Annotated in this window: 45 protein-coding genes and 1 other annotated feature (2 of these 46 cut by a window edge); of the genes, 9 read left to right on the forward strand and 36 right to left on the reverse strand. The window is 43.2% G+C overall.

Features of this window, described 5'->3' with window-relative positions; translation table 11 throughout:
• Positions 1-744, reverse strand: partial view of a methyl-accepting chemotaxis protein gene (locus R2B77_RS10215; protein ID WP_203245889.1) — the beginning only. The gene continues 945 nt to the left of window position 1, outside the view; 744 of the gene's 1,689 nt are visible here — the first part of the coding sequence; its start codon is at positions 742-744; the stop codon falls past the left edge of the window.
• Positions 745-994: 250 nt separating this feature from the next.
• On the opposite strand from R2B77_RS10215, the gene R2B77_RS10220 reads away from it, so the two are divergent.
• The 4 genes from R2B77_RS10220 to R2B77_RS10235 all read left to right on the forward strand — a co-directional run bounded on the left by R2B77_RS10220 (position 995) and on the right by R2B77_RS10235 (position 6,902).
• Positions 995-3,097 (forward strand): methyl-accepting chemotaxis protein, encoded by a 2,103-nt coding sequence (locus tag R2B77_RS10220; protein WP_203245888.1) that lies wholly within the window; start codon positions 995-997, stop codon positions 3,095-3,097.
• A 761-nt stretch (positions 3,098-3,858) separates the two neighbouring features.
• Entirely contained in the window at positions 3,859-4,461 is a 603-nt protein-coding gene (locus R2B77_RS10225; protein ID WP_212391043.1) for an ECF transporter S component, read from the forward strand.
• 21 nt (positions 4,462-4,482) lie between these two features.
• Complete coding sequence (locus R2B77_RS10230; protein WP_212391125.1) at positions 4,483-5,241, forward strand: energy-coupling factor transporter transmembrane component T family protein; 759 nt, start codon at positions 4,483-4,485, stop codon at positions 5,239-5,241.
• On the forward strand, positions 5,238-6,902 hold the full coding sequence (locus R2B77_RS10235) for an ABC transporter ATP-binding protein (RefSeq protein ID WP_203245885.1): 1,665 nt from the start codon (positions 5,238-5,240) through the stop codon (positions 6,900-6,902). The genes R2B77_RS10230 and R2B77_RS10235 overlap by 4 nt, the downstream gene beginning before the upstream one ends.
• 44 nt (positions 6,903-6,946) lie before the next feature.
• On the opposite strand, the gene R2B77_RS10240 is transcribed toward R2B77_RS10235, so the two are convergent.
• The gene (locus tag R2B77_RS10240) at positions 6,947-8,602 is read right to left on the reverse strand and encodes a methyl-accepting chemotaxis protein (protein ID WP_203245884.1); all 1,656 of its coding nucleotides are present in this window, start codon (positions 8,600-8,602) and stop codon (positions 6,947-6,949) included.
• A gap of 10 nt (positions 8,603-8,612) precedes the next feature.
• Positions 8,613-9,572 (reverse strand): BMP family lipoprotein, encoded by a 960-nt coding sequence (locus R2B77_RS10245; RefSeq protein ID WP_203245883.1) that lies wholly within the window; start codon positions 9,570-9,572, stop codon positions 8,613-8,615.
• Between the two features lie 304 nt (positions 9,573-9,876).
• Between R2B77_RS10245 and R2B77_RS10250 the strand changes: the two genes are divergently transcribed.
• The gene (locus R2B77_RS10250) at positions 9,877-11,463 is read left to right on the forward strand and encodes a SulP family inorganic anion transporter (RefSeq protein ID WP_203245882.1); all 1,587 of its coding nucleotides are present in this window, start codon (positions 9,877-9,879) and stop codon (positions 11,461-11,463) included.
• Between the two features lie 107 nt (positions 11,464-11,570).
• Here R2B77_RS10250 and R2B77_RS10255 read toward each other — a convergent pair whose 3' ends face one another.
• Positions 11,571-12,677: an amidohydrolase gene (locus tag R2B77_RS10255; RefSeq protein WP_203245881.1), complete on the reverse strand. Its 1,107-nt coding sequence runs from the start codon at positions 12,675-12,677 to the stop codon at positions 11,571-11,573.
• A 33-nt stretch (positions 12,678-12,710) separates the two neighbouring features.
• Entirely contained in the window at positions 12,711-13,805 is a 1,095-nt protein-coding gene (locus R2B77_RS10260) for a glycosyltransferase (protein WP_203245880.1), read from the reverse strand.
• A 206-nt stretch (positions 13,806-14,011) separates the two neighbouring features.
• On the opposite strand from R2B77_RS10260, the gene R2B77_RS10265 reads away from it, so the two are divergent.
• Positions 14,012-14,974: a C40 family peptidase gene (locus tag R2B77_RS10265; RefSeq protein ID WP_203245879.1), complete on the forward strand. Its 963-nt coding sequence runs from the start codon at positions 14,012-14,014 to the stop codon at positions 14,972-14,974.
• Between the two features lie 56 nt (positions 14,975-15,030).
• Here R2B77_RS10265 and R2B77_RS10270 read toward each other — a convergent pair whose 3' ends face one another.
• From R2B77_RS10270 to aceA, 12 genes are all read right to left on the reverse strand, one after another.
• Positions 15,031-16,140 (reverse strand): CapA family protein, encoded by a 1,110-nt coding sequence (locus R2B77_RS10270; RefSeq protein ID WP_203245878.1) that lies wholly within the window; start codon positions 16,138-16,140, stop codon positions 15,031-15,033.
• 357 nt (positions 16,141-16,497) lie between these two features.
• Complete coding sequence (locus R2B77_RS10275) at positions 16,498-18,186, reverse strand: methyl-accepting chemotaxis protein (RefSeq protein WP_203245877.1); 1,689 nt, start codon at positions 18,184-18,186, stop codon at positions 16,498-16,500.
• 229 nt (positions 18,187-18,415) lie between these two features.
• Positions 18,416-20,086 (reverse strand): acyl-CoA dehydrogenase family protein, encoded by a 1,671-nt coding sequence (locus R2B77_RS10280; RefSeq protein ID WP_203245876.1) that lies wholly within the window; start codon positions 20,084-20,086, stop codon positions 18,416-18,418.
• A complete protein-coding gene (locus R2B77_RS10285) occupies positions 20,064-21,581 on the reverse strand; it encodes a class I adenylate-forming enzyme family protein (protein WP_203245875.1) in 1,518 nt (505 codons plus the stop codon). Before R2B77_RS10285 ends, R2B77_RS10280 begins: the two co-directional genes overlap by 23 nt.
• Positions 21,574-21,963 carry a MerR family transcriptional regulator gene (locus tag R2B77_RS10290; RefSeq protein ID WP_322555690.1) on the reverse strand — a complete coding sequence of 130 codons (390 nt, stop codon included), beginning with the start codon at positions 21,961-21,963 and terminating at the stop codon, positions 21,574-21,576. Before R2B77_RS10290 ends, R2B77_RS10285 begins: the two co-directional genes overlap by 8 nt.
• A 154-nt stretch (positions 21,964-22,117) precedes the next feature.
• The gene (locus R2B77_RS10295) at positions 22,118-23,983 is read right to left on the reverse strand and encodes a PTS fructose transporter subunit IIABC (protein WP_203245873.1); all 1,866 of its coding nucleotides are present in this window, start codon (positions 23,981-23,983) and stop codon (positions 22,118-22,120) included.
• A complete protein-coding gene (pfkB, locus tag R2B77_RS10300) occupies positions 23,983-24,903 on the reverse strand; it encodes a 1-phosphofructokinase (RefSeq protein WP_203245872.1) in 921 nt (306 codons plus the stop codon). Before pfkB ends, R2B77_RS10295 begins: the two co-directional genes overlap by 1 nt.
• On the reverse strand, positions 24,900-25,652 hold the full coding sequence (locus tag R2B77_RS10305; RefSeq protein WP_203245871.1) for a DeoR/GlpR family DNA-binding transcription regulator: 753 nt from the start codon (positions 25,650-25,652) through the stop codon (positions 24,900-24,902). Before R2B77_RS10305 ends, pfkB begins: the two co-directional genes overlap by 4 nt.
• 404 nt (positions 25,653-26,056) lie before the next feature.
• Positions 26,057-27,223, reverse strand: coding sequence for a pyridoxal-phosphate-dependent aminotransferase family protein (locus tag R2B77_RS10310; RefSeq protein WP_203245870.1), 1,167 nt, complete (start codon positions 27,221-27,223; stop codon positions 26,057-26,059).
• Between the two features lie 312 nt (positions 27,224-27,535).
• Entirely contained in the window at positions 27,536-27,664 is a 129-nt protein-coding gene (locus tag R2B77_RS10315) for a YhfH family protein (RefSeq protein ID WP_203245869.1), read from the reverse strand.
• A 17-nt stretch (positions 27,665-27,681) separates the two neighbouring features.
• A complete protein-coding gene (aceB, locus tag R2B77_RS10320; protein ID WP_203245868.1) occupies positions 27,682-29,295 on the reverse strand; it encodes a malate synthase A in 1,614 nt (537 codons plus the stop codon).
• 175 nt (positions 29,296-29,470) lie between these two features.
• Positions 29,471-30,751 (reverse strand): isocitrate lyase, encoded by a 1,281-nt coding sequence (aceA, locus tag R2B77_RS10325; protein ID WP_203245867.1) that lies wholly within the window; start codon positions 30,749-30,751, stop codon positions 29,471-29,473.
• 206 nt (positions 30,752-30,957) lie between these two features.
• Here aceA and R2B77_RS10330 point away from each other — a divergent pair, with 206 nt between their 5' ends.
• Entirely contained in the window at positions 30,958-31,629 is a 672-nt protein-coding gene (locus tag R2B77_RS10330; protein WP_203245866.1) for a LytTR family DNA-binding domain-containing protein, read from the forward strand.
• Between the two features lie 56 nt (positions 31,630-31,685).
• Here the strand turns inward: R2B77_RS10330 and rbsB are convergent, their stop codons facing one another.
• From rbsB to R2B77_RS10360, 6 genes are read right to left on the reverse strand one after another with little or no spacing between them, the layout of a single operon-like run.
• Positions 31,686-32,603 (reverse strand): ribose ABC transporter substrate-binding protein RbsB, encoded by a 918-nt coding sequence (gene rbsB / locus R2B77_RS10335; RefSeq protein ID WP_203245865.1) that lies wholly within the window; start codon positions 32,601-32,603, stop codon positions 31,686-31,688.
• A gap of 13 nt (positions 32,604-32,616) precedes the next feature.
• Positions 32,617-33,558 carry a ribose ABC transporter permease gene (gene rbsC, locus R2B77_RS10340; protein WP_212391039.1) on the reverse strand — a complete coding sequence of 314 codons (942 nt, stop codon included), beginning with the start codon at positions 33,556-33,558 and terminating at the stop codon, positions 32,617-32,619.
• Positions 33,545-35,041 carry a sugar ABC transporter ATP-binding protein gene (locus R2B77_RS10345; protein ID WP_203245864.1) on the reverse strand — a complete coding sequence of 499 codons (1,497 nt, stop codon included), beginning with the start codon at positions 35,039-35,041 and terminating at the stop codon, positions 33,545-33,547. The genes rbsC and R2B77_RS10345 overlap by 14 nt, the downstream gene beginning before the upstream one ends.
• A 21-nt stretch (positions 35,042-35,062) precedes the next feature.
• Positions 35,063-35,452 (reverse strand): D-ribose pyranase, encoded by a 390-nt coding sequence (gene rbsD, locus R2B77_RS10350; protein WP_203245863.1) that lies wholly within the window; start codon positions 35,450-35,452, stop codon positions 35,063-35,065.
• Positions 35,449-36,333: a ribokinase gene (gene rbsK, locus R2B77_RS10355; RefSeq protein ID WP_203245862.1), complete on the reverse strand. Its 885-nt coding sequence runs from the start codon at positions 36,331-36,333 to the stop codon at positions 35,449-35,451. The genes rbsD and rbsK overlap by 4 nt, the downstream gene beginning before the upstream one ends.
• Positions 36,330-37,313: a LacI family DNA-binding transcriptional regulator gene (locus tag R2B77_RS10360; RefSeq protein WP_203245861.1), complete on the reverse strand. Its 984-nt coding sequence runs from the start codon at positions 37,311-37,313 to the stop codon at positions 36,330-36,332. Before R2B77_RS10360 ends, rbsK begins: the two co-directional genes overlap by 4 nt.
• A gap of 212 nt (positions 37,314-37,525) precedes the next feature.
• On the opposite strand from R2B77_RS10360, the gene R2B77_RS10365 reads away from it, so the two are divergent.
• Positions 37,526-38,605: a tetratricopeptide repeat-containing glycosyltransferase family 2 protein gene (locus R2B77_RS10365; RefSeq protein ID WP_203245860.1), complete on the forward strand. Its 1,080-nt coding sequence runs from the start codon at positions 37,526-37,528 to the stop codon at positions 38,603-38,605.
• A gap of 436 nt (positions 38,606-39,041) precedes the next feature.
• Entirely contained in the window at positions 39,042-41,483 is a 2,442-nt protein-coding gene (locus tag R2B77_RS18015; protein WP_450097608.1) for an exosporium glycoprotein BclB-related protein, read from the forward strand.
• A gap of 307 nt (positions 41,484-41,790) precedes the next feature.
• Here the strand turns inward: R2B77_RS18015 and leuD are convergent, their stop codons facing one another.
• From leuD to R2B77_RS10440, 13 genes are all read right to left on the reverse strand, one after another.
• Positions 41,791-42,384 carry a 3-isopropylmalate dehydratase small subunit gene (gene leuD, locus R2B77_RS10380; protein ID WP_203245858.1) on the reverse strand — a complete coding sequence of 198 codons (594 nt, stop codon included), beginning with the start codon at positions 42,382-42,384 and terminating at the stop codon, positions 41,791-41,793.
• 17 nt (positions 42,385-42,401) lie between these two features.
• Positions 42,402-43,811, reverse strand: coding sequence for a 3-isopropylmalate dehydratase large subunit (gene leuC, locus R2B77_RS10385; RefSeq protein WP_203245857.1), 1,410 nt, complete (start codon positions 43,809-43,811; stop codon positions 42,402-42,404).
• 221 nt (positions 43,812-44,032) lie between these two features.
• Entirely contained in the window at positions 44,033-45,133 is a 1,101-nt protein-coding gene (leuB, locus tag R2B77_RS10390) for a 3-isopropylmalate dehydrogenase (protein WP_203245856.1), read from the reverse strand.
• Positions 45,134-45,152: 19 nt separating this feature from the next.
• Positions 45,153-46,703 carry a 2-isopropylmalate synthase gene (locus R2B77_RS10395; RefSeq protein ID WP_203245855.1) on the reverse strand — a complete coding sequence of 517 codons (1,551 nt, stop codon included), beginning with the start codon at positions 46,701-46,703 and terminating at the stop codon, positions 45,153-45,155.
• Entirely contained in the window at positions 46,690-47,724 is a 1,035-nt protein-coding gene (gene ilvC / locus R2B77_RS10400) for a ketol-acid reductoisomerase (protein ID WP_203245854.1), read from the reverse strand. The genes R2B77_RS10395 and ilvC overlap by 14 nt, the downstream gene beginning before the upstream one ends.
• Positions 47,725-47,791: 67 nt before the next feature.
• Positions 47,792-48,310, reverse strand: a complete 519-nt coding sequence (ilvN, locus tag R2B77_RS10405; RefSeq protein WP_203245853.1) for an acetolactate synthase small subunit — start codon at positions 48,308-48,310, stop codon at positions 47,792-47,794.
• Complete coding sequence (ilvB, locus tag R2B77_RS10410) at positions 48,307-50,028, reverse strand: acetolactate synthase large subunit (protein WP_203246561.1); 1,722 nt, start codon at positions 50,026-50,028, stop codon at positions 48,307-48,309. Before ilvB ends, ilvN begins: the two co-directional genes overlap by 4 nt.
• Before the next feature lie 138 nt (positions 50,029-50,166).
• Positions 50,167-50,413: a binding site (T-box leader), on the reverse strand.
• A gap of 29 nt (positions 50,414-50,442) precedes the next feature.
• Positions 50,443-52,110 (reverse strand): dihydroxy-acid dehydratase, encoded by a 1,668-nt coding sequence (ilvD, locus tag R2B77_RS10415; RefSeq protein WP_203245852.1) that lies wholly within the window; start codon positions 52,108-52,110, stop codon positions 50,443-50,445.
• Positions 52,111-53,812: 1,702 nt separating this feature from the next.
• On the reverse strand, positions 53,813-54,583 hold the full coding sequence (locus R2B77_RS10420) for an ABC transporter ATP-binding protein (protein WP_203245851.1): 771 nt from the start codon (positions 54,581-54,583) through the stop codon (positions 53,813-53,815).
• A complete protein-coding gene (locus tag R2B77_RS10425; RefSeq protein ID WP_212391035.1) occupies positions 54,573-55,565 on the reverse strand; it encodes a FecCD family ABC transporter permease in 993 nt (330 codons plus the stop codon). The genes R2B77_RS10420 and R2B77_RS10425 overlap by 11 nt, the downstream gene beginning before the upstream one ends.
• Positions 55,566-55,583: 18 nt before the next feature.
• Positions 55,584-56,447: a heme ABC transporter substrate-binding protein IsdE gene (gene isdE / locus R2B77_RS10430; RefSeq protein WP_203245850.1), complete on the reverse strand. Its 864-nt coding sequence runs from the start codon at positions 56,445-56,447 to the stop codon at positions 55,584-55,586.
• Between the two features lie 56 nt (positions 56,448-56,503).
• Positions 56,504-57,394 carry an NEAT domain-containing protein gene (locus tag R2B77_RS10435; RefSeq protein WP_203245849.1) on the reverse strand — a complete coding sequence of 297 codons (891 nt, stop codon included), beginning with the start codon at positions 57,392-57,394 and terminating at the stop codon, positions 56,504-56,506.
• A gap of 118 nt (positions 57,395-57,512) precedes the next feature.
• Positions 57,513-57,671 carry the final stretch of an NEAT domain-containing protein gene (locus tag R2B77_RS10440; RefSeq protein WP_203245848.1) on the reverse strand. The gene runs 1,680 nt beyond the window's last position, so only the last 159 of its 1,839 coding nucleotides appear in the window; its start codon lies beyond the right edge, outside the window; its stop codon occupies positions 57,513-57,515.

Genomic DNA, 57,671 nt, shown 5'->3' on the forward strand with positions numbered 1-57,671 from the left:
CGATTCTCTCATTTTATTAATGGAGTGAATTTGCTGTCCAACCTCATCTTTTCTTTTTGTTTCGAGGGGCTCATCATTAAATATTCCTTCAGCCATTCGCTCCATCCTTGTTGAAACCGTTACGATAGGTCTAGAAATACTCCTTGCCATAAAGTACGAAATTGCAAGCCCAGCTAAAATAACTATAATTGTAATGATGTAGTTTAGAGTCTGCGATGCATAACCTGCCTTCACATCCTCTTTCCCATCAGCAAGTATTATCTCCTGCCTACTGGTCGCCAAACTGTCGAATCCTGCCATTAATTCACGGGCAAGCGGCTGCGCAGTCTCACTATCAATGCGAAGTGCTTCCGATTGCCTTCCTGCCATTACTGCTGGGAATACTTGGTTCGTCATTATTTCACGCCACTCAATACTTTTAGCAATCAGGCTCTTAACTTCCTCGGAGGAAGTTATTTGCTCAAGCTCTTCTTGAAGGTTAACACTTTCCTCTGTCAATGAATTGAATGCTTCCACGTATTGCATATCACCGTAAAGAAGATAACCACGGGCCTTTGCCACGCGGTCTGCTATATTAAATGCAAGTCGTGAATCAGTGATCAGCAATGGTAATTGCTCTTCCGTCGTATTTTCTGTCGATTTAATGAGGCTATTAATTCCCCTGACGCCACTCGTGGCCAACAGTGCCGTCAATAAAAGCACTACTCCAAAACCTACTAATATAGTCCCCCGTAATGTCCTCATTTCAAATCCTCCAATTCTTCAATTCTTTTTATAGGCTATACCATTCCTATCGGTTATTAACACTGAAAATGAATGCAGAAAATGTCGAAACTTAAATATTTTTGCGAATTATCTCACGATTTCCCAATTTAAGCCAAATGTTACTCAATAGGAAAACGAAAGCATGTCTTTCGTCCCTGCATTCCTTCATTGTTGAACCCTGCCGAATGATGTATACTGAAAGAAAATCCAATAAAGGTGGAGTTTGTTAATGAAAAAAACAAATCGAATTGCATGGAAACTATCTGCATTGATTATAGGCTTGTTTTTAGTTTTGTTCGCAGCCTATTCAATTGTTACAAGCATAATCTTACATAATCAAAGTATTCAAGACGCGGAGGAGGCAGCGATTAGCAACACAGAGTTATACGCTTCCACAATGAGCGATCGCTTTAAAAAAACCAATGAAATGCTTCATACAACAAAAAACATTTTCGAAACGTTACAGGCGCAGGGTAATTTGACTGCCGATGAGATTATTAGCGTAATTGAAAATAACTTGGTCAATAATCCGGACGCAACTGGAATGGCCGCTATTTTTGAAAGTGGGTCTATCCCGATTGACCAATCCGTTTCAAATGAGCTAATTGATCCGGCAAAACGATTTATTCCTTATCTTTATAAGGATGGAGACAAAGTCAATGTTGAAGCGCTGAGTGGCTATGAAATTGAGGGCGAGGGGGATTGGTATTTGGTCCCCAAAAATGAGAAACGTGCTATTTTGACTGAGCCTTACGACTATAGTGCTGGCGGTGAAATCGTCCCGATGACAACGATTTCAGTACCATTGCTAACAAAGACAGGCACTTTTTTCGGTGTGCTAACGACAGATTTGTCCATCGATTTTTTAAATGAATTGGTCAACACAATTGAACCTTCTGGTGGGTATGCGAGTATTATTACAGACGCTGGATTTTTAACGGCCAATAGCTTTAACGAGGAATTGAACGGAACGAGTATGCAAGAATCCTTTGAATGGGATGCCATTGCAAACACATTACGTCAGGGAGAAATTTCTACATTTTACGTTGATTCCAAGCAGTTGGATGAAAACTCCTTTAACACTTTTGCACCTGTAGTACTCGACCATATTTCTGATACATGGGCAGTACAAACAGTTGTCCCGAAAGCGAAAATTTTAGAAACGTATAATACCATCTTATTTTTAACGATTATTTCAGCTGTCGTCATGGTGTTACTCATGTCAGCCGCTACATTCTGGTTCATTTTCAAACAATTAAAGCCACTTGCTTATTTACGTGATTCAATCGAAACGGCAGCAGCTGGCGATTTGACGAAAAATGTCGATGAAAAATATATTCAAACTGATGAAATTGGTGAAGTTGCACTTGCCTACAACCATATGCTACAAAGAACCAATGACGCCATTCACACTGTTTTAGACTCTTCTACCCAACTAAACGAGTCATCGAGTCGAGTCAGTCAGGTTTTCGAAAAAATTGTTGCATCAAGCCAGGAAGTATCAATGGCGACGGACGAAATTGCACACGGCGCCTCCAAGCAATCAGAGGATACGGAGGAAACAAGCCACCGCATTGTCGATCTGTCGGACCAAATGGAGTCACTCACTGAGCTGTCTAACAGTATGAATGACTTGTCTAAACAAACGGAAACATCGACTGAAATCGGAATGACAGAAGTTCGAAAGCTACGTGAACATAATGTTGCTACGAATGAAATGAATGAGAAGGTACAGCAGCAAATTGAAACGCTGACAGCTAAAATAGCAGATATTAACCAAGTCATTACATCCATTCACGGCATTACTGCGCAAACGAATTTATTGGCGCTCAATGCCAGTATTGAAGCCGCACGTGCTGGAGAACATGGCAAAGGCTTTGCTGTTGTTGCAGAAGAAGTGAGAAAGCTAGCTGAGCAATCAAGCTCAGAAACGGATGTCATACAACAAACAGTTCAAGAAATATTAGTCGAATCTCAACAAACTGTTGCTGTCATTACGGCCAATATGCAATTGATGGAAGAACAAAATCAATCCGTAACAAGCACAGAATCTTCCTTTATCCGCAATGCGGAGCTTGCGCAGCAAATGGGCGGATCGATTGATGAGTTAGCGACTAAACTTGCAGAAATGATGGAACATAAAGACCGTGCATTACTAGCCGTTCAAAGTGTTGCCGCGATTTCAGAGGAAACCGCCGCTTCTGCTGAAGAAGTGAGTGCTTCGGCAGCAACTCAGCAAAGCGAGCTCGAGCGTGTCGCGGAGTCTACTGCACATATGTACACCATTGCGCAGGAGCTACAAGAGGTTGTTAATCGCTTTAAGTTATCATAATACTAGTTTGAGAATGCTCACACCGACTTCCGCTTTAAGGGGAGTCGGTTTTTTTATGGTCATTTCGCGAGAATTGTTACACACTTCCAAGTTTGTTGGACACTTTGTTAAAATGGTTGCACACTCTCCATGAATCGTTGGACACTTCGCGAGAATTGTTGCACACTACCAAGTTCGTTGCACATTTTGCTGAAATGGTTGCACACTCTTCGTGAAATGTTGGACACTTTGCGAGAATTGCTGCACACTTCCAAGTTCGTTGCACACTTTGCTAAAATGGTTGCACACTCTCCATGAATCGTTGGACACTTCGCGAGAATTGTTGCACACTTCCAAGTTCGTTGCACATTTTGCTGAAATGGTTGCACACTCTTCGCGAATCGTTGGACACTTTGCGAGAATTGTTGCACACTTCCAAGTTCGTTGCACACTTTGCTAAAATGGTTGCACACTCTTCGTGAATTGTTGGACACTTTGCGAGAATTGTTGCACACTACCAAGTTCGTTTCACACTTTGCTGAAATGGTTGCACACTCTACGAGAATCGTTGGACACTTTGAGAGAATTGTTGCACACTTCCAAGTTCGTTGCACATTTTGCTGAAATGGTTGCACACTCTCCATGAATCGTTGCACACTTCATCCATCCGGTTATAAATTCACTCTACTAAAAATTCTATTTGTAAGTTATAATCATATAGACATCTGTCATGACACATGTGTTGATGTCAAGAAACTACAATGAGAAGAGGTATTTATCCGATGAAGAAAAACAGTATGTGGTCATTGAACTTCTCAACGGCCGCGCTTGTCCTTATTCCTGCTGCAATCGGCATCAACTATTTAGGAAAATTATTTGCCGGTCTACTCAAGCTACCGCTTTGGGTGGATTCTATCGGAACGGTGCTGGCTAGTATGCTAGCAGGTCCGATTATCGGTGGGATTGCTGGAGCTTTGAACAATATTATTTATGGATTTACTGCTGATCCGATTTCATTCGTCTATGCCATTACGTCGGCAGTTATCGGGCTTGTCGTTGGGGTTATGGCCTATAAAGGCTGGATAGCGAATGTCGGAAAAGCACTCATTCTCGGACTTGTTGTCGGTATTATCGCCGCCACTGTTTCGACACCTCTCAACATACTGTTTTGGGGCGGACAAACAGGGAATGTATGGGGTGATGCACTCTTTGCAACAATGATGTCCAATAACATGCCCCTATGGTTTGCTTCATTCGCAGACAGCATTGTTGTCGATGTGCCAGATAAAATGGCAACTGTCCTCATTAGCTTTCTGATTTTCAAAGGACTACCGAAAAACGTAACGCATATGTATGATAATCGTTCAAAAATCGAACGACTATAAGGAGAGACTTCTGTGAAAAACATGACACTGTATGTACAAAAGGATTCAGTCATTCATGATGTCGATCCGCTTTCCAAGCTATTATTCGTCTTCATCTCCATCGCTTTGACATACATTGTTCCGAATCATTTATTCGTCATCGGTGTCTTGACGTTTACGCTTCTTCTACTGCTTACCGGCAAAGTATTCAAGTACATTTTGCCGGTTATTGCACTTAGTATGCTATTAATTGTTTCAATTGTTATCGTTCAGGGCTTCTTCCATCCCGACCGCACAACCGTTTTGTTTGAAATCGGTCCTTTACCTATCTATAAGGAAGGATTCGCTTTCGCGTTGCTATTGATTCTTCGCATTCTCAATATGGTTTGCGCATTCGGTGTCCTCATTCTAACGACCAAACCGGACAGTCTTGTCGAATCGCTTATTCATAAAGGGATGTCACCCAAAATCGGCTATGTCTTTCTATCTGTTTTGCAGATTATCCCACAAATGATGGCGGTGACGGGAAAAATTACTGATGCACAGCGCGCTCGCGGAATGGAAACAGAAGGTAAATTACTAATACGGATAAAATCATTCATCCCCCTTCTCGGTCCCGTTGTTCTCAATTCATTGAACGATACGCGAGAACGGTCGATTGCACTGGAGATACGGGGATTTAATGCCAAAGGGAAGAAGACTTTTTTGAATGAAACCTCATATTACAAATATGGGGTAACGCTAAAAATATTGCTTGTTTGCATACTGCTTTCCACCATCGTTTGGAGGATTACCCAATGACGCATATTCGTGTAGAAAATCTCAAATATAAATATCCGAACACTGACACCTTCGCGCTAGACGATGTGTCCTTCACTATTGAAAAAGGGCAATTCATTGGCATTGCTGGAATGAATACGGCAGGAAAAACAACACTCTGCTATGCGCTAAGTGGGCTTATTCCCCACTTTTTTAAAGGGGCATACGGCGGAAATGTTTTCATTGATGAGATGGAAGTATTTACACATACTATTAGCGATGTGACAGCAAAAGTTGGGCTCGTTTTTGAAAATCCATTTTCTCAAATGACGGGCGCAAAATTTACGGTGTACGATGAAATCGCGTTTGGTCTTGAAAATCTCGGTATCCCGCGCGAAGAAATGCATAAACGTATCCAGGAAAGTATGCGCCTACTCGATATCGAAGCATTGCGAGATAACAATCCATTTTCGCTTTCTGGTGGACAAATGCAGCGAGTTGCCATTGCCAGCGTCATTGCCATGAAGCCGGATATTTTAATTTTAGATGAACCTACTTCCCAGCTTGACCCACAAGGCTCTGAGGAAGTGTTCCGTGTTGTTGAAAACCTGTCGAAGGAAGGTATGACCATTGTGATGGTCGAGCAAAAAGTAGAGAAGCTTGCCGAGTATGCTGATAAAATATTTCTTATGCATGGTGGAAAATTGATCGATGCTAGCACGCCGACAGAAATTTTTTCACGCGATGATTTACAAATGTTTGGCGTAGAACCGCCTATCTACACGACTGTTGCAAGGGCTCATCAACTACGCAATGAAGAAACCGGTCTATATCCGATTTCACTCGTTGAAATGCCTACCAATGGTATCCATAGCAACACGATTCAATTCGTTGAGAAACCTACGGACGAAACCGATTCTCCTGAAATAACGGTCACTAATTTGGATTTTAATTACACAAAGAATAACCCTATCTTACAGGGAATTAATGCGACATTTCGGGGGAAACCGATCGCCATTATCGGGCAAAATGGTGCGGGGAAAACGACTTTCGTCAAATTGCTAAAAGCCTTATTAAAACCGAAGTCTGGCGACATCATCGTGAATGGCAAAAACACCAAAGACATGACGGCAGCTAAGCTTGCCGCCACAATTGGACTCGTCTTTCAAAATCCAAATGACCAGATTTTCAAAAATAATGTCTTGGATGAAGTGATGTTTGGGCCACTTAACATCGGACAGACAGCAGAAGTTGCGCGTGCCAATGCGGAGAAAATGCTGGAGCAAGTAGGCTTGTTACATACAGCGGAAGAAAATCCCTATGATTTAAGTCTTGCCGAACGGAAAATGATTGCCGTTGCATCGATTCTCGCAATGGATACGGACATTGTAATTTTCGATGAACCATCGATGGGACAGGATGCACGTGGTAAAGAGAAGTTGAAGGAGATTATTCACGGATTGTATGCACAGGGCAAACTCGTGCTGTGCATTTTACATGACATGGATTTTGTAGCTGCAACATTTGGACGGACAGTTATTTTTAGTAACGGCGAATTGCTATATGACGGTCCAACACGACAGGCATTCGCAGAGCAAGCTATTCTCACCACTGCACGTGTAGAGCAGCCTCATCTTACACAACTCGCTTGTAGAATGGGCTCTACCGAGGTTGTATTATCAATCGACGAATTCATTCAATGAAAGAGCAAAAGACCGCCTTGCAAAAAAGCGGGGCGGTCTTTTACTTATAATTTGAATCTTGTAATCATGGTATTTAAGTCCTCCGTTAATTCACGTAGGGCAGTTACCTTATCCACAACTTTTCCAATAGAGTTCAGCTGTTCCTCCGCAGACGCAGAAATCTCTTCGCTACCCGCAGCCGTCTGTTCGACGACGGCACTAATGTTTTCTGTATTTTCCAGAACAGTATTATTAAACTGCTGCGACGTGTCCGCACCTGCCACAAGATCTTCCAACGCATCTGTAATGCTATCCATTTTGTCTTCAATATTAGTGAAAGCATTGAGTGTGCGTGTCACATTGTCATCTTGTGCTGTCGCAATTTCCACACCTTTTCCTACTGATTCTGCAATTGAATTGAGTCCTCCTTTAATCAGGTTGACCATATCAAAAATCTGCACGGTTGCTGCGGTAGAAGCATCTGCAAGTTTCCGCACTTCCTCAGCAACGACAGCAAAACCTTTCCCTGCTTCTCCAGCGCGTGCAGCTTCAATTGCAGCATTTAAAGCGAGTAAATTTGTCTGTGTTGCAATGTCAGAAACTGTTTTTGCCATCTCTTCGATGCTTCCCGCATACTGTGTAAATTGTTCAGTCGCTTTTTCGATTGATTTCGACGCTTCGTTATTGTTGTCGATTAGTGCACGCTGCTCATCAATCGCTCCACGACCTTCTACAATTGCTTGATTGGCCAATGCTGCATACTCAGCAGAATTTTTAGCACGTTCAACATTTGTGCCAAATTCATGATTCATCTGTTCAATGAGCTCTACCGAACTTTGTAAATCCTCGGAAATGCTTTGTGTGCCCTTTGCCAGCTCTTCCGTCGAAAGTGTCACCTGATTACTTGCTTCGGCAAGATAACTGTTTTCAGTTTCCAGCTCTTTTGCATAGTTATCCACATTTCGACTCGCAGCATCAATCGATTGCAGAAGTGAGCGTAGCTGATCCGTCATCGTTGTGAATGCATGATTCAACTGCCCTAATTCATCTTTTTTATCATAGCCTATTGCCTCTACGATGAGATTACCCGATGCAATTTCCTCCGCATTTACAGCTAGTTTTTGAAGTGGATTTGTTATGGCATTTGCCAATCGAAGAATAATCACAATCGTTCCCACTATGACAAAAATAGTTCCAAGTACGGCAAAAGTAATGACGTCCTTAATCTGCTTCGCGAGTAATTCTTGTAAATAATCATAATGTGCGGATGTAAAAAGATCCACCATGTAAATATCGTTGACAATTCCTACATTACGAAGGGATTGTCGATTAATTTCCGCGGAGTTGTTCTCTTCAACTGCTCCGAGTGCTGCCTCTTTTAATAAAACAAATTTCTCCTGCGCTTTTAATAAAATATCTCGGGCTTCTTGCTCTTTCACAAGACTTACAGCCGCATCAAATGTTAAGGTTGTCAAATCAAGCTGATTACGTACATTCTCCTTATTGCCGTCCGTCATGTTATAAGCGAGCGTATTTAAGCTATTCATCGTTGCTTTCGTTTCTGCATTCACGTCATGAACCGCTAATAGTACGTCTACATAATCACTGCTTGTATTTTGAATCGCCATCATCCTAAATATAATCACTGCTATCATAATAATAGAGAGACCAAGCACGGAGAGTGAATTGAGTAATATCTTTTTCTTAATGGTCATGTTCATATTCCCCTCCCTATTTCATTTCTGATGTAGCTTTTTCTAAATATCCGTCCAGTCTTTCTTGGTCCGCCTGCGTTAAGTCGAGAACACGGAATGGGGCTAGCCCAACCGCATTTTCTGCAAATCCAAGCTCAACATGGCCTGATGGGATTTCCCCAGTTTCTTTATAGGCATGGATAATATCAAATAATGCAAGATCAATCTTCTTCATCATCGATGTAATGACAGCTTTTTCTGCGTAAAAGTATTGATCACTATCTACTCCAATCGCGTAGACACCCTGTTTTTCAGCTTCCTGTAGCATGCCAACTCCTGTAAATCCAGCGGCAGCATACAAAACGTCCGCCTGACTATCAATCATATTTGCTGCAATTTCTGCTCCAAGTACATCATTATCAAAGCTTCCGGCATATTCAGTCATAATTTCAATCGTTGGATTCACTGATTTTGCACCTTGCACGAAGCCTTGCTCAAAACGTTGAATGAGTGGGGCTTCTACGCCACCAATAAAACCGATTGTCTGCGTTTCCGACACCGTCGCCGCAACGATACCCGCTAAAACACTTCCCTCGTTTTCCTTAAAGGTAATTGAAGTAATGTTGTTCATTTCCGATACCGCATCAACCAAAACAAATGATTGTTGCGGATAGGCTTGCGCCACTTTTTCAAGCGCTTCTTGACCTGTAAATCCAAGCGCGAATACTAAATCATTTCCGCTATTAGCGAGTTGTTCAAATCCATTTTCATACGTTCCTGTATCTGCAAGCTCTAAGTATTCAATAACAATACCTTCTTCATCCCGAGCCTTTACCAAACCAGCAAAAGCCAAATCAGAAAATGACTGATCACCAAGACCGTTTTCGGAAAGCATAACGCCAACTTTCACTTTTCCTTCAAGTGGATTTTTTTCCTCCAGTCCACACGCCCCAAGTAACAGCGTTATAAATAAAACTACCATTATTTTATTTTTCATATGACACACTCACTTTCTCTGAGCTATATACAGTAATCATTTCAATATAGCTATTTGATTCTATATCCTTCTTCGGAAGAATACTTGTAATTTGAATAGACTTTGGAGAAATTAGCCAATGTTCTTTAACTCCAATAATTCTGACTAGCAGATTGAAGAGAGTTGTTTATCAGTCCATCTGTTGATTTTATCGACGTAATCCTTTTTCAGCTGTCCTAATCTCGAACCCTTGTCACTCCAACGTTTGTTGGATATACTTAATAGAGAACGTTTCAGATAAGTCAAAGTAGACGGAGTGAATTGAATGTTCAAGGATAATCGTTATCTTCATTATGACGCAACCGGATTTCGCAAGGATTTGATTGCGGGAATTACAGTTGGTATTGTAGCCATTCCGCTCGGGATGGCTTTTGCAATTGCCTCGGGGGTCAAGCCTGAGTATGGTCTTTACACGACAATCATCGCCGGTCTCCTCGTTGCCTTATTAGGTGGATCTCGTTTTCAGATTGCTGGACCTACAGGTGCCTTCATTCCAATCTTATTAGCAATCGTACTGCAATACGGTTATGAGGATTTGCTAATTGCCGGATTTTTGGCTGGTGTTTTCCTTGTCATTATGAGTTTTCTCGGCATTAGTAGTCTAATCCACTTTGTTCCACGATCGGTTACAATCGGCTTTACAACAGGGATTGCTGTTATCATTTTTACAGGACAGTTTGGCAATTTTTTTGGCATTACTGGATTAGAGAAAAAAGAATTTTTCCATGAAAATATGATTGATCTCTTCAAGCAATTCCATACGGTCAATAGCTACAGTATTCTAATCGCAGTTATCGGTTTGGCCGTTATCTTTTTATTACCAAAGATTGCGCCACGTATTCCTTTACTGCTCGTTGCATTACTCATTCCGACAGTCATTTCATTTTTTCTATTCCCTGGGAAATTAGAAACGATTGGGACAGCATTCGGTGGTATTCCGAAGACACTTCCAAGTTTCCATTTCCCGCATATTACCTTATCTAAACTGGTATTGCTATGGCAGCCTGCGCTCATTATTGCCGCACTCGGTGCCATTGAATCGCTATTGTCAGCTGTTGTTGCAGATGGTATGAAAAGCGGGGAGAAGCATGATTCGAAGCGGGAGCTGTTCGGGCAAGGAATTGCCAATATCATTACACCATTATTCGGTGGTATTCCTGCAACAGGGGCAATCGCAAGAACTGCGACAAATATTCGTTCCGGTGCTGTTAGTCCCATATCTGGGGTTGTACAAAGTCTATTTGTTTTGGCGTTTTTGCTACTATTTGCACCTTACGCATCGCATATTCCATTAGCGGCGATGGCACCCATTTTGATGTATGTCGCGTGGAATATGAGCGCTCGCAAAGCGTTCGTTCATATTCTATCGATTCGTTCAGGGGATTCCATTGTTTTATTAACAACATTTCTATTGACGATTTTTATCAATTTAACCGTCGCCGTTCAAGTCGGGATTTTACTAGCAGCCCTCTCGTTCCTAAAGAAAATGAGTGGAAAGCTCCATATTGACGAAGCTAAGCTATCTGATGTCGAGATTGTTAAATTCGGGTTGGATAGTCCTACTTCATTAACAAAGTATACTGTAGATGGCCCTATTTTCTTTGGGACCGCCAAAATATTTGAAAATAAATATCCACAGCTGCTTGAATCTGGTGCGACAAAAATCATTCTCGACATGGAGCATCTTTCTGTCATTGATGCAACAGGTGAGGCGACACTTTTTGCATTGCTGGACGATGCGGATAAAAGAGGTATTCAAATCATTATCAAGCGTTTACCGAAGGATAAAATTTTGTTATTCAAGAAAAGTGGCTTAACGGACAAAATTGGATTGGATAACTTTTTCATGTAGAAATCGTTCAGTAAGGTGAGTCATATAATCGAGTTACTTGGTAATGTTTCATTCAAATTAAACACCAAAAAAGGAGGACCATCCATGACGGATAGTCCTCCTTCTTGTCAATCCTCCAAAAATGAGGCTTTTTTCAATGTTGCTGTCAAAATACGTGCACCAATATCGAGTGCCTCACGGTTAAATGTCATTTCTGGATGATGAAGTCCTGGCCCCAAATCCGCACCGATACCGATCATTGCGGCTTTTAACGCTGGTCGATGGATTGTATAAAAGTGAAAATCATCACTGCCTGATGTAATGATTGCTGGTGCAAACCCTTCTTCACCGACCGTTTCCACTATCGCTTCCCTCGCAATTGCTGCCGCTTCCTCTGACACCTCTGCGGCTGGTGTATAGTCACTCCAACTCAATTCAATTCCGATGTCATATAGCTGACTAATTGCTTGAATACCTTTGTCAATGCGCTCCTTCAATTCATTTAACACCGCGTTCGATTGTGAGCGTGCATCCATTGCGAATGTAGCCGTTCCTGGAATAATATTAAGGCTGTCGCCGCCAGCTTGTACCTTCGTTAGCTTCACTGAATAAGACTCAAATGGAGAGAATTGAATGGTCTTGACGAATTGTGCAATGGCAAACAACGGATCCAGCGCATTGTTCCCTTGATGTGGACGCGCACCATGTGCATCGACTCCTGTAATTTTTCCCTCTAAGAAAACGGCCGCCCCATGGTGAATAGCCGGCGCTACTTTTCCAAAAGGAATTTCTTCTTGAGGACGTAAATGCACACCGAATAAATGCGAAACGCCATCGACTGCACCTCTTTCAATCATCGCGTTCGCACCATTGCCTTTTTCTTCGGCTGGTTGGAAGATAAAACGAATGCGACTACCAAGCTCTTCTCTCTGCAAATAGGACAACGCTCCTAGTACCATCGCTATATTCGCATCATGCCCACATGAATGATTCGCTTGGAAGACACCGCCAACCTCCTGCCAAAGGGCGTCGATATCAGCGCGTACTGCAATCACTCGGTCGCCTTCTCCAATTTCAGCCACAACACCTGTCACATCGTCAAATGTATGGTGCTTGACCCGCATATCCGTTAAGATTTCCGCAAGCTTAGCAGTCGTCTTCACTTCCTTCCAACTCACCTCTGGATGCGCATGAAAATGTTCAAACCACTGACTAATTTGCTCTTTTACTACCATAGAAATCGCTCCCCACTATCTATCAATCTTTTTTCACTTTTTATCAACCGTACGATAAATAGCAAGCAAGTTCTTTAAAATAGCTTCATAAGAATGCATTGCAATCCTTTCACGTACAACGTTATCATCTATTGCAACGGAGTTTTCATCTAGTACACTCCAAAGACCTTGCACGAGAGAATCAGGATTTTTAGGTTCAACTAAAACTCCTGCGCCATCTTTCAGCAAGTAAGACAAGCCACCAACATCCGTTCCGACCACTTTCGTCCCCGCCGACATCGCTTCAAGCGCAACCAATCCAAAGCCTTCGTGATGTGAAGGAAGGACAAGCGCATCGGATGCCGACATCCAAAACGATAATTCGTCTTGCTGAAACGGCTCCTTAAAGTGGATATCTTCCACATCTTTATCGCGAATAAATGATCGCAACTCTTCAGCAAAATCACTGTCTTTCTGCGAACCAATTAAATACAGTGAGCTATTCGGTAGCGACATTTTTAACGAATCAAACGATTCAACAAGCTCGAGAAGTCCTTTAGCTCGGATGATATTCCCAACGAATAGTACTATTTTTTCTTCCATTGGTAGTTGAAGCTTATTTCGCGCTTCCTCTTTTGATACATATTTAAAAATAGACGTATCCACCCCCATGCTCATGACATGCACATTAGCGTTTGGAACACCAAAACGACTTGTCACATCGTCCCTCAGCTTGTCCCCAACAACAATGACTGCTGACGCCTGTTGCAGGATATGCTTCGTCATTTTGGCAATACGCTGACTTTTCGCCGCCATTTTATCGATATCACCGCCGTGAACTGTCACAACGTAAGGAATACCAAACAGCTTTTTCCCCATCAATGATAAAAAACCTGTTGGAAATGCATAATGCGCATGTGTTAAAGATAGCCTCTTTCGGTTTTTCATCATGTATACAAAAGAACGGATACCCCACGTCATATATTTTGTCAAAGCCTTCAATTTTCCTTTTCCAGGATCCTGAATCGCAACAACATCGACGGCAAGATCTGCCGACCGTAGAAGCTCGACTTGATTTTTTACGAACAATCCAAACGTCAAATGGCGCGAAGACGGATACATATTACTAAATATAACTATTTTTTTCATTTCTTTATTCATCCCATCTATACCAATAGCCTAATTTGCTATTACCTTTATTTAAACATGCAATGATTATAACATATCAAACGGCTGGCAATCTCATGGAATTTAAGCTGCTATGCTATTTTTTGTCCTTTGAAAAATAAGCAATCCGCACTGTAATAGTATTGTAATGTAATTGTAACCGAATTGAAGGTATTAGTTGTGCTAAGATGTTCAGAGATAAAGCACACTGTAGAGAACGTGCGAAAGGGGAATTTAAGACACTTATGAAACGTCTGTTAACTTTCATGTTAGTAAGTTTATTGTTTGCAACATCCGTTCCATCATTGGCATCTGCGAATTCTACATCTTCGCTCGTAAATACTGCACGATCTTATATCGGCTCTCCCTATTCATATGGTGGGACAAGCACTTCTGGTTTTGACTGCTCAGGCTATACACAATTTGTTTTTAATAAAATGGGAATTTCCATTCCACGATCGACGGGCCAACAATTTGCTACTGGCAATGCTGTTGCAAAAAGTAATCTTCAAACAGGAGATCTTGTCTTTTTCAACACAAGTGGTAAAGGCGTTTCGCACGTCGGGATATACATCGGATCAAACAACTTCATTCACGCTTCAACAAGTCGTGGCGTTATGATTTCTTCTATTTATGATCCTGCCTACTGGGGAAGCCGTTATATGGGCGCTCGCCGGGTGAAAGATTTCACTCCAGAGACCCAAGTAGCAGCAATTGCAGAAGCAGCGGTTGAGCATGTATCTCGTGCGGAAATCGCTAAAATCCTTGTTGATAAACTTGGCTTGATAAAAACAAGTGAACAATCCGCTTTTTCGGATATTTCTTCTGATCATCCCTATTTCGATGCGATACTCGCGGTAACAGATGCAGGTATTTTTTCAGGCAATAGCAATGGAGAATTTAATCCTGAAGATCCATTAACACGTGCTCAACTTGCAAAAGTACTAGTAGAAGCATTCCAGCTTGAAGGTTCAACGGTAACAGAAACAACTTTTAGTGACGTACCAGAGGATCATTGGGCTGCTGCATATATTGAAATACTTTATTCCCTCAACATTACAAATGGCTTTTCAGATGGAAGTTTTGGCGTGAATGATCATGTCACTGAAAGTCAATTCAAAAAATTTCTTGAATCAACTCCTAATGAATAATAACAATAAAAAGCGCTCCATTCCTATCTTTATTGGGAATGGAACGCTTTTTTCTATTACCAGGATGGCACACCTATATGTCTGCCTACCCATTCTTCATCATACATAGCGGAAGTACCCGCATTTCTTAACGGAACTACGACAAATCTTTTTTTGTCATCTTTCTTCACAGCGGTCGGATAAAATTGCGGATCAGCAATTTCCACAAAACTTTGTCCAGCGACTTCTATTTTCGCAACAGAAACTTTCGCAATGCCCCCGATATTTGTTGAATCGAACTGCTGAGCAGAATAGAAATTACCAAGCGAATAAAACACCTTCGTCTTCCCTACCTCCTCATATTTTTGCAGTACATGAGGATGGTGACCAAAAATAATATCCGCTCCCGCATTCGATACAAACTGTGCTAACTCTTCTTGCCCCTGTGACGGTGTCAGCTGATATTCGTTCCCCCAATGCATAGAGACTACGACCACATCCACAAGCTCTGACAAATGACTGATTTCCTTCTGCATTCGTTCACGGTCGATTAAAGACACTAAATATTCTTTTCCGCGCGGAACAGGATTCCCGTTTGTCCCATAGGTATAGCTCAGAACACCAATTTGAATCCCTTCAATTTCTATTGTCCGATGCGCTGCCCGGTCCTCGAAAGAAATATACGCCCCGACATAAGGCATGTCGTACTCCTTGATATGCTCGAGCGCTTTTCGCAGCCCTGCTTCTTTTCGGTCGATTGTATGGTTATTCGCAATCGATACCATGTCCACGCCATTCGCTTTCAAATCTCGAATGATATGCTTTGGACTGTTAAAACTCGGGTACCCCATCAGCCCAAGCTCCTTACCACCTGGCATCGACTCTTGGTTGGCTAACAAAAAATCGATACCCATTAGCTTATCTTTAACACCAGCAAACGCAAAATCATAATTATCATACGTAAAAAGAGGGTGATGTAGAAGGATATCACCAATCATTCCGATTGAAATCGTCGTAGAATGGGGCTCGTAATGTAGTGCTGTTAGGTTACCCCGTTTCACAAAATCAGCCGGTGCCTTCACAACGATAGGCTGCTTATCAAGCAGATTATTTGCACTATATGCAATAAATCCCCAGCCGCTAATGATGAAGACAATCATTAATGTATATACGATCTTTCTTTTCAATAGGCTATCCCCAGTCATGCAAATTTCAGATTTACTTACCACGGTACCCATTATAACCCAATGGATAGGTAAGTGGAATTTACTTTGCACTGCTTTTCCTGTGAAAAGGGAGAACCTGCAACCATTTATAAAAAAGTCGTAGGCTAAAGGTCATGAATTGCAAGCAAAGTAGCACTGAATGCAAGCAAATGGACGACGAGTGCAAGCAAACTGCTAAAAGATGCAAGCAAATTTGATTTGATGCGAAGCTTCCAACGAAAGCAGAGGACTTTACTAACAGAGCGTTGAGTTAACTTCCCTTTATTCCACAAAAAAACGAACAGCTACATCATCAGATGCGCTGTTCGTTGCTATACTTCACACTCTAAAATGTTTCATTTCTGTTTGAAGGTCCTCAGCTAATCTTGCCAATGCTTGGGCGCTCGCGGAAATTTCCTCAGTCACCGCAAGCTGTTCTTCCGTAGCAGCACTTGTATCACCTGCAGAAGCAGCCGCTTCGCCACTCAACTGCTGGATTTCATTGGCGCCACGACTTACTTCATCGGCCATCGCTTGAATTTCCTCAATGGCAGCAGATACCGTTTCGACCTTCGTCGTTACATCGCCAACCGCATATTGAATTTTCTCAAATACTTCACGCGATTGCTCAGTTGCTGCTATGCCATCATCCACGCGCTCACTCCCTGCAGATATAGATGTCACTGCACGTTTTGATGCGTTTTGGATCATACCAACCATTGCTTCAATTTCTGACGCCGAATTTTTCGATTGCTCGGCTAGTCTTCGTACTTCTTCTGCAACAACTGCGAATCCTTTACCATACTCACCTGCACGTGCCGCTTCAATCGCCGCGTTCAATGCAAGTAAATTCGTCTGATCCGAAATATCTGTAATTAGGGATGTAATAGTTTGTATTTCATCTGAATGACGCGCCATTTCTTCCATAATCCCGGAGGATTCTTGGATTGTCGTGTGAATTGTGGACATCTGTTCCGACATTTTCCCGACCATGCTCGAACCTGTCGTAATAAGTTGCGACATCGTTTCGGTTGCATAAAGCATCTCTTCATTATTATTTGCAATCTCAGCAACACCTAAAGACAGCTCTTCCATTGAAGAGGTCGATTGCCCAATTATTCTTTGCTGCTGTTCACTGCCCAACAATTGATTTTCAGCCGTCTTCGCTACCATTTCTGATGAAGCCAAACTTTCCTCCGAACTGGCAGACAGCTCATCCGATTGGATCGCTAATTGACTAGCCGATAAGTTAATTTTACGTACCATATTTGCAACATCGGTTCCCATTTTGTTAAATGCCGCTGCCATATCACCGATCTCATCTTTGTTTTTAACAGAAATTAAATCGATTGTCAGATTCCCATCTGCAATCTCGTTCAAACTATCTGTTACAATGCGGACTGGTCGTGAAATACTACGAGCGATCATCATCGAAATAACAAAACCTGCAATTACTGCAAGAGCAACCATACCGATAATGAAAATAATTGTACCAAACATATAACTTTCCAATTCACCACGCGTATCATCTCGCTCTTTAAATTGAGCCTGTTTAATGATTTCGGCATTTTCGAGTATGACGGCGCCCACTGTTGCCGTTGCCCGTCCAAGCTCTGTCGCCTTACGCTCTTTATCATCCTGGACACTTTGGATAATATCATCTTGTAAATTCACAAATTTTACTCTAGCTAATTCCATTTCTTCCAACAAAGCCTCATGTTCCGTTGACTTTAATATTTTGGATAGTTCCTCCATTAGTTCGTCAGACCGAGTAGCATTTTCTGTTCGAGCCTCTAAGTAGGAAGTATCCTTAAATAACATATAACCACGTACATTACTTTGTACCTCGTTATGCCTTAAAATGAATTCATCGATTAACTCCACTTTTTTGACACGATCATCTAATAAAAATGTGTACTCCTTATCAATGGTAATCGTTGACCATAAACTCATAGCACCAACAATTACTAGTAAGCCCAATATTGCTCCAAAGCCAAACCATAATTTTTTTGCTACAGTAAACTTCATGATTTCCCCCCTACGATCTTTTAGCCTATAAAAGCGAACTTTCTATTTAAGGACAATAGCATTAGTTTCATTCTAACATGGAAGATTGATAATATTCTACTCACTTCCATGTTTTCAGAATAATAAGAACGGAAATCTTTATAAATGCATGTATTTTTTGGTATCGCAAAAATAAGCCACGCAACCTGATGAATGGTCTGCGTGGCTATTGATTATGAAATTGATTCTACTAGAGGATTGATTCAAAGTACTGCACACTTTTCTTGGCATCACCGACTGCGCGCTCCGACCAATTCGTTTCAATGAAGATTTCCATCAGTTTTTCATGCTGACCACCATACCGAGCTGCCCATTCCAGTGCAATCACTGCTTCATAGAGCAGTGCCATTTCATGCATTAATGCTTTTGCTTCAATCGTTTGATGGTCAGGATCTAGCTTAGCAAATGTCATTAGATCCATTGCTAACTTTCCAGCTACACCAACTACCCGCTTATGCCAGGCATTATCGGGAAGAACATGAAGCCTCGTCGTTATTTCATCCATAAATAATGTGTGTGCATCGAATTTATTGACCAGGCGGATGAGTTCTAATCCTAAAATGTTAGCAGTTCCTTCCCATACGGTTAAAACTTGTGCATCGCGCAGCAACCTTGGAGTAACGAAGTCCTCGATATAACCGTTGCCACCGTGCATCTCAATCGCTTCATGGGAAAAGTGAATGGCTTGCTCAGCCGCCTCTTTTTTGAGGATAGCAATTTTTAGCCGGTTTAAGATAACATCTTCGTCGGAAGCATTGCCACTCGATACTTTATCGTATAGCCGAATGAGATCGAATGTTGTCACCAGCTCAACTTCTAGCTTTGCTTTCAGCGTGGATAAGCTTTCTCTAATCATTGGGAATTCCGTTAGCTTTTTTCCGAATGCATTGCGTCTATCCGCATACGTGTACGCTTCGTTGAACGCACGGCGCATAATGCCAAGCGAAGCAATCGCATTACAAATACGCGATAAGTTCAACGCCTCCATCATATAATAGAAGCCTTTTGTTGGATCACCGACGACATAGGCCAATGCACCGTCGAACTCAACTTCTCCAGATGGCACCGCCTTGACCCCGAGCTTATCTTTCAATCTACGAAGCTGAATGCCATTCAAAGAGCCATCTTTCTGTCGCCACGGTACAGCAAACAAACTCAAACCGCGCGAGCCTTCAGGAGCTCCCTCCATTCGCGCTAAAACCATTGCAACGCCCGCCATTCCCGCATTCGATGCAAAATATTTTTCTCCATACAAGCGATAATTATCACCATCTGCCACTGCTTTTACAACATTGGCTCCAACGTCTGAACCACCTTGCCTTTCCGTTAAGAAAGTCGCCCCTTCAAATAATTCCACATCACCCGTGGCACAAACATGTGGTAGAAACTTCTTTTTCACTTCATCACTCGCATAATGATCGAGCAAATAAGCCGTTGCTTGGGTCAATGTCACCGGACAATAAAATCCTGGCTCCGCCTGTGACAATAAATAGCCTTGTGCAAAACTGTACACATAATTCCCCTTATGCCCCAGCTCAGGTATATCTTTATGAACATAGCCGACAATCCCTGTGCGGTACGTTTCCTCCACCGTTTTCTTATAGCCTTCATTCACCCAGACATGCGAAGCATCGTCACCGTATTTATCATATTTTTCTAAACGGGGTTGCCCTTCACGGTCTGTGTGTCTGGCACGTTCATCAATTTCATTGGCAGTTAACATCCCAAAATGCATTAATTGCTGCTGGGCATACGCGTAAAATTCTGGTGATAGGGATTCCTGCAAGATTTTTTGAAGCGTTCTATCATGTTCATAAAAATTCTTTTCAAGTTCGCTATCAATCCGTTGTTGGAGTACCATGGTGATCCCTCTTTCTCAATGGTTGCTTAAGTATTTTTCCAGAAGCATTCCGTGGCAATGCCTCGACTTGCTCGTACAGACGTGGAACTTTATAGTGTGCTAGTTTCCCCTCCGCAAACTGTTTCACTTCATCCCAATCTAACTGTTCGCTGGCAGCAAAATAAGCCTTCACAGTCTCGCCCCACTCTGGATGCGGTACCCCGACAACCGCCACCTCACTGATGGATGGATGCGTAACGAGAACGTCTTCTACTTCCTTCGGATAAATATTAACCCCACCAGAAATGATTAAATCCTTCTTCCGGTCAACAATCCAGATGTACCCCTCCTCATCAACCCTCGCTAAATCGCCTGTTTTCAACCAGTCCCCGAAATACGTTTCTGCCGTCGCCTGCTCATTATTATAGTATCCAATCATATTTCCTTCCCCACGTAATAGAATTTCACCGACTTCGCCTGGCTTAACCTCTTCACCAGCTGCATTCGCCACTTTGATTTCTGCATGAAGCGCCGCCCGCTTCCCAATGCTGCCCGCCTTCGTCGCATGCTCACTTCCACTTAATAAAGTTCCATTTGGTCCTGCTTCCGTCAGTCCATACACACAAACGAGATTGTCTGTTTGAAAAGCCTGCTGGACAAATTCAACTTCCGGTTTCGATAAAGGAGCACCACCGTAAATCCACCATTTCATCGAAGACAAATTCGCCGTAGCCATTTTCGGATGCTTCGCCGTCAATAAATATGCAACAGGTGCTCCAAAGAAATGGGTCGTTCTCTCCTGCTCAACCATATCGATTAGCAAATCAGGCGTAAATGTGGGTGTTAAAACGCTTGTCGCCCCTACAATAAGACCCGCCATAAATAACAAATGAAGTGGAGCGGAATGACTAAGCGGCATCATAATTAGCAGGCGACTTTCTGGTTTTATTTCCATCTCCACACAAATCATTTGCGCAACCGTCAAGATATTTTTATAACTAAACAGCACCCCTTTCGGCTGACCTGTTGTCCCCGATGTATACAAAATTGTTGACTCCGCAGACTCTGCTAAATGGCAGTCAATTGCTGTGTCATCTTCTGAAAATACCACGCCAAAACTAGTCCAGTCTTTATACACTTCTCCTGTTTTAATTAACAACAGTTGGCTGCTCAATTCTTTGACAGCTTCAAACAATAAATCGTGGACAATGAGTGCTTTAGCTCTGGAATCATTCAGTACATAGTCGATTTCCGTAAGCGTCATCCGAGCATTAATCGGCACAATAATAGCCCCTAGACGTTGCACAGCAAAATAAGCAATCGCGAATTCTGGAGCGTTTGGCATATACAGAACAACCCTATCCCCTTGCTCAATTTCGAGACGCCTTAGCCCGTGTGCAAACTGATTCACCAGTCTATCCAACTCTTGATACGAATAGCGTTTCCCCATTCCTACAACCGCTTCCGTCAGTGGATACTTTCTTGCGTTGCGCGCCAACAATTGTGAACTATTCATTTCCCCGCTCCCCCTCTATGTCGTTTAATTTATCCGTGAATCCAACAAGAAGCTGTTCCATTTCCGCTTTCATGTCCGTAAGCTCCTGAATTTTTGCTTCTACTTGGTCCAATTTTTCATGACCAAATTTAATAGTACGCTCCAATTGCTTACGCCCCGTACGGTCTTTATCAAAAAGCAAAATCATTTCCTTTATTTCATCCAACGTGAAACCGTAGCGTTTGCCACGAAAGATGAGCCGCAATTTAACCATTTCCGCTTTCGAATAAATTCGCTTGTTGCCCTCTGTTCGATCTGGTTGCAATAACCCAAGTTCTTCATAATAACGAATGGTACGCGTCGATACCTCATATATCTTTGCAACTTCAGTAATATCCTTGATAGCTGCCTCCCTCCTTTATATATATTTGAATATTCAACCTTATTGTTAGTTTAGCATTGACGTTAACGTTAAGGTCAAGTAGAAGAGAGTATTTTACTCATACAAAAACCCCATTTCGCTACTAGACGAAATGGGGTTGTAACTGCATATTTCATTACACCTGAACAGGTTTCTTCCAAAGACCTACAATCAATGCCGTGACCAAACTTCCCACTACGATGGCAAGGAGATATAAGAATGGATTCCCTTCAATGATTGGAATGACGAATATACCGCCATGTGGTGCTGGCAAGCCAATTTTAAACATCGCCGTCAATCCACCTGCAACAGCAGAGCCGATAATCGCTGCTGGCAACACGCGCATTGGGTCTGCGGCTGCAAATGGTATTGCGCCTTCTGTTATAAAGGTGGCACCCATAATGTAGTTCGTTTTCCCAGCATCCTTTTCTGCCTTCGTAAACTTATTTTTGAAGAAGGTTGTAGCAAGTGCTATCCCAAGTGGTGGCACCATTCCGCCCGCCATAATGGCTGCGTGTGGAGCAAAGTTACCGGCGTCAATCATGGCAATCCCAAATGTAAAGGCAGCTTTATTGATTGGTCCGCCCATATCTACTGCCATCATGCCCGCAAGAATAACGCCCATCAATACTAAGTTCCCTGTTCCTAGACCGTTTAACCAATTAGAAAGTCCTGCGTTAAGTGCTGTCACTGGATCCATTACTACATACAACATAATGATTCCCGTTAAGAAAATGCCGAATAACGGGTAGAGCAATACAGGCTTGATTCCTTCCAATGAAGATGGCAGTCCTGCGAAGAGCCTTTTCAATAGTAAAACGATATAACCTGCCAGGAAGCCGGCGATCAAACCGCCGAGGAAACCAGCACCGCCTGACGCTGCCATCAAGCCGCCAACCATACCCGGCGCAAAACCAGGGCGATCGGCAATACTCATGGCGATAAAACCAGCAAGAACAGGAATCATTAATCCGAACGCATTGCCGCCACCAATCGCCATCAGTGCCGCTGCAAATTCATTATAGGATGGATCATCCGGATTAGCTGAAAGAATGCCGAACATAAACGAAATCGCAATTAAGATTCCGCCGCCGACAACGAATGGCAGCATATTTGAAACACCGTTCATCAAATGCTTATAAAAGTATGATTTCTTCGCTGTTCCTTCTTCGCCAGCACTCTCACTACCATCACCTTTAAATAGCGGTGCGTCCTGATTAACCGCTTTTTCAATCAGTTCCTGCGGGCGACGAATCCCCGCTGCAACCGGCACTTGGATCACATGCTTGCCGATAAAACGATTGGTATCTACTTTTGTATCTGCCGCAATAATGACAGCCGTTGCATTTTTAATATCTTCCTTCGTTAAAACATTTTTTGCACCACCAGAACCATTCGTTTCCACTTTAATCGGAATGCCCATTTCTCCAGCTTTCGCCTTCAATGCATCTGCTGCCATATACGTGTGCGCAATGCCAGTCGGACAAGCAGTCACAGCGACAACACTTTGCCCCCCCGCCAGAATGGCTTCCACTGTTTGCTCTTCTTCCTGATCATGTTCATTAATAATCGCTAGAACTTCGTCTTCTGAATTGGCCGCAAGCAGTGATTTCCTTACTTCTTCATTCATTAACAGACCAGACAAGCGCGCCAAAGCCGCCAAATGCGTATCATTAGCCCCTTCTGGAGCTGCAATCATAAAAAATAGATGAGCTGGACTATTATCCAATGACTCATAATCAATACCCGCTTGTGATTTACCAAATGCAATGGCAGGTGTTTTCACAGCTGACGTTTTGGCGTGCGGAATCGCAATGCCCTCTCCAATACCTGTCGTACTCTGCGCTTCTCTCGCAAAAATGGCTTTCTTAAAATCTGCCGGATTAGTAAGCTTTCCCGCTCGATCTAATTGAGTGACTAGTTCCTCAATCGCACCCTTTTTATCGGCACCCTTCATGGACAAAACAATCGTTTCCTTTGTTAATAAATCAGTGATTTTCATTAGAATTCGCTCCTTTCAATAATCGTTACTTGTGGATAGTACTGTTCGATTTTTTCTTTTGTCGCCAAGCCTACTGAAAACGCCGTTGCACTACCTGTTGCCACACCATACTTGAATGCCGTCTCAATATCAGTTGTTTGTAAATATTTCGCCAAAAATCCTGCCACCAATGAATCACCTGCACCAACGGAACTTTGCAACTCACCAACTGGCACCGAAGAGATTAACGCAAGCTCCGCATTGACGAATACTGCACCTTTTCCAGCTAATGAAACAATGACATTTTGCGCACCTTGCTCGACTAATTGCCTTGCATAAGGAATTGCTGCCGCTGGTTCCGTAATCTCAATATTAAATAATCCGCCCAATTCATGGTGATTCGGCTTAATAAGAAACGGGCGATAAGTAATTGCTTTTTGCAATAGATCACCTTCCGCATCCACTACAAACTGCACACCATTCGCCACACAAAGCTTGATTAAATCCTCATATGTTGTCTCCGGTAAAGCGGTTGGAACACTACCTGATAAAATTAACGTGCTACCCTCTGGAAGATATTTAATTTTCACTTGAAGCTGCTCATACTCCGATTTCGTAATCATCGGCCCTTGCCCATTAATCTCCGTTTCAACATCCGTCGTTAATTTCACATTAATTCTTGTATCTTCTTTGACATGGACAAAATCTGTTGTGATTTGCTCTGCTTCTAAATAGCGCTCTAAATAAGCACCTGTAAAGCCACCGATAAACCCTAATGGCCTGCTGTCCACTCCCAATCTCTTCAGGACGCGTGATACATTAATGCCTTTTCCACCGGGAAATTTCTCATCCCGTTCAATTCGATTTAACGCACCCAGTTGCAACTGTTCGAGTGTGATTAAGTAATCAATCGAAGGATTTAATGTCATTGTATAAATCATGGAGTCACAACCTTTACTGTTGTTTTATCTTTATATAAATCTATGATGTCTTCATCCAATGCATCTGTAATAATCGTAATCTTTTTCAAATCTGTTATTTTAGCAAATGAAATCTCACCAAATTTTGTATGATCTGCTAGCACAAAAGTTTCTCGTGACATTGACAGCGCTTTCTTTTTTACTAAAGCTTCCTCAGGATCAGGCGTTGTAAAACCGTGAACAGTATGAATACCATTTGCCCCTAAAAAACATTTGTCAAAATGATATTGTTCCAAGCTGATTAATGCACTCCCACCGGCCAACGCTCGGGTCCCGGCTTTCGCATAACCACCAGTCACATAAACGCGTATCCCCTTATCCAATAATCGCTCCACATGCATCAAACCATTTGTCACGACAACAAGGTCTTTTTCTGGAAGATAGTCAATCATTTCTGTAATCGTTGAACCAGCATCCAAATAAATGCAATCGCCTTCCTCAACTAAACTAGCTGCGAACTTCGCAATCTTTTGTTTCTCGTTCAAATTTTTATTTGCTTTTTCCGGCATACTTGGTTCGATAATCATGCCGTGCAATTTAGCTGCGCCGCCATGCACTCGCTTTAAAAATCGCTCTTCTTCCAGAACAGTTAAATCCCTTCGAATGGTTGATTCGGAAGCCTGTGTCGCATCAACCAAATCTTGTATTTTCACAACACCTTGTTCCTTAACGATTTGCAATATTAGCTGATGTCTTTCTGAAGTTAACAAGAATAATCACCTCCACTGTTTTCTGTATATTTCAATTATAACTAAATTACGATTAAAAGCAATCACAAATAATCAAAATCAGTCATAAATAATTATCAGGTGATTGTTTGTGACTGAATTTCAACTTTTAACGGATAATATATATAATTGAGAAACTGTTCAAGCCCTTTTACACTTTTTCGTTGGACACTTTGCTGTTCGTTGGACACTTCGGGAGATTCGTTGGAGACTTTACTGAGTTTGTTGGACACTTTGCTGTTCGTTGGACACTTTCTCGAAATGGTTGCAAACTTCGGGAGATTCGTTGGAGACTTTACTGAGTTTGTTGGACACTCGAATTGACCAATTTTCATCAAAAAAAAGCCATCCTAGTGTTTCCACCAGAATGACTTGCTCGTATTCTCTTAAACGCCCAACAAAACTTCTCCCTTAAACCGTTCAACTGCTTTCTCCACATCAACTACATGACCGATTTCATTCAACGTATCACCAATCAAACGGACCGCTTGCTCCAACATCGCATCCGTTGTATTGCCCATATGACCAATGCGGAACGCTTTTCCTGCTAAATGAGCGAGTGCGCCTGCAACGATGACGCCTTTTTTCGCCAGTGCTGAACGGAATGCCGCATCGTCTACACCTGCTGGATATAAAATACAGCTTAATGTTGAAGCGGCAACGGTTTCATCCGCTAATGCCGTCATACCGTATTCGCCTAGTGCAGCACGCACCGCCTTACCAAAAGCGTTATGACGCCTGATTCTTGCTGACATGCCCTCTTCCAAAACGAGGCGCATCCCTTCATCATAGGCATAAATCAAGTTCACAGGAGGTGTGGCAAAGTATTTTGATGGATCATTCATAATCGGAATCCAATTGTAAATATCGCAATAATAAGCAGGCACGCGCTCAATTTGCTTCCGTACCTCCAACGCGGATTGATTAAAGGCCACAATCGCGAGCCCAGGTGGTACGCCGATTGCTTTTTGGGAGCCTGTCAAAATAATATCAATTTTATAGTTAGAATCACCGTAAGTTTTGATCATATTCTCTTCCATCGCAGCCGTTGCACAGACGCCATCCAAAATGACAAGTGCACCATGTTTTTTCACGATTGGTACGAGTGCATCAAGATTGGCTGCAACACCTGTAGATGTATCCGCATGTGTAATCGTCACTGCTTTATAATGCCCTGCTGCAAGTTTTGCCTCAACTTCTTCAGGAGAAACTTGCTTTCCCCATTCCGCTTGCAATACGTCCACTTCAATACCAAAAGCCTGTCCCAATGTAATAAAACGATCACCGAAATAGCCTTGACTGATGACCAATATTTTTTCTCCAGCGACAACTGTATTGACGAGTGCCATTTCCATCGCTATTGTTCCCGAGCCTGCAACGACAAACACTTCGCCATCTGTTTGTAGCATTGCTCTCGTCTGTTCAATCGCATTTTTATAGATGGCGACAAAGCGCGGATCCGTATGTCCTCTCGTTTCACTGGCCATCGCATCATAAATTGAATCGACAACTGGTGTAGGACCCGGTATTAGCAACATTTCTTCATTACGCATAAAATTTCCCCCTTACTTTTTTCAGAGTACTTGTGAAACCTATCAAGCATAATCAAACCTATGACGGGCGTAATCTCGTCCATGACGAGCATAATACGACTCATGGCGGTCATAATCCTATCCATGGCGAGCATAACACGACTCATGGCGGTCATAATACCATCCATGGCGAGCATAACGCGACTCATACCAGTCTTAACACATGATTAATAGCATGCGTTAGTAGACTACTTCCATAGATAAGACGAAAACCCTTTATTCATTACAAAAACGGCTTATTCCTTAATGAAAGGAATAAAGCCGTTTCCATAATTACTCTTCATTCAAACCCATACAGCGCTCACATTCGTAGAGTGGGGAGTCAACTTTCTCTACAATTTCACAGCCACATTCCCGACAAATCTTTTTCGGCTGGTCACTTCTGTTTGTGTTCGTCTGCATACTGATCTCCTCCATTATCATTTTAATTTGTCATACCCAGGCACGGTCAAAAATTCTGCGAAGTCATTTTGCAATATCAGCGTTGAAAATAGTTCAGCCGCCTGCTCGAATTTCCCTGTATGGAAGTTGCTTTCACCGACTGTCTGTTTAATGATTGCTAGTTCTTCGTTCACTATATCCGTCACCAATTGTTCCGTAATATCGCGGCCATCCTCCAATTTCCCTTGTGCACGGCGAATCCATTGCCACACTTGTGACCTTGAAATTTCTGCGGTCGCAGCGTCTTCCATTAAATTATTTATGGGCGCTGCACCATTTCCCCTAAACCAGGAAGCCATATACTGAATGCCGACACTACAATTCATCCGCAGTCCTTGTTCTGTAATTGTTCCGAGTGGCACTTCCACCAAATCTTCCGCAGTCACTTGGACGTCCTGCCGTTTGCGGTCAATTTGATTTGGTGTTGGCATATGCTCGTTGAATTGCTCCAACGCAACGGGGACAAGTCCTGGATGTGCAACCCATGTACCGTCATGCCCGTCTGTTGCTTCACGGCGCTTATCCTCACTAACTTTCGCGAAGGCTTCGGCGTTTGCTTGCGGATCATTTTTAATCGGAATTTGCGCCGCCATTCCCCCAATGGCTGGTGCATTCCGTTTATGACAGGTTTGCACACAAAGCAATGTGTACGCCCGCATGAACGGGGACGTCATCGTCACTTGGCCACGATCCGGCAAAATAACATCCGGCCGATTGCGCAGTCGTTTGATGAAGCTGAAAATATAATCCCAGCGTCCACAATTCAACCCTGCGGAATGATCCCGCAACTCATACAAGATTTCATCCATCTCAAACGCTGCCATAATCGTTTCAATTAATACCGTTGCGCGGATTGTACCTTGCGGAATGCCGAGTTGCTGCTGTGCAAAAACAAAGATATCATTCCACAATCTCGCCTCCAAATGACTTTCTAGCTTTGGTAAATAAAAGTACGGACCCGAACCTCTCGCCACTAATTCCTTAGCGTTATGGAACATATACAATCCAAAATCGAAGAAACTTCCTGCCATCGGCTCCCCATTGACAACAACGTTTTTCTCCAGTAAATGCAACCCTCGTGGTCGAATCATCAATACAGCAATTTCGTCGTTTAACTTATACGTCTTGCCATTGGACTGCTGCTTAAATGCAATCGTTCTGCGAACAGCATCCTTCATATTCCGCTGCCCCTCTAGCATGTTTGCCCAGGTTGGAGATGTCGCATCTTCAAAGCAAGCCATGAACGTTTTCGCACCAGAATTCAGCGCATTGATAACCATTTTCCGGTCAACTGGGCCTGTTATTTCTACCCGTCTATCATGGAGATCATCTGGAAGAGGTGCAATTGTCCAATTCCCTTCCCTAATCAACTGCGTTTCAGGCAAGAAATCCAGTTTACTCCCCCGATCAATATCCCGTTGTCGCTCTTGCCGCTTTGCAAGTAGCTCCTGCCTTCTCCCGTCAAATTCATTATGAAGAGATTGTAGAAATGCCAATGCTTGTGGCGTTAAAATCTCCTCACTCTCAGCCGTTAACTCCCCTAAAACGTCTATCGTATTGGATATTGCTTGTTGAGTAGACAGATTGATCATCCTCCCCGATTCTCTTTTCAATCAACAATATAAGTCGAACTATTAATTTTTATCTACTCTCCAGCAAAGGCGCCTTAAAAGGGGTAGCCGGAGCCATAAGACTGACGGCGAAACTGTCTGGCTTATGGCGGAAGGCATCCCCTAGCGCCTAAGCGAATGCAATGGAATTCCTAAATCAAACAAACTGTGCGACTTCCGTTGAACCTTGCATTGCCGTCGTCGAAGACGTTCCACCCGAAATGATTTGTGACACTTCATCAAAGTACCCTGTACCTACTTCGCGTTGGTGTCTTGTCGCTGTGTAGCCTTTATCTTCATTGGCAAATTCAGCTTGCTGTAGTTTCGAATAAGCTGCCATGCCATTGTCTTTATAATCATGCGCAAGATTAAACATGCTGTGGTTCAGTGAGTGGAAACCTGCAAGTGTAACGAACTGGAATTTATAGCCCATTTTACCGAGCTCCACTTGATATTTAGCAATCGTTTCTTCATCCAAATTTGCTTCCCAGTTGAAGGAAGGTGAACAGTTGTAGGCCAGTTTCTTACCTGGGAACTTCGCATGAATCGCATCCGCAAATTGCTGTGCTTCTTCTAATGAAGGATGGGACGTTTCACACCAAACAAGATCCGCATACGGTGCATAAGCCAATCCACGTGCAATCGCTTGGTCAATACCTGGTCGAGTACGATAAAACCCTTCAGGTGTGCGTTCTCCTGTTAAGAAGTCTTTATCTACTGGGTCAATATCGCTTGTCACCATATCCGCCGCATCTGCATCAGTCCGTGAGATGAGTACAGTCGGTACACCTAGTACATCAGCCGCCAGTCTCGCGGCAACTAAGTTACGAATCGCATTTTGCGTCGGTAGCAATACTTTACCGCCCAAGTGGCCACATTTCTTTTCAGATGCCAGTTGATCTTCCAAGTGAACACCCGCTGCGCCTGCTTCAATCATGCCCTTCATTAATTCAAAAACATTTAAAGGTCCGCCGAAGCCCGCTTCAGCATCGGCTACAATTGGTGCAAACCAATCGAAACCGTCTTCACGTCCTTCTGCATGATCGATTTGGTCAGCCCGTTGTAGTGCTTGGTTAATACGTTTTACAACAGATGGTACGCTGTTTGCTGGATATAAGCTTTGGTCCGGATACATTTGACCTGATAGATTTGCATCTGCCGCCACTTGCCAGCCACTTAAATAGATCGCTTGTAGTCCAGCCTTTACTTGTTGCACAGCCTGATTTCCTGTCAACGCGCCAAGTGCATTGATGAAATCTTCCTCATGAAGGGATTTCCATAATCGATCCGCACCTTTTGCTGCCAGCGTATGGTCGATTAGAATAGAGCCTCGTAGTTTCACAACATCCTCCGCAGAATAAGGACGCTCAATCCCTTTCCAGCGGCTATCCTCCGCCCAGCTTTTCTCCAATTGCGCAATCTGTTGTTGTCTAGTCATATACTCCTCCACACCTTTCCATTTTTTAACGTTCAGCCGTTTTGTAAAATTAATGCTTTCGAACTGTTTCATAACAGCCAAAGTTGTTATACAGTAATATATAACAGAAAATTAAAACTGTCTGTACATTTTGACAAAAGGGCCTTTTTGAGGGATGAAGTGGTTGATTCAAAAGATGACTCACAGATTCGAAGGGGGATAAGGATATGACGATGGAGAAAACAGCTATTTCGAAAGAGATTTTACTACAATACGCTAGGATAATGGAAGATTGGATACCGAAGGATGCGGCTATTGCTATCGCAATTGGTGAGCATTATGTCTACTATGCAGCTGGACTGCACGACATCCAATTAAAAGAAGGGCAAGTCGTTAGACCTGGTAGCATTGCAGATCGAGTCATTATGGAGAGGCGCAAAATTGATACCATTATGGATAATTCATTGTTTGGCGTGCCCTATTATGGCATCGGCTATCCGATTCATCTGCACGATGAACCGGGGGCGCTGATCGTCATTCTCCCCCCTAATTATCATGTGTTAAAGCACGAACCCTTTCGCTTTCTGACCGGCAAGCAGCAGGATGACTGGAGTCTTCTGCCCATTGAACAGATTACGCATATAGAAAGCTTGCAAAAGAAAACATGGTTTTATGCTGAAAATGAGCGCTTTAACACGAGTTATACTTTGAAGGACTTACACTTACGTTTACCGAATACTTTTTTGCGCGTCCATCGTTCCTATATCGTCAACATTCCCTATATCCAGCGTATCAGTAGAGATTTCTCTTCGAATCTCATACTCATCCTAAAAGATGGCACCGAATTACCCGTCAGCCAAACATATGTCAATGAAGTGAGAAAAGCGCTTGGGTTCTGATATCATGCAAAAAAACAAGCCGCTAGGAAATCCCTAACGGCTTGTTTTTTTGTTTATTATTTTTTAATCAATTCTAATTCAACTGGAATAGATGCTTCTACTGTCTCACCTTTAAGTGATTGAACAGCGGCCTCTACCGCTTTTTTACCGATTAGTTCAGGTTTTTGAGCAACAGTTCCAGCCAGCTTGCCATCCTCGACAGATTTCACTGCATCATCTGTTGCGTCAAAACCGATTACTGTAATGTCCTTACCAGCAGCTTCAATTGCTTCCAATGCCCCAAGTGCCATCTCATCATTATGGGCGAAGACACCTACGATATCAGGGTTTGCTTGTAAAATATTTTCCATAACTGTCAAACCTTCAGCACGGTTAAAGTTCGCTGTTTGTTTAGCAACAACATCCAACTTACCTCCCGCAATTTCATTAAAGCCGGCCCCACGGTCACGTGCTGCTGAAGAACCTGCGATACCTTCTAGTTCAGCCACTTTTGCGCCATCACCAAGTAGCGAAACCATATATTGTCCCGCTAAAATTCCTCCAGCTTTGTTGTCTGAAGCGATGTGAGAAACAACTTCTCCACCTTCAGAACTGCGGTCAACTGTAATCACTGGAATTCCTGCATCATTCGCCGATTGAACAGTTGCTACAACTGCTTCCGAGTCCGTCGGGTTGATCAAAATCAAATCAACACCTTGTTGAATTAAATCTTCCACATCGCTCGCTTGTTTTGCAGCATCGTCTTGTGCATCAACAACCGTAAGTTTCGCACCCATTTCCTCTGCTTGCGCTTTCGCACCATCACTCAACGTTACAAAAAATGGATTATTCAATGTTGAAATTGAGAAACCGATTGTAAAGTCTCCCTCTCCACCTGTTGATTCTGACTCCTTTTTAGCACCTGGTGCTTCCGTCGAACATGCCGCCAAAACAAGCATAATCGCCATCAAAAACGCTACGTGAATTTTCTTCATTTTCCCCATCTCCTTATGCTGTTTTTTTACGATCCAATAATACTGCAACTAATATAACTGCACCCTTCACCACTTGCTGGAAGAAGGAGGATACACCAATTAAATTCAAACCATTATTCAAAACACCAATAATGAGCGCGCCGATTAACGTCCCGACGATCCAACCGCGTCCGCCCGTCAAACTTGTCCCACCGAGCACAACTGCTGCAATCGCATCGAGCTCAAACATACTGCCCGCTGTTGGTTGAGCGGAATTGAGCCGTGAAGTCAAAATCAACGCGGCAAGCGCAGCTAATGCTCCCGTCAATGAGTAGACGTAAATCTTAATACGATCTACGCTAATCCCCGACAGACTAGACGCTTCTTCGTTGCCCCCGACTGCGTAAACCCGACGACCAAACGTCGTCTTTTTCAAAATGAAATATAACACCCCAAATGTGATAGCCATCGTAATAACCGGTACTGGGATACCGAAGAAGTACCCTTTTCCTAGCAGTTGAAATGCCTGTGAATCACCAAGTCCAGATATCGGTCGTCCTTCTGTGTAGACCAACGTTAGCCCACGGAAAATCGTCATCGTTGCAAGTGTTGCAATGAAAGGAGCTACTTTTCCTTTGGCAATAATGACACCGTTGATGGCACCAAGCACTGCCCCTAGCAGTAACCCGAGGAACATCGCTAGTACAGGATCCACGCCACTAGCCATCATGCCAGCAGTGACCGCACCGGTTAACGCTAATATAGAACCGACGGATAAATCAATACCACCTGTTAAAATAACAAATGTCATCCCAAACGCGATCAATGCGTTAATGGATACTTGTCTCAAAACGTTAAGCAAGTTGTTTACTGTTAAGAAATTAGGACTCATGATTGTAATGATTACGACAATTAATAGCAGCCCAATAAACGGACCGATTTTTTGAAGTACCGATTGTGAATTAGATTTGAGCAACTTTGTCACCTCCCGTAGCGTAATGCATAATTCGTTCCTGTGTCATATCTTCCCGCTGCAATTCTGCCGTGACAGTTCCTTCGTGCATCACAAGCACGCGGTCAGCCATTCCGATAATTTCAGGCAGTTCCGATGAAATCATCAAAATTGCGACACCTCTTTCAGCAAGCTCATTAATAATCGAGTAAATTTCTTTTTTCGCTCCAACATCAACACCGCGCGTTGGCTCATCCAATAGTAAAACATCAGGCTCAATTCCGAGCCATTTCGCAATGACAACCTTTTGCTGGTTCCCACCACTGAGTGATTTTGCTAATTGGTGGGGACCCGAAGTTCGGATACCTAATCGTTCCACCATATCGTCATATAATTTTTGTTCTTCATTTGTCTTAATGATGCCTTTATTGGCGATTTTATTAAAATTCGTTAAGCTCAAATTGTCTTTTACCGAGAATTCTACAATTAATCCTTCCGATTTTCGGTCTTCCGTGACATAACCGAAGCTCAGTTTTTTAGCCTGCAAAGGATTCGTGATTTTAATGGGCTTACCATCAAGCAAAAGGTCACCTTTATGCAATTTCCGATAACCAAACAACGCCTGTGCAACCTCAGTTCTTCCGGCCCCCATCAAACCTGCGATGCCGAGAACCTCACCTTTTCGCAGCTCAAAGGATATATTTTCAAAGTGCCCGTTACGCGTCAATCCGTTAGCCGTCAATTTAACATTGCCAATTTCAGCATGACGTTCTGGGAAACGTTCCCCAAGCTCTCTTCCAACCATCATCTGTACAATTTCATCGAAGGATGTTTCTTTAATCTCTTTAACGCCAACATAGTTGCCATCGCGTAAAATGGTAATCCGATCACAAATCGCAAATATTTCTTCCATTCGATGCGAAATGTAGACGAAAGAAACCCCAGTTGCCTGTAATGCTTTAATCGTCTCGAACAATGTTTCAATTTCTCGATCCGTAAGTGCAGCTGTTGGCTCGTCCATAATAATCACTTCTGCATTCGAGGACATCGCTTTTGCTATTTCAATAATCTGTTGTTTCCCAACTGAAAGTTCACGAGCAACCGATTTCACATCGACATCCAATCCAAGTTCCGATAAGATTTTTGTCGCTTCCCGATTCATTTGACGTGTTTTTAAAATTCCGCTTTTACCAAATGTCTTTTCATTACCAAGGAATAGGTTTTCCGTCACAGTTAAATCTGGTAAAATATTGAGCTCTTGGTGGATAACCGCAATCCCGGCACGCTCGGCTTCCTTCGGATTTTTGAAATCAACCAGCTTCCCCTTTACCTTCACTTCACCCGTATCACGCGCATAAATACCGGTCAATATTTTCATCAACGTCGATTTCCCAGCACCATTTTCACCCATGAGAGCGTGAATTTCACCTTTTTCAATAGAAAACTCAACGTTATTCAGGACTTTATTGCCATCAAAAGCCTTTGAAATTCCGGTCATTTCAATCATGCTTGTTCACCCACCTTCAGTTTAGAATAGTACGCCAGACTGCAAAATAATATTCGCGTAAGGCGTTGCCTCACCTGTACGGATAATGACTTTTGAACGCCTTGTCAGTTGCTTAAAGTCTTCATGTGATAATTCAGCGATTTGCGAAATCTTCTGATGCACTTTGTTGAAAATCTCCGTATTCGCACTCACCATTTCACTCGCAATAAAAGCATATTCCACTTCCAAATCATCCAAAACAGCTTCTAGGATTTCAATGAAAGATGGTTTACCAATGATATAAGATAGGTCTATACAACGAACGCCATCTGGAATAGGTAATCCACAATCGGCTATTGTTATCTGATCTGTATGACCCAGCTTGGCAAAAGCCGCTGCCAGTTCACGGTTCAAAATCCCGTTTTTCTTCATCGGCGGTCACTTCCAAGTCTGGCTTCCACTTCTGCACGTGTCGGCATGCCGCCTTGCGCTCCGAATTTCTCAACAGATAATGACGCAGCTGCATTCGCAAATTGAACCGCTTCTCTCAATGCGTAGCCCTCAACAATTGCATAGGCAAATGCACCATTAAATGTATCACCCGCTCCTGTCGTATCGACAACCTCTGTCTTAAATCCTTCGACAATGATGTGTTGTTCACCGTCATAATAACGGGCACCTGCACTGCCAAGCGTCACAATTAATTTATTTGGATGACTTTCCAATGCTGCTTCCATATCCATCCCAAAAATCTGTTCACATTCCGTTTCATTCGGCGTTAAATACGTTGTATAACGCATAAATTCCTTATCATATCCACCTGCGGGTGCTGGATTTAATAACACGGGAATGTTTAAGGTAGAGCATAGTTCCAACGTGTATAAAATAGTTGGAATCGGGATTTCTAGTTGTAAGATTACTAGTTTACTTTTACGAATATTTTCTTGCATTTCATCGATGTAAGAAGATGTCAATTCGAAATTGGCACCTGGTACGACGATGATGCGGTTATCTCCCTCTGACAACAAAATATTTGCAATGCCAGAAGCCACTTCCGAACTTTGTCGAACCGCTGAAATATCGATTGCATTGGCTCGCAAATTTTCAAGAAGCTCCTCACCAAAGCTATCATTTCCCACACTCGCTACCATTTGCACTTGCCCACCAAGACGGGCCGCGGCTACTGCCTGATTGGCTCCTTTGCCACCCGGTACAGTTTTATATAACTGGCCTAAAACCGTTTCACCTTGTTTCGGGAAATCATCTGTCTGGACAACTAAGTCCATATTGATACTACCAATAACTGTAATCATTGTTCTTCACTCCTCGTTGTCCCCCGAATAACCAGCTTAACTGGAACTTGAATTTCTTTATCTTCCAGTTCAAGACCTTCTATTAATTTAATGAGCATCCGTGTCGCTAATGTGCCCATCTTATAAACATCCTGCGCTACTGTCGTTAACCCAGGTGTCAACATACCACCAAGTGTAATGCCGTCAAAACCGACTATTTGCAAGTCATCCGGCACCGTCATTCCTAACGTATGTGCCGCCTTCAACACACCCGCTGCCGACACATCACTACTCGCAAAAACGCCATCAATCCCTTTTATATCTGACAGAAACTCCAATGCAATCTTCTCCGACTGCTCAAAATGGAAAGGACATTCTATAATATGCGTTGTTATATCTTTCTCTTGAACTGCCTCTAGAAAGCCAGCGAGCCGATCATCTGCTGGCCCAAGTCCCTCGGGTCCGCGCAAACAAACAATATTTCGACAACCTTGTTCCAGCAAATAGGTCGTTCCCATATGCGCTCCTTCTTTATTGTTCGATGACACCGTAGGAATAGCCGCATGAATCGTACGGTCCAACGCAACAATCGGTAGCTCTAAGTCCTGATAATGGCTCGCCTGCAATTGATTGGTCGTGACGATAAAGCCCGCCACATATTTCTGCTTCAATGTTTCAATATAATGAATTTCTTTTTCAGGCTTCCTATCAGAATTGCACAGCACAACTGTATAGCCATACATCAACGCCACATCTTCTACTGCACGCGCAAGCTCCGGGAAAAATGGATTCATAATATCAGGTACAATTAATCCGATGAACTTCGTTTGCTTCGTACTCAAAGACCGGGCCACTAAATTCGGCCTATAATCTAAATCCTTAATGGCTTGCTCAATAACCTCTTTGGCCTCTTTACTGACATAGCCCTTTTTATTTAAATAACGTGAAATCGTCGCAACTGATACGCCCGCTTTCTTCGCTACATCTCGAATATTCGCCAACTAGTACACCCCTTCAACCTAATGTGTAACCGGTTACACACACTATAACAACAAAGAGATTTAGTTGTCAATACGCTTTTCGTAAAATAGATGCTGATCTACGCTCAGTAATTAGCGCTTGAAGATGCCTCCTGCCTAGCTAGTTGCCCCTTGCATTACCACACTATTCTCTTTCGCATATACATAGAATGAAAATGCTCGGAGGGATAAAAATGATCACAATTAGTTTATGCATGATTGTAAAAAATGAGGAAGAGGTCATCGGAAGATGCTTGGAGTCGGTTAGTGGGCTAGTCGATGAGATAATTATCGTAGATACAGGTTCGAGTGACCGAACAAAAGAAATTGTGAAAAAGTATACAAACCGTATTGTTGATTTTCAATGGGTCGATGATTTTGCAGCAGCACGTAATTTTTCATTTCAACAGGCGACGCAGGACTATATTCTTTGGTTGGATGCCGATGATATTTTTACAGAAGAAGACCGCAAGAAGTTCATATTGCTAAAGCAGTCGTTGTCTCCTGCAACCGATGCCGTTTCATTGAACTACCATTTAAGTTTTGATGAGGTGGGAAATGTAACTTCCCGATTGAGAAGATACCGCTTAGTTAAAAGAGAAAATCATTTTCAGTGGATTGGCGCAGTACATGAGTTTCTTTCTGTATCGGGAAATCTAATGGATGGAGATGCCGCCGTCACCCACTGCCCCTTAACCCATGATAGCGAGCGTAATCTTAGGATTTATCGTAAGTTGATTGAATCAGGTGAAACACTCTCTCCACGGGATACATTCTATTATGCCAATGAGCTAATGGATCATAGTCTTTTTGAAGAAGCTAGCCATTATTATAGGCAGTTTCTAGATTCAAAATTAGGCTGGGTGGAGGATAATATTCGGGCATGTTTGAAGCTCGCCAATTGCTATTATGAATTAAATGACGAAGAAAGTGCACTGCACGCAACTTTACAAACTCTTACCTATGACGTTCCGCGACCTGAGACTTGTTGTCGACTTGGCTATTACTTTATGGAACAAGGCAAAAACGAAGTAGCTATTCACTGGTACCATAGGGCGTTGCTATATGAAGAACAACAGCAGCTAAGTTTTCAAAGCACAGCATTTTCTACTTGGTTACCACATCTTCAATTATGCGTTCTCTATGATCGATTGAAACAATATGAAAAAGCTTATCACCATAACGAGTTAGCCAGAAAGTATAAACCGACGGATGATAGGATAGTCGGCAATAAAAAATATTTAGAGGATATGTTGAAAATAGATAATAATTGAGCAATTAACCTTAAACCGGAACGATGGTGATTTTAGCTACAATCAACGGGGAATTGGTTGGACATCGTTGCAGACTGCGTAAATAATGCGCCATATAAATGAATATCAAAACGAATAATCATATCGCGCTTAGTTTTTTTAGGATGAAATAGCCAATTATTAAATTGACTCATCTATGTAAGTATTTTAAACGCAAATAGTTGATTGCCCGTCCCTTCATCTCTATTGCGAATAAGATGTTACGGAAAGGAGGGATAAAATGAATTTTTATAATTATATGCGGCAACAATCTAGTAAATGTAATGAATCTAGTAGTTGCAGTGGATGTAATGAGTGTTGCGAATGCAATAACTGCTCATATTGTTGTCAATGTCAAGGAGCGACTGGACCGACCGGACCTACTGGACCACCAGGACCTACAGGAGCCCAAGGTCCAATGGGAATCACTGGTGCAACTGGACCGACTGGACCGACTGGAGCAACAGGAGCAACAGGTGCAACAGGCGCAACAGGCGCAACGGGCGCAACAGGCGCAACGGGCGCATCAGGCGCAACGGGCGCAACAGGCGCAACAGGCGCAACGGGCGCAACAGGCGCAACAGGCGCAACGGGCGCAACGGGGGCAACTGGACCTCAGGGGATTCAGGGAATTCAAGGTGTAACTGGAGCACAAGGACCTCAAGGAGTTCAGGGGATTCAAGGCGTAACGGGAGCACAAGGACCTCAAGGGACCCAAGGTATTCAAGGTGTAACCGGAGCGACTGGACAAACAGGTGGTACAGGTCCAACGGGGGCGACTGGAGCAACCGGACCACAAGGGAGTCAAGGCGTTACCGGACCTACTGGTGCCACTGGACCTACAGGTTCTACGGGGGCAACAGGGCCTCAAGGGATCCAAGGTGTAACTGGCGCGACTGGAGCAACCGGACCACAAGGGAGTCAAGGCGTTACCGGACCTACTGGTGCCACTGGACCTACAGGTTCTACGGGGGCAACAGGGCCTCAAGGGATCCAAGGTGTAACTGGCGCGACTGGAGCAACCGGACCACAAGGGAGTCAAGGCGTTACCGGACCTACTGGTGCCACTGGACCTACAGGTTCTACGGGGGCAACAGGGCCTCAAGGGATTCAAGGTGTCACTGGAGCGACTGGAGCAACCGGACCACACGGGATTCAAGGCGTCACGGGACCTACTGGAGCCACTGGACCTACAGGATCTACGGGGGCAATTGGACCTCAAGGGATTCAAGGAATACAAGGAATAACGGGAGACACTGCACCGCAGGGACTCCAGGGGATTCAAGGCGTTACCGGACCTACTGGTGCCACTGGACCTACAGGATCTACGGGGGCAATTGGACCTCAAGGGATTCAAGGAATACAAGGAATAACAGGAGACACTGGACCGCAGGGAATCCAGGGGCTTCAAGGCGTTACCGGACCTACTGGCGCCACTGGACCTACAGGGGCGACGGGACAGCAAGGGATTCAAGGTAGACAAGGAATAACGGGAGACACTGCACCGCAGGGACTCCAGGGGATTCAAGGCGTAACCGGACCTACTGGCGCCACTGGACCTACAGGGGCGACGGGACAGCAAGGGATTCAAGGTAGACAAGGAATAACGGGAGACACTGCACCGCAGGGACTCCAGGGGATTCAAGGCGTAATAGGACCCACTGGTGCGACTGGACCTACAGGGGCGACTGGACAGCAAGGGATTCAAGGTATACAAGGAATAACGGGAGACACTGGACCGCAGGGAATCCAGGGGATTCAAGGCGTTACCGGACCTACTGGCGCCACTGGACCTACAGGGCCAACCGGACCTACGGGGGCGACTGGACCTCACGGAATTCAAGGTATACAAGGAATAACGGGAGACACTGGACCGCGGGGAATCCAAGGGATTCAAGGTGTTACAGGACCTACCGGGGCGACTGGACCTCAAGGGATTCAAGGTATACAAGGGATAACGGGAGACACTGGACCGCAGGGACTCCAGGGGATTCAAGGCGGTACCGGACCTACTGGCGCCACTGGACCTACAGGGCCAACCGGACCTACGGGGGCGACTGGACCTCAAGGAATTCAAGGTATACAAGGAATAACGGGAGACACTGGACCGCAGGGAATCCAAGGGATTCAAGGTGTTACAGGACCTACCGGGGCGACTGGACCTCAAGGGATTCAAGGTATACAAGGGATAACGGGAGACACTGGACCGCAGGGAATCCAAGGGATTCAAGGGATAACGGGAGACACTGGACCTCAGGGAATCCAGGGAATTCAAGGCGTAACAGGACCTACTGGCGCCACTGGACCTACAGGGCCAACCGGACCTACGGGGGAAACTGGAACTCAAGGGATTCCGGGTGTTAGCGCGCTAATTCCATTTGCTTCTGGAACTTCAATCGTCACATTGAACACGTTAGCCTTAGGATTAGTCGGCACTCCAGCCCTTATAGGGTTTGGGACTTCTATGGCCGGCGTTTCCATCGCTGGCGGTTCATTCACACTTCCAGCTCTTAGCAACTTAGCCTTTATGGTTCCTCGTACAGGAACACTGACAAGTATATCAGCATTTTTCAGAAGTACTGTCGGGTTGAACCTTCCATTGTCCACAATGACTGTTCATGCGGAAATATATCGTGCAATCGGGGATAGCAGCACCTTTAACGCTACTGGCGTCACAGTAAATCTAGCGTTCCCTAGCACAATCTCGATTGGTACGGCAGTTGCCGATACCGCAAGTGGCTTCTCTTTTAATGTCAATGCAGGTGACCGTTTGTTAATGGTATTTTCTGCAACTGCTAGCGGTATTAATCTAGTAAACACTTTGACAGGAGAAGCAAGTGCAGGCTTGAGCATCAATTAATACAAGTGCGTGTAAAGAAGCTTTAAAAAGGAGATAAACAAGAACAAGATTCTTCTTAGAGCTTTGCCACTTCGATGAGCTAAATGACGATAACTCTGCTGAATTGATTGATAACGGCCTTGAATTGATCGATAACTCTTGGCAATTGATTGATAATGACTCCAAATTGATCGATAACTTTCTGCAATTGATTGAAAACCTTCCGATAATGCTTGTCGACGTAATGAAAACAATATTTTGGTGTAATATAAAAATTGGGGCTATCTAGGTAGTCAGTGTAAACTAACTTCCTAGATAGCCTCTTCTATTATACTGACTGTTTCACTCGTTCCTCGTACTTCGCAATATGATCTTCATATTGGAAAGTCAACGAAATCTCATCCCAACCATTTAACAACATTTGTTTGTAGTACGGGTCAATGTCAAACGAATACGTCTTGCCATCCTGTCCTGTCACCGTTTGCTTTTCTAAATTAACCTCTACCGAATAAGGCTGCTGTTGACCATTCGCCAACAACTCTTCTACTTCAGAAACCGTTAATTTAATAGGAAGCAGGCCATTCTTCATACAGTTGTTGTGAAAAATATCTGCAAAACTCGGAGCGATGACGACATTGAATCCATAATCTAAAATGGACCAAGGTGCATGCTCACGAGAAGAGCCACAACCGAAGTTTTCATGAGCAACCAAAATTTTCGATCCTTTGAATCGCTCATCGTTGAGCACGAAATCTTTTATTTCACTGCCATCCTCATTAAAACGCCAGTGATAGAATACATATTTACCGAATCCGGTACGCTCAATCCGTTTAAGAAATTCTTTCGAAATAATTTGGTCTGTATCTACGTTTTTACGATCAAGTGGCGTTACAACACTGTTCACTTCATTAATCGGTTCCATCTACTCATCTCCCTCCGTTATGCATTTGTACTTTGTAATTCTCTGACGTCAACGAAGTGGCCTGCAATTGCCGAAGCAGCCGCCATCGCTGGGCTCATTAGATGTGTACGAGCACCGGCACCTTGACGTCCTTCGAAGTTACGGTTTGACGTCGAAGCACAACGTTCTCCAGCTGGCACAACGTCATCATTCATTGCCAGACACATACTGCAACCTGACTCTCGCCATTCGAATCCTGCTGCTTGGAAAATAGCATCGAGTCCTTCATCTTCCGCCTGTTTTTTAACCGTACGTGAACCAGGCACGACAATTGCAGTCACGGATGAATGGACTTTCTTCCCTTCAATCACCTTGGCAGCAGCACGCAAATCGCTTAGTCTTGCATTTGTACAGGAACCAATAAATACATGTTGGATATCAATAGAAGTCAAAGGTACTCCTTCTTCAAGTCCCATATAAGCAAGCGCCTGCTTCAAAGCCTCTTTGTCTGACTCCGATTCAAAGTCCTTCGCATAAGGGACATGCGCTGAAATACCTGATCCCATCGCTGGGTTTGTTCCCCATGTCACAAATGGTTCGATTTCATCAGCATCAATTTCAACAACTTTGTCATATGTCGCGCCTTCGTCAGATGCAAGGGACAACCAAGATGCCGCCGCCTCGTCGAATGCTTCCCCTTCTGGAACATATCTGCGACCTTTTAAGTAAGCAACTGTCGTTTCGTCCGGGCTGATTAAACCGGCTTTCGCGCCTGCTTCAATCGACATATTACAAATCGTCATCCGTTCCTCCATCGTTAGATTTCGGATCGCTTCACCTGTATATTCTGCGATATGCCCTGTTCCCATATCGATGCCAAACTTCGCAATGATCGCTAAAATAATGTCTTTTGCTGTCACACCGAAACCAAGTTTTCCATTGATGCGGATTTCCATCGTTTTCGGCTTGGCTTGCCATAGCGTTTGTGTCGAGAGGACGTGCTCCACTTCACTCGTTCCGATACCGAATGCAATCGCTCCAAACGCACCATGTGTTGACGTATGGCTATCTCCACAAACAATTGTTTTCCCCGGTTGTGTCAGTCCAAGTTCTGGTCCGATAATATGAACAATTCCTTGGTCTGGGTGATCCATATTCGCAAGCTCAATGCCGAATTCATCACAATTGGATTGCAACGTGTTAATTTGCTTCCGCGCAATCGGATCTTTAATGGCATTCCTGTTACGCGTTGGAACGTTATGGTCCATCGTCGCAAAGCATAAATCAGGACGTCGTACAGTCCGATTCGCCAATCTTAGCCCTTCAAATGCCTGTGGAGAAGTCACCTCATGTAATAAATGAAGGTCGATATAGAGCAAATCCGGCTTCCCCTGTTCTTCGTATACGACATGCTGATCCCAAATCTTCTCAATAATATTTTTAGCCATGTGTGCTTCTCCTTCCTATTATAGATACTTATAAAAAATCTAAGAGGGAAGATGGACGGTATGCCCATTCCCTCTTTTTAATGTACTTCAATCAAATACGCCTTGGCGTATTTGCGTCCAGATTTTGAATTGAGCTTGCTCAATTAACTCCTTTCAACATCTGTGACATCCGCCGGAGGCCTAATTTAATTCAGCTGGGCTTTTGGCCAAGCTGAATTAAATTAAACGTATGAAAACATAATGCTATTGGAAACGAATTGCGTATCTAATTCATCCACAACTTTGGCAGCCCATTCTTTTGTCGATAAAACCCGTTGTCCCGGTGAAGCAAGATCCGCTGTGAAGAAGCCGTCCTCGAACACTGTGTTAACCGCTGCTTCAATCGCTGCCGCCTCTGTTTTCAAGTCAAAGGAATATTTCAACATCATCGCAACCGATAAAATCGTTGCTGCTGGATTGGCAATATCTTGACCTGCGATTTCAGGAGCTGACCCATGAACTGGCTCATATAATCCAAAGTTATCCCCGTTAATACTCGCGGATGGCAACACACCAAGAGACCCCGTAATAACAGATGCCTCATCACTCAAAATGTCACCAAACATATTTTCAGTAACGACAACATCAAATGCTGCCGGATTCGTAATTAATTTCATCGCACAAGAGTCGACTAATGCGTGCTCCACTTCGATATCTGGATACGCTTTTTTCTTCTCTTCCACCACTTCACGCCATAGCTTACTGGATTCTAGCACGTTTGCTTTATCGACAGACGTCACTTTTCCGCGACGCAGTCTAGCCAATTCAAATGCTTTTTCCACAATACGCTCAATCTCATCTCGTGTATATACGAGTGAGTCAACGGCCGCACTCTCTGTCCGTCTACTCGGTTGACCAAAGTAGATGCCGCCCGTTAACTCGCGGACAATCATCATGTTGACATCCTTCGCCACTTCTTCTTTTAGAGGAGATGCATGGAGTAAAGATGGTACTGCAGCTACCGGACGAAGATTAGCAAACAGGTCAAAATGTTTCCGGATAGCCAATAGCCCTTTTTCTGGACGTAGCTCCGATGGATTCTGATCCCATTTTGGTCCGCCTACTGCTCCGAGGAGAACGGCATCACTCTTTTCGCAAAGCTTAATTGTTTCATCCGGAAGTGGATTGTTAAATTGGTCAATCGCATTGCCACCGATTGCCCCGTATTCAATATGAAATGTATGATTAAAGCGTCTTCCAATCGTTTCTAGCACCTTTACTGCTGCCGCCGTCACTTCTGGTCCAATTCCATCGCCTGGTAATACCGCTACTCTCTTTTCCATAGGACTTCTCCTCCTTGTTTTAATTTAATTCAGATACAGCTGTTCTCACTGGATTTGCTTTTTTCATCAAATGTCTGTTAATGGCATTTAAATAAGCTTTAGCAGACGCTTGCAATACATCCTGTGCAACATCACGCCCGATAGACACTTCACCATCAATGCTTAAATTAACAACAGCTTCACCGAGTGCATCGCGTCCCTTGCCAATCGATGTTACACGATAATCAAGAATATGGACTTCTCCTGTGACCAACTGTTCCACTGTATTGAAAATAGCCTCCACTGATCCGGCACCTGTCGCTGAAACAGTAATTTCTTCACCACTCGGTTCAATCGCTGAAACAGTCGCTGTCGGAATATTAGCTGTCCCGTACTGCACTTGGACATTTATCAATTCATAGACAGGTGTATCTTTATATTTAATTTGTTGATCTGTGAATAAAACGAACAAATCATCTTCTGTAATTTCTTTTTTACGGTCTGCAAGTTTTTTGAACTCCGCAAACGCTTGGTTTAATTTCTCATCATTTAATTCAAAGCCCATCGTAATGGCACGATCCTTGAAGGCATGACGTCCAGAGTGCTTACCAAGTGCCAATGGCTCCGTTTTATCACCGATTAGTTCGGGTGTAATAATTTCATACGTTTGACGATTTTTCAAATAACCGTCTTGGTGAATACCCGATTCGTGTGCGAAAGCATTTTTCCCTACGACTGCCTTATTCGGTTGGATAACAACGCCCGTCAATTGGCTTACAAGCTGACTTGTGCGTTTAATTTCCTGCAAATTAATACCTGTTTCAAAACCATAAAAGTCTTTGCGGATATGTAGCGCAACTGCAATTTCTTCAAGTGCCGCATTTCCAGCTCGTTCACCGATACCGTTAATTGTCCCTTCCACCTGATCCGCACCGTTTTCAATCGCGGCGATGGAGTTGGCGACAGCCATCCCTAAGTCATTATGGCAATGTGCAGATAGTTTTACTTTATCGATACCTGTCACATTTTCTTTCAAGTACTTGAACAATGCGCCGTATTCTTGTGGCGTAGCATAGCCGACTGTGTCGGGAATATTGATCACTGTTGCACCTGCAGCAATGACTGGATTGATAATGCGAACGAGGAATTCCCAATCGGAGCGGAATGCATCCTCTGCTGACCATTGGACAGTCGGGAAAAACTTACGTGCATATTTCACAGCTTCTACTGCAATGTCTACCACTTGATCGGGTGTTTTTTGCAGCTTGTATTCCATGTGAATGGGTGATGTTGCTAAAAATACGTGTAAATGAGGTTGTTCCGCACCACGAAGTGCTTCCCATGACGTTTCAATATCGCTTTTCATCGCCCGAGCAAGACCTGTCACTGTCGAATTCTTTACCGTATTCGCAATGCGTTGAACCGCTTCAAAATCACCCGGGGATGAAGCAGGAAACCCTGCTTCAATAATTGTTGCCCCGAATCGTTCAAGCTGTTTGGCAATTTCTAATTTCTCAGCCGTATTTAGATTAATGCCGGCTGATTGTTCGCCGTCCCGAAGTGTTGTATCAAATATGTCAATTTTTCGCACTGCCCACCACTTCTTCCTCTTTTGTTTTGGCACCTTCATTCACAAATGGCATCATTGCACGAAGCTTTTGACCCACTTCTTCGATTTGGTGCTTCGCTTCTGCTTGTTCAATACGATTGAAGTTTGGACGACCGTTTTCGTTTTCTTCAATCCATTCCTTCGCAAATTTACCTGATTGGATGTCAGTTAGGATATCTTTCATGCGTGCTTTTGTATCTGCATCGACAACGCGTGGTCCTGAAACGAAGTCACCCCACTCAGCTGTATCTGAGATGGAGTAGCGCATGCCTGCCATTCCGCCTTCATACATCAAGTCAACGATTAGTTTTGTTTCGTGCAATGTTTCAAAATAAGCAAGCTCTGGTTGGTAACCTGCTTCTACAAGTGTTTCAAATCCTGCTTTTACGAGTGATGTTAAGCCACCGCAAAGGACTGCTTGCTCACCGAATAGATCCGTAACTGTTTCTTCTTCAAATGTTGTTTCAAGAACCCCACCGCGTGCAGAGCCAATACCTTTTGCGTATGCAAGTGCAACGTCTTTCGCTTTACCAGATACGTCTTGATAGATGGCGAACAATGCCGGTACACCTGCGCCTGCTTCAAATGTTCTACGAACGAGATGTCCTGGTCCTTTTGGTGCAACTAGGAATACGTCAACATCCGCTGGCGGTTTGATTTGGCCGAAGTGAACGTTAAAACCGTGTGCGAAGACAAGTGATTTTCCTGCTGTAAGAGCTGGAGCAATTTCTTCTTCGTAAACTTGTTTTTGCCTTTCATCTGGCAATAGGATCATGATGAAGTCTGCTTGCTCTGCAGCTTCTTTTACAGTTGTTACTTGAAGACCATCTTGTTTCGCTTGATCAAAAGATTTACCTGGACGTACACCAACAACTACATTAAATCCTGAATCTTGCAGGTTACGAGCATGTGCGTGACCTTGTGAACCGTATCCGATTACCGCGATTTTTTTATCCTGTAGAACTGCCTCGTTGATATCTTGGTTATAGTACATTTTTGTCATTTTAATTTCCTCCTAGTAGGTTGTTTGTTTTTTTATAGAATCATATGGGTATACCATGAATTCTTCGTTACTGTTTTAAAATCGATAACTGTGGTGACTGGATTTTTTGCATATCGCGTGTCATCGCTGTTGCACCTGTTCGCGTCAATTCCTTGATGCCGTATGGTTTGAGCAATTCAATGAATGCTTCAATTTTTTCCGGATGACCGACGACTTGATAGGTCACCACGCTTTTACTAGAGTCGAGAATTCTCGCCCGGAATGGCTCGATGATGCTGTTCATTTCACTTCTAACATGAGGCGGTGAAATGACTTTTACTAAAGCAAGCTCCCGCATAACAATGGATTTGTCTGTAATATCATTGACTTTCAAGACATCAATTTGTTTGGATAGCTGTTTAACGAGCTGCTCAATTTTTTGTTCATCATTCACATTGACGATGAACGTCATTTTGGACCTGTCGGGCTGGTCTGTGTGACCGACAGTAATGCTTTCAATGTTGAACTGCCTTTTCATCAATAGACCCGTGACCCGGTTCAAAACACCACTTTGATTAATAACCGTTACAGTAATGACTCTTCTCATTTCGGGCTCACCCCAATCATTTCATGTACGCCTTTACCTGGCGCTACCATCGGATAAACGTTTTCTAATCGTTTCACTCGGCAATCAATCAAAACGGGTTCATCCGACAAAAGTGCTTCTCGGAATACTGTTTCAGCTTCTTCCAATGTGTTGATTCGATACCCCTTAATGTCATAGGCTTCTGCCAGTTTGACGAAATCAGGTTGAACAGGTATCAAGGACTGTGAGTAGCGTTCCTCGTAAAACGTCTCCTGCCATTGGCGAACCATGCCAAGTGCTTCGTTGTTTAAAATTACAACTTTGACTGGAATACGAAGCTCTTGCAGTAAAGATAATTCCTGTGCAGTCATTTGGAAGCCCGCATCTCCAACAATGGCAACAACACGTTTATCCGGCTTTGCAATTTGTGCGCCGATTGCTGCAGGGAAGCCGAATCCCATTGTTCCAAGTCCACCTGAAGTTACCCAGTGATCTGGATTGTTCAGCGGATAATACTGTGCCGCCCACATCTGATGCTGGCCGACATCTGTCGAGACAATGGCATCTCCATTCGTTACTCGGTGGATGATTTCTACTGCTTGTTGAGCAAGTAAAGCATTGTCATCGGTGTTGTACCATAGAGGATATTCCTTCATTGACTCTTTTAAGTACGCTAGCCAATCAGCTGTTTCTGTTACAGTAATTTGTTGTTTTAAAAGCGCTCGCAATGCTTCTTTGGCATCTGCCACAATCGGAATTTCCGTTGGAACGTTTTTACCGATTTCAGCAGGGTCGATGTCGATATGAATAACTTTTGCGTTTGGAGCGAACTTTTCTAGATTGCCCGTCAGCCTGTCATCGAAGCGTGCACCAATATTGATAAGCACGTCACATTTATAAAGTGCCATGTTGGAAGTGACCGTTCCGTGCATACCCGCCATTCCAAGGAATAATTCGTGATCGCCACGGATGCCCCCTAGCCCAAGAAGCGTATTGGTCACCGGGATTTGATGTTTTTCTACGAATTCTTTCAATTCGTCCATCGCTTGTGCGTGAAGAATACCGGCACCTGCAAGGATAAGTGGCTTTTCCGCTTGGGAAATAGCTTGTGCTGCTTTTTGTATTTGTAAAAAGTTTGGAGTCGTTGTCGGCTGGTAACCCGGTAAATTGACTTCTGTATCCGCATCTTCAACTGGCACGAACAATCCAGTTGCAATGTCCTTCGGGATATCGACTAGAACTGGGCCTCTACGCCCTGTTGAAGCGATATGAAATGCTTCTTTTATGATTCTTGGCAAATCTGCCATGTTATTCACTTGGTAGTTATGCTTCGTAATCGGTTGCGTGATCCCAATAATATCGGCTTCCTGAAAGGCATCCGTCCCAATAACCGAGCTTGCAACTTGACCTGTGAAAACAACTAGCGGTAACGAATCCATCATCGCATCCGTAATACCTGTCACTAGGTTCGTTGCTCCTGGACCAGATGTTGCAATGACAACGCCAGGTTTTCCAGAAACACGTGCATAACCTTCCGCCGCATGAATCGCACCTTGTTCATGACGAGCAAGTATGTGAGAAATAGGGTTTTTATACAGCGCATCATAAATCGGTAAAACAGCCCCACCAGGATAGCCGAAAATTACTTCGACACCTTGGTCCTTCAATGCTTGAATAAGAACAGCCGACCCATCTTTCGGTTGGTTTGTTTGTTGTTCAGTCACAGTTTCCGGTGCCATTTCAGTTGTTACTTGCTTCGCTTGAACTCCAGCATTCATCTACAAACTCCTCCTTACTGTTTTATGGTTATTTAAATAATCAATTAATTCATTAAATAAAAAAAGCTTTTCATCCACGCAAAGAAATATCCTTCTTTACATAGGGATGAAAAAGCTTTTCATGGTACCACCCTTGTTCGTAGCAAATTCGCTACCTTATGAATAGACGAGTCTATTCGTTGCTAACGAGCACAGATTTCTCTACGCCCGAGATTGCCTATTGTTGCATTAGTTTCAGCAATCCACTCCGAGGGGATGTCGCGGTTGGTTGTATTACCGGCTTTCAGCACCACCGGCTCTCTGTGAATACGAATTCCAACCACTTTTACCTCATCAACGAGTTAATTTATTCAATTGTACCTCGGCAGAATAAAGTTAAATTTTCATTACGCCACCAGTACTTGCAGATGTCACAAGTGCTGAATATCTAGCTAACCAGCCTTTTTTAATTTTCGGTTCGAACGGTTGTAAGTTCGATTTACGTTCTGCTAAAACTTCATCGGCAACTTCGAGTTCAATTGTTCTATTTATTAAATCAATCGCGATGATGTCGCCATTTTCAACAAGTGCGATTGGCCCACCATCAGCAGCTTCTGGTGATATATGTCCGATTGAAATCCCACGAGAAGCTCCGGAGAATCGTCCGTCAGTAATGAGGGCTACCTTCGTGCCTAAACCGCGTCCTTGAATTGCGGATGTCGGCGCAAGCATTTCTGGCATTCCTGGTCCACCTTTTGGTCCTTCGTAACGAATGACCACGACATGACCTTCGCGTACAGTGCCATTATCGATGTTCTCTTGTGCATCATCTTGTGATTCAAAGACGATTGCTTCACCACGGAATTCTTTAATCGACGGATCAACAGCACCTACTTTAATGACTCCACCATCTGGAGCGATGTTTCCGAATAGAACGGATAAGCCACCGACCTTGCTATGCGGATTATCTTTCGTCCGAATGATTTTGTCGTTGAGAATCGGATAATCTGCCACATCTTCACCAATCGTTTTGCCTGTTATCGTAATACGGTCAGGGTGAATAGCACCTGGTATTTTAGTTAATTCATTAATAATTGCACTTACGCCGCCTGCTCTAAAAATATCATCCATTGAAACGTCTGAAGCTGGCATAATTTTCGCTAAATAAGGAACGCGCTCTGCCACTACGTTAATATCATGAACGTTATAATCAATTTCTGCTTCATGTGCAAGGGCTAATGTATGGAGAACTGTATTTGTTGAACCACCCATCGCCATATCTAAAGCGAATGCATCGTCAATGGCTTCTTTTGTAACGATGTCACGCGGCTTCACATCTTCTTTTACCATTCGAATCAAGTGCTTAGCTGCTTCTTTAATGAGACGATGACGTTCATTTGAAGTAGCTACAATTGTTCCGTTTCCTGGAAGTGCAAGACCGACCATTTCCATCAAGCAGTTCATGGAATTCGCTGTGAACATCCCTGAACATGAGCCACATGTTGGACAAGCATTGTTTTCAATATCGAGAAGTTCTTCGGCAGTCATTTTGCCTGCCTTGTAAGCGCCGACCCCTTCAAATACTGAAGTGAGCGATAATGCATTTCCTTCCGCTGATACGCCGGCCTCCATCGGACCGCCAGATACAAAGACAGAAGGGACATTCGTACGAACCGCCGCCATTAGCATTCCTGGTGTGATTTTGTCACAGTTTGGAATGTAGAACACACCGTCAAACCAGTGTGCGTTAATGACCGTTTCTGCTGAATCGGCAATGAGCTCTCGGCTTGGCAATGAATACCGCATACCGATATGTCCCATCGCAATACCATCGTCAACACCAATTGTGTTGAATTCAAACGGAACCCCGCCGGCTTCCCAAATGGCTTCTTTAACAATTTCCGCGAATTTGTTTAGGTGTTTATGTCCCGGAATAATATCAATATATGAGTTACAGACACCAATAAACGGTTTCTCTAAATCCTTTGTTTTTATACCAGTCGCGTAGAGCAAACTTCTGTGAGGTGCGCGATCCACACCTTTTTTTATCATGTCACTTCTCATTCGCACTCTCTCCTAATCAAATCACTCACATATTAATTGAAAAATAAAGTTCAATTCTTCATCGTTCATATATTTTGTATGATTACTCGTTTTTGTTTAAAAGTTTGTGATTTGAATCACGAACTAATATTGGATTGAAGCCATCATATCTTGGATTTCTACTAGAGTCAACAGTCTTTTTTAAATAATTAGCCAATTACAAATAGTGAGTTTGATTGAATGCGCTTACAAATCCCGACATACCGCGATATATTGCATACAAGATTTTTTCTCAAGATTAAAAGTTTTTTTTACTATGTGTACTCTAGGCACCTAATCCAAGCACTGGCACTTTTTATGCACTTCGAATTGTAGCTGTAACGAGAGCCACAATTCGAGACGAAATGTGTATAGTGTGCAACCAAATGCTGGGTTTCCAACGAAATCATCGAAGTGTCGAACTAAAACATGAAAGCGTACAACAAAACTTGATAACTCGCCAACCATTTTGTGAAAGTGTGCAACTAAATGCTGGGTTTCCAACGTAATCATCGAAGTGTCCAACTAAAACATGAAAGCCTCCAACAAAACTTGATAACTCCCCAACCATTTTGTGAAAGTATGCAACCAAATGCTGGGTCCCAAACGAAATCTTCGAAGTGTACAACTAAAACATGAAAGCCTCCAACAAAACTTGATAACTCTCCAACCATTTTGTGAAAGTGTGCAACAATATGCTGGGTTTCCAACGAAATCTTCGAAGTGTCCAACTAAAACATGAAAGCTTCCAACAAAACTTGATAACTCTCCAACCATTTTGTGAAAGTGTGCAACAATATGCTGGGTTTCCAACAAAATCTTCGAAGTGTCCAACTAAAACATGAAAGCTTCCAACAAAACTTGATAACTCTCCAACCATTTTGTGAAAGTGTGCAACAATATGCTGGGTTTCCAACAAAATCTTCGAAGTGTCCAACTAAAACATGAAAGCTTCCAACAAAACTTGATAACTCTCCAACCATTTTGTGAAAGTGTGCAACAATATGCTGGGTTTCCAACAAAATCTTCGAAGTGTCCAACTAAAACATGAAAGCTTCCAACAAAACTTGATAACTCTCCAACCATTTTGTGAAAGTGTGCAACAATATGCTGGGTTTCCAACAAAATCTTCGAAGTGTCCAACTAAAACATGAAAGCTTCCAACAAAACTTGATAACTCTCCAACCATTTTGTGAAAGTGTGCAACAATATGCTGGGTTTCCAACAAAATCTTCGAAGTGTCCAACTAAAACATGAAAGCTTCCAACAAAACTTGATAACTCTCCAACCATTTTGTGAAAGTGTGCAACAATATGCTGGGTTTCCAACAAAATCTTCGAAGTGTCCAACTAAAACATGAAAGCTTCCAACAAAACTTGATAACTCTCCAACCATTTTGTGAAAGTGTGCAACAATATGCTGGGTTTCCAACAAAATCTTCGAAGTGTCCAACTAAAACATGAAAGCTTCCAACAAAACTTGATAACTCTCCAACCATTTTGTGAAAGTGTGCAACAATATGCTGGGTTTCCAACAAAATCTTCGAAGTGTCCAACTAAAACATGAAAGCTTTCAACGAAACTTGATAACTCTCTAACCATTTTGCGAAAGTCTCCAACAAAATGCTAACAGCGCAAAAAAAAACACCATCTCTATCATCGAAATGGTGTCTGCCTATTTAATTTCATATGCCGACAGGAACAATGTACATTCCTGTCTGCTCACCTGTTTTTACGACAACGTCAACGCCATAAATCTCTTTCACTGTTTTCGCCGTTATCACTTCGCTTGGCTCACCTTTCACAACGACTTGTCCATTTTTCATTGCAATGATGGTGTCGCTATAGCGGATGGCTTGGTTAATATCATGCAGCACCATGACAATCGACATGCCATGTGTACGATTTAAGCTCTTAATTAATTCCAGTAGCTCATATTGGTAATAAATATCGAGATAAGTCGTCGGTTCATCTAAAAATAGATAGGGTGTTTTTTGTGCCAATGCCATCGCAATCCACACGCGCTGCATTTGACCACCTGACAACTCGTCAATCGGAACTTTTCTTTTGTCCGTCAAGTTCGTACACTCAAGTGCCCACTCAACGGCTTGCTCGTCTTCCTCTGTCGTTGTGGAGAACAGATTTTTATAAGGTATTCGCCCATAGCTCGTTAGCTTTTCAACGGTCATATCAGAAGGTGCCTTATTTTGCTGATGGACAACGGCTAATTTCTTCGCCAATTCCTTCGGTTTAAAGTCTGTAAGTGCTTTACCATCTAATCGTACTTGACCACTTTGCGGATGGTAATTATTCGAGATGACGCCAAGCAGCGTTGATTTGCCGCAGCCATTCGGTCCAATGATCGTTGTAATTTTCCCACTATCGATTGTACTTGTGACACTATGTAGCGTATTGACTTTTTTATCGTACGAAAAAGTAATATCCTTAATGTCCATAAATACGATCACTCTTTCTTAGTAAGAATATGAGGAAAGGTCCTCCGATGACGGCCATAATAATAGATGCGGGAATTTCATTCGGTGCGATCATTGTTCTGCCAAGTGTATCAGCTGTTAAAATGAGTAACGCTCCTGCCAAGGCTGAAAACGGGATAAGGACTTTGTGATCCGTACCGACAAGTGAACGGCCAATATGTGGGATAAGAAGTCCGACGAAGGCAAAGAGTCCCGCAATGGATGTTGCAACAGATGCGAGCAGAACTGCGACTAACGAAATGACAAAGCGTGCCAAATTGACATTGACGCCTAAGTTTTTCGCTGTTCGATCTTCTAACGCCAAGTAATTACACCATGCATACACACCAAACGCTAGCACAAGCCCAATGGTGCCATATAAAACGATGACATCGACATCGCTCCATTTCTTCATCGTCAACGTCGAGGTCAGCGTCTGACTCAGGGACTGCGTCAATGCGCCGCCACTAAACCCTAACCCTTGACTAAGCCCAGTGAATAAAGCATTGACCGCAATCCCGATTAAAATCATGCGTAACGGATCAAGCCCTGATTTCCAAGAGAGTGAATAGACAAGGAAAAACGCCAATGCTCCGCCTAAAAAGGCGAATAGTGGCACAAAGAAATACAACGTTGGGAATAAAGCCACGACCAGTATAGACATAAACCCTGCACCCGCAGAAACACCGATAATGCCTGGGTCAGCTAGAGGATTACGCATAACCGCTTGTAGCAATACACCCGCTACTGACAAAGCTGCACCTGCGAACAAAGCAATGATAATACGAGGCAGTCGCAAATCTTTAATAATTGCTACATCATCATTTGTACCCGTAAATAAGCCTTGAATGAGCTCGAACGGTGTAACTTTTATGCTACCCGTAATGGCTGATTGAATAATGACAATGACGAGTAGTATGATGACGCTGGCAAAACTAAGCATTTTTTTATTTTTAGCAAACATCATTTTCCCTACCTTTAATTATGGATACAACATTTTTTGCAACTCATCCAATGCTTCGACAGCTGCTAGATTGCCCGTTGTCCCAAATAGAAGTTCGTCTAAATCATAAACGCGGTCATTTTTCACAGCTTCAAAATGCTTCCACACATCGTTCGTTCGGAATTCATCATCAAACATTTTAATGACCTCATCGGGCATACCATGGGCCGCCCTTAAAATAATATCTGGTTTAGCTTGCTGTAAATATTCCGTATTAGATGATAAAAACTCGACGTCCTCCCCAGTGATGACATTTTTCCCACCACTGCGCTTTACAAGGTCGCCGATATAAGAATGCTCGGTTGCAACAAGATAACTGCCGGGGATCCCCAGTAAGATTAGAACGGTGGGTTGCTCTTGCCCTTCTGCTACTTGCTCAATCTCAGCAACTTTCGTTTCAAATTGATCAACAATCGCCTGCGCCTGTGTTTGACGATCATATTTTTCGCCCATTTTTAAAATTTCACTGTGCATCGCATCGATGCTTTCCAAATTGACATAGGTCATGTCAATGTTCCGCTCATCAAACATCTCTTGCAAATCATATTTTAACGTTGTGACAGATAGTATTTCCGTCGGTTTCAACGATAGTAGCATTTCCATATCAGGACTCATCGGATTGCCCACTTCTTTAGCGTCTTCATAACGCTTTGGTAAATCCTTATAACTCGATGGAATACCGACTAAATCGAGTTCAAGTGCATCCATAATTTCTGTCAAAGCAACTGTCGTGGCGACAATGCGATCCTCTGTCGGATCAATAGCCTCCGCCTCATTTTGTGATGAACAACCAGCCAACACGACGATTATCAGCAAGCTCATTGTATAAAGTGCTTTCCGCATACTTGTGATCCACTCCTTAAAGAAGGGTCTTGATGTCGAATCAAGGCCCGGGTTAATTATGATTTTCGTTTTCTTATGAATAGTATTACAGCACTAGCCAGAACAATTGCGATAACAATAATGAACCATATCAGACTAGCATTTGATGTTGAAATAGCTTCTACTTCTTCAACAGCCGATTCCGCTGTCACTTCAGGTACTTCTTCAACTTCTAGTTCTACTTCTTCCGCACTCTCTTTATTAACCGTTGCTTCGGCATCCACAGACTCCGTCGGCTCAACTGCTTCAGTGGGTGCTTGTTCTTTTTCTACGACCGGTTCTTCTGTTTTCTGGCTAACAACTTCCTCTTTAGAAGGTACAGGTTTTTCTTCTGCTTTTGTCGTTACTTCTGGTTTCTTCTCTACTTTTGTATCCGCTGGTTTTGCCGACGGCGTAGTCGTCACCTTTTCGGATTCAGCAGGTTTAGGTGTTGGTTTCTCAACGACAGGCGCTAAAGGTATATTAGTAACGTTAAATTTGAAACGGATGTCATATTTATTGTCATAATTAAAACCAGGAATTCCCGTAACGATAATATGAATTTTCGCGCCGACTAATTGTGTTAAATCCTTCACTTCAAATCGTACAACACGTTTATCATTTGCCGCATCTTCACTGATTACTTGTACATCAGTACCGTTCACTTTAAAGTACTGCCACCAGGAGCTATTATTCAAGGTCATGATGATATGCATCTTGCCGTTTTGTACAGTCAGTTTTGCCGGACTCACCACATATTCCGCTGTAGCTGAAGGCTCACTGCCCGTATCTTTTAACACACTAAACGGCACCGAATACTCACCATCAGCATAAGGTGATGCCGCTACGGCTTTTAGGGGCATAAATGTAGGGAGTAGGGTCAATAACGTAAATAAAATGGCGACTAGGCCAATCATTTTTTTCTTCAAATTAAAATCTCTCCTTTATAAGGAACTTTTTCTCCGGCAATCGCTACAATGCCGGCGGTCACTAAGTACAGTGACGCCGGCATTGATCGAGTGCTTATTCATGATGGGTTAGAAAGTATTATTTAAGCTTTTCTACTAGCTGATAAACCATTTTAGTCGCATGTGCACGTGTTGCGTCTGCTTGTGGTTCGAATACTTTTTGACCTTTTACTTCTTTTCCACTAATGATACCAAGGCCTGCTGCCAAATCGATTGATTTTTTCGCCTCAGCACTTAG

Source organism: Sporosarcina beigongshangi, from assembly GCF_033485195.1.
In the GTDB taxonomy this organism is placed as follows: Bacteria; Bacillota; Bacilli; order Bacillales_A; family Planococcaceae; genus Sporosarcina; species Sporosarcina beigongshangi.

Excerpts from the sequence above, each read along its gene's own strand:
- R2B77_RS10220 (WP_203245888.1), top strand. The coding sequence starts at position 995 with ATGAAAAAAACAAATCGAATTGCATGGAAACTATCTGCATTGATTATA.
- R2B77_RS10225 (WP_212391043.1), top strand. The coding sequence starts at position 3,859 with ATGAAGAAAAACAGTATGTGGTCATTGAACTTCTCAACGGCCGCGCTT.
- R2B77_RS10230 (WP_212391125.1), top strand. The coding sequence starts at position 4,483 with ATGACACTGTATGTACAAAAGGATTCAGTCATTCATGATGTCGATCCG.
- R2B77_RS10235 (WP_203245885.1), top strand. The coding sequence starts at position 5,238 with ATGACGCATATTCGTGTAGAAAATCTCAAATATAAATATCCGAACACT.
- R2B77_RS10240 (WP_203245884.1), bottom strand. The coding sequence starts at position 8,602 with ATGAACATGACCATTAAGAAAAAGATATTACTCAATTCACTCTCCGTG.
- R2B77_RS10245 (WP_203245883.1), bottom strand. The coding sequence starts at position 9,572 with ATGAAAAATAAAATAATGGTAGTTTTATTTATAACGCTGTTACTTGGG.
- R2B77_RS10250 (WP_203245882.1), top strand. The coding sequence starts at position 9,877 with ATGTTCAAGGATAATCGTTATCTTCATTATGACGCAACCGGATTTCGC.
- R2B77_RS10255 (WP_203245881.1), bottom strand. The coding sequence starts at position 12,677 with ATGGTAGTAAAAGAGCAAATTAGTCAGTGGTTTGAACATTTTCATGCG.
- R2B77_RS10260 (WP_203245880.1), bottom strand. The coding sequence starts at position 13,805 with ATGAAAAAAATAGTTATATTTAGTAATATGTATCCGTCTTCGCGCCAT.
- R2B77_RS10265 (WP_203245879.1), top strand. The coding sequence starts at position 14,012 with ATGTTCAGAGATAAAGCACACTGTAGAGAACGTGCGAAAGGGGAATTT.
- R2B77_RS10275 (WP_203245877.1), bottom strand. The coding sequence starts at position 18,186 with ATGAAGTTTACTGTAGCAAAAAAATTATGGTTTGGCTTTGGAGCAATA.
- R2B77_RS10280 (WP_203245876.1), bottom strand. The coding sequence starts at position 20,086 with ATGGTACTCCAACAACGGATTGATAGCGAACTTGAAAAGAATTTTTAT.
- R2B77_RS10285 (WP_203245875.1), bottom strand. The coding sequence starts at position 21,581 with ATGAATAGTTCACAATTGTTGGCGCGCAACGCAAGAAAGTATCCACTG.
- R2B77_RS10295 (WP_203245873.1), bottom strand. The coding sequence starts at position 23,983 with ATGAAAATCACTGATTTATTAACAAAGGAAACGATTGTTTTGTCCATG.
- pfkB (WP_203245872.1), bottom strand. The coding sequence starts at position 24,903 with ATGATTTATACAATGACATTAAATCCTTCGATTGATTACTTAATCACA.
- R2B77_RS10310 (WP_203245870.1), bottom strand. The coding sequence starts at position 27,223 with ATGCGTAATGAAGAAATGTTGCTAATACCGGGTCCTACACCAGTTGTC.
- R2B77_RS10315 (WP_203245869.1), bottom strand. The coding sequence starts at position 27,664 with ATGCAGACGAACACAAACAGAAGTGACCAGCCGAAAAAGATTTGTCGG.
- aceB (WP_203245868.1), bottom strand. The coding sequence starts at position 29,295 with ATGATCAATCTGTCTACTCAACAAGCAATATCCAATACGATAGACGTT.
- aceA (WP_203245867.1), bottom strand. The coding sequence starts at position 30,751 with ATGACTAGACAACAACAGATTGCGCAATTGGAGAAAAGCTGGGCGGAG.
- R2B77_RS10330 (WP_203245866.1), top strand. The coding sequence starts at position 30,958 with ATGACGATGGAGAAAACAGCTATTTCGAAAGAGATTTTACTACAATAC.
- rbsB (WP_203245865.1), bottom strand. The coding sequence starts at position 32,603 with ATGAAGAAAATTCACGTAGCGTTTTTGATGGCGATTATGCTTGTTTTG.
- R2B77_RS10345 (WP_203245864.1), bottom strand. The coding sequence starts at position 35,041 with ATGATTGAAATGACCGGAATTTCAAAGGCTTTTGATGGCAATAAAGTC.
- rbsD (WP_203245863.1), bottom strand. The coding sequence starts at position 35,452 with ATGAAGAAAAACGGGATTTTGAACCGTGAACTGGCAGCGGCTTTTGCC.
- rbsK (WP_203245862.1), bottom strand. The coding sequence starts at position 36,333 with ATGATTACAGTTATTGGTAGTATCAATATGGACTTAGTTGTCCAGACA.
- R2B77_RS10365 (WP_203245860.1), top strand. The coding sequence starts at position 37,526 with ATGATCACAATTAGTTTATGCATGATTGTAAAAAATGAGGAAGAGGTC.
- R2B77_RS18015 (WP_450097608.1), top strand. The coding sequence starts at position 39,042 with ATGGGAATCACTGGTGCAACTGGACCGACTGGACCGACTGGAGCAACA.
- leuD (WP_203245858.1), bottom strand. The coding sequence starts at position 42,384 with ATGGAACCGATTAATGAAGTGAACAGTGTTGTAACGCCACTTGATCGT.
- leuC (WP_203245857.1), bottom strand. The coding sequence starts at position 43,811 with ATGGCTAAAAATATTATTGAGAAGATTTGGGATCAGCATGTCGTATAC.
- leuB (WP_203245856.1), bottom strand. The coding sequence starts at position 45,133 with ATGGAAAAGAGAGTAGCGGTATTACCAGGCGATGGAATTGGACCAGAA.
- ilvC (WP_203245854.1), bottom strand. The coding sequence starts at position 47,724 with ATGACAAAAATGTACTATAACCAAGATATCAACGAGGCAGTTCTACAG.
- ilvN (WP_203245853.1), bottom strand. The coding sequence starts at position 48,310 with ATGAGAAGAGTCATTACTGTAACGGTTATTAATCAAAGTGGTGTTTTG.
- ilvB (WP_203246561.1), bottom strand. The coding sequence starts at position 50,028 with ATGGCACCGGAAACTGTGACTGAACAACAAACAAACCAACCGAAAGAT.
- ilvD (WP_203245852.1), bottom strand. The coding sequence starts at position 52,110 with ATGAGAAGTGACATGATAAAAAAAGGTGTGGATCGCGCACCTCACAGA.
- R2B77_RS10420 (WP_203245851.1), bottom strand. The coding sequence starts at position 54,583 with ATGGACATTAAGGATATTACTTTTTCGTACGATAAAAAAGTCAATACG.
- R2B77_RS10425 (WP_212391035.1), bottom strand. The coding sequence starts at position 55,565 with ATGTTTGCTAAAAATAAAAAAATGCTTAGTTTTGCCAGCGTCATCATA.
- isdE (WP_203245850.1), bottom strand. The coding sequence starts at position 56,447 with ATGCGGAAAGCACTTTATACAATGAGCTTGCTGATAATCGTCGTGTTG.